This is a genomic window from Klebsiella sp. MS 92-3, assembly GCF_000195655.1.
Lineage (GTDB): Bacteria > Pseudomonadota > Gammaproteobacteria > Enterobacterales > Enterobacteriaceae > Klebsiella > Klebsiella pneumoniae.
In genome coordinates, this window is sequence record NZ_GL882850.1 from 17,877 (window position 1) to 62,004 (window position 44,128).

Genomic DNA, 44,128 nt, shown 5'->3' on the forward strand with positions numbered 1-44,128 from the left:
GACTGGTTGCTGCGCCGCCAGCGGTTGCTTAACGCGCTCCCTCTCATTGGCTCCCTGATCGGCGGACAACAGCTGAGCCTGATCTTCACCATCCTGGCGTTAACCCAAAGCGCCGGTATTAGCTTTCTGCAGGGGCTGCAAAGCGTTGAAGAGTCCCTGTCGTGCCCGCTATGGCGCCAGCGTCTGGCGCAGGCCCGCGCGCTGATCGTTCAGGGGGAGCCGATTTGGCAGGCGTTAAGCCGCTGCGGCGGTTTTACACCGCTGTGCCTGCAGCTCATCCGCACGGGGGAAAGCGCGGGAGCGCTGGATCAGATGCTGGAAAACCTGGCGCATCACCATCGCGAGCAAACCTATCAGCGAGCCGATAGTCTGGCTGCGCATCTTGAACCCATGATGCTGGTGATAACCGGCTCGCTGGTCGGGATTCTGGTGGTGGCAATGTATTTGCCCGTTTTTCACCTGGGCGATGCCATTGGCGGGGCGGGAGGATGAGAAACACTGGCGCCGCGCAGGCGCCAGTGCAGCCGATTACAGGCTATTGAATACCCGGTTCTCTTGTTCCTGAACGCGGATAAAGGTCGTACGCTTGGTCAGCTCTTTCAGACGCGAGGCGCCAACGTAGGTGCAGGCAGAACGCAGGCCGCCGAGAATATCACGTGCGGTATTCTCAACTGGTCCACGCAAAGGCAGCTTAACGGTTTTGCCTTCCGCCGCGCGGTATTTCGCGACACCGCCCACATGGCGGGTCATCGCCGACTCGGAGCTCATGCCGTAGAACAGCATGAATTTCTCTCCGTTTTCTTCAACGATGGTTCCGCCGCTCTCTTCATGGCCCGCCAGCATGCCGCCAAGCATCACGAAATCAGCGCCGCCGCCGAAAGCTTTCGCCACATCGCCCGGCATGGTGCAACCGCCGTCGCTGATGATCTGGCCGCCAAGGCCGTGCGCCGCATCGGCACACTCAATCACGGCGGAGAGCTGCGGATAGCCGACCCCGGTCTTAACGCGGGTGGTGCAGACGGATCCCGGGCCGATGCCAACTTTGACGATATCGGCGCCGGAGAGGATCAGCTCTTCGCACATTTCACCGGTGACCACGTTCCCGGCGATGATAGTTTTTTGCGGCCAGGCTTCGCGCGCCTTCGCCACGAACTGTACAAAGTGCTCAGAGTAGCCGTTGGCGACGTCGATACACACAAAATTCAGCTGTGGGTTCTGAGAGAGGATCTGCTGGGTTTTTTCGAAATCCGCATCGGACGTGCCGGTGGAAACCATCACATGCTTGAGTACGTCCGCGGATGCGCCCTGGGTAAACGCCAACCATTCTTCAGCGGTGTAGTGCTTATGTACCGCGGTCAGAATACCAAAAGTGGCCAGCGCTTTAGCCATGCTGAAGGTGCCGACGGTATCCATGTTAGCCGCAATAATCGGCACGCCGGACCAGGTCAGGCCTGAATGTTTAAAGGTGAATTCACGTTCCAGCTCAACATCAGAACGGCTTTTGAGGGTAGAGCGTTTCGGGCGGATAAGAACGTCTTTGAAACCAAGCTTCAGATCTTCTTCAATACGCATGTGCGAATTCCTGGGGTTAATGGCATGAATGTGAGAGCACAACTCCAGTGACGTTATCATACGCGCGAATCAGGCCCGCGCAAGACTGCGATTTTCACTTTTTTTACGCTACAATCGTATAAATTTACCTGGTGAATGGAGAAAAAGGCGCCTATGCCTTCCCCTGCCGGAGTATTGTTTTTAACCATTTGATTTGCTTGATTAAAACAAACAGTATAGCGGACGGCGATCCCGGTTGGCGCGGGGCCCTCACGACATGCTCACTGTCGCCTCCCCGGCGCGCTGCCAGTCATCGCTGTCTGCCTGCAAAAAATACGAGCAATCCGTTTCAGGGTCAGAAGATATGGGGTACACAGTCGCGTTAACAGGCGGGATCGGCAGCGGTAAAAGTACGGTCGCCGACGCCTTCGCGCAGCTTGGGGTTAAGGTTATCGATGCCGATGTTATCGCCCGTCAGGTGGTCGAGCCCGGTACCCCGGCGCTCCAGGCCATTGTCGGCCACTTTGGACCACAGATGATTGCCCCCGACGGCACGCTGAACCGCCGCCTGCTGCGGGAAAAAATTTTTGCTCACGTGGAGGAAAAAGCCTGGCTCAATGCGCTGTTGCACCCGCTGATTCAGCAGGAAACGCGCCGCCAGATGCAGGCCGCCACCTCCCCTTATCTCCTCTGGGTCGTACCTTTGCTGGTCGAAAACCGCCTGTCCGGCCAGGCCGATCGCGTACTGGTCGTCGATGTGCCGAAAGAGACGCAAATCGAACGCACCATGCTGCGCGATAAGGTCAGCCGCGAACATGCTGAACATATTCTTGCCGCCCAGGCCACGCGCCAGCAGCGCCTGGCCGTCGCGGACGATGTTATTGAAAACACTGGCACGCCGGATGCAGTGGCATCGGATGTTGCCCGCCTGCACGAAAAGTATTTAACGCTGGCATCGCAGGCCGCCTCACAGGAAAACTCGTAATGCATACCCCCGTTCTGTTTGAACATCCTCTTAATGAGAAAATGCGCACCTGGCTGCGCATCGAATTTCTGATCCAGCAGATGGCTTTCCGTCCGCAGATTGCCAGCCATGCCGATGCGCTCCATTTTTTCCGTAACGCCGGCGATCTGCTGGATGTCCTGGAGCGCGGCGAGGTGCGCACTGACCTGGTTAAAGAGCTGGAACGCCAGCAGCGTAAGCTCCAGTCATGGGCAGAAGTGCCGGGCGTCGATCAGGAGCGCATAAACGAGCTGCGCCACCAGTTGAAGCAGTCCTCCAGCACCCTGATGGCCGCGCCGCGCATTGGTCAGTTTCTGCGTGAAGATCGCCTGATTGCGCTGGTGCGTCAGCGCCTGAGTATTCCTGGCGGCTGCTGCAGCTTCGATTTACCGACCCTGCATATCTGGCTCCATATGCCACAGGCGCATCGCGACGAGCAGGTGGCCAGCTGGCTTGCCAGCCTCGATCCGCTGGTCCAGTCCCTGAGCCTGATCCTCGATCTTATCCGCAACTCCGCGCTGTTCCGCAAACAGACCAGCCTCAACGGCTTTTATCAGGATAATGGCGAAGATGCCGATCTGCTGCGCCTGCGTCTCGATCTGGCTCACCAGCTTTATCCGCAAATTTCCGGCCATAAGAGCCGTTTCGCCATCCGTTTCCTGGCGCTGGACAGTGAATATGGGATCGTGCCGGAGCGCTTTGATTTTGAACTGGCCTGCTGTTAAGGAGATAACATGTCAGAAGAGACTATCGTCAACTGCCCGACCTGCGGCAAAACTGTGGTGTGGGGCGAGCAGAGTCCGTTTCGTCCGTTCTGTAGCAAGCGCTGCCAACTGATCGATCTGGGAGAATGGGCAGCGGAAGAGAAGCGCATCCCCAGCGCGGGGGATCTCTCCGATAGCGATGACTGGAGCGAGCAGCAACCCTGATTTGATGGCAAGCTAACCCGGCGCCTGGCGGGTTAGCCTCGCGCCCCGGGGCTCAGCCCTGGGCGATAAGTTTGCTGATAACCGGTTCATTCGCCGGAGGAAACGCCGCCGGATCCAACGTTGGTCCCGCCATCCACCGACCCGGCTGCCCTTCTTTACCCCACGGCTCGCCTTGCCAACTTTCCACGAGGAAAAACCACAGCGTAATATGGCGATCGGGGAACTGATACTCCAGCTTATCAAAGAGCGAAGAGGTGGTGACCGTAATCCCAACTTCCTCCTGCAGTTCGCGGATTAGCGCCTGCTCAGGCGTCTCATCAGATTCAATCTTCCCGCCCGGGAACTCCAGCTTATTCGCCATATGGGCATCGGCGGCGCGCTGGGTAATAAAGATTTCGCCTTGCGGATTGCGAATTATCCCGACGGCGATTTGCAGTTTTTTCATTGAATGCGCTCCATAAAAAAGGCGCAGAACTCTGCGCCTTTGTTTGTTTTATCAGACCTTAGCTCAGACGGCCGTGGCACTGTTTGTACTTTTTGCCGGAGCCGCACGGGCACGGATCGTTACGGCCCACTTTACGTTCGCCGGTTTGCGCCGCCAGATCCTGGGCTGCGGCTTCATCATCGCTCTGATGGCTGAGCTGCTGCATCTGCGCCAGGCGCTCGGCCTCTTCACGACGCTGCTGTTCCATCGCCTCGACTTCTTCCGGCATCCGCACCTGGACTTTGCTCAGGGTGCTGATCACTTCATACTTCAGTGACTCCAGCATCGCGGCAAACATTGAGAACGATTCGCGCTTGTACTCCTGCTTCGGATCTTTCTGCGCATAGCCGCGCAGGTGGATACCCTGGCGCAGGTAATCCATCGCCGCCAGGTGCTCTTTCCACAGCGAATCCAGAGTCTGCAGCATCACGCCTTTCTCGAAGTGGCGCATCATCTCGGCGCCGACCACTTCTTCTTTACGCTGGTAGGTTTCTACCGCGCTCTGCAGAATACGTTCGCGCAGGGTCTCTTCATGCAGCTCCGGCTCTTTATCCAGCCACTCTTTGATTGGCAGGTCGAGGTCGAAGTCGTTTTTCAGACGCTCCTGCAGACCTTCGATATCCCACATCTCCTCCAGCGACTGCGGCGGAATATGGGCATCGATCGTCGCCTTAAAGACGTCTTCGCGGATGCTGTTGATGGTTTCGCTGACGTCAGACACGTCCAGCAGCTCGTTACGCTGGGTGTAGATCGCCCGGCGCTGGTCGTTGGCCACATCATCATATTCCAGCAGCTGCTTACGGATATCGAAGTTACGGCTTTCCACTTTACGCTGGGCGTTGGCGATCGCCTTGGTGACCCACGGGTGCTCAATCGCCTCACCTGGTTTCATTCCCAGTTTACGCATCATGCCAGACACGCGATCGGAGGCGAAGATACGCATCAGGGCATCTTCCATTGACAGGTAGAAGCGGGAAGAACCGGCATCCCCCTGACGACCAGCACGGCCGCGCAGCTGGTTATCGATACGGCGAGATTCATGACGCTCGGTACCGATGATGTGCAGACCGCCTGCGGCCAGTACCGCATCGTGGCGTACCTGCCAGTCGGCTTTGATTTTCTCAATCTGCTCTGGCGTTGGGTTTTCCAGCGCAGCGACTTCCGCCTGCCAGCTACCGCCGAGCATAATATCGGTACCACGACCCGCCATGTTGGTGGCGATGGTCACCGCGGAAGGGTAGCCCGCCTGGGCGACGATATCCGCCTCGCTGGCGTGGAATTTGGCGTTCAGGACGTTGTGCTTGATGCCGGCTTTAGTCAGTTCGCGGGAAACCACTTCAGATTTTTCGATCGAGATAGTCCCCACCAGCACCGGCTGACCGGCAGCGGTACGAGTTTTGATATCTTCGATAATTGCCTGAATTTTTTCCGCTTCGGTCATATAGACCAGATCCGCCATGTCTTTACGGATCATCGGACGGTTGGTCGGTACAACCACGGTATCCAGCTTATAGATAGAGCTGAATTCAAAGGCTTCGGTATCGGCTGTACCGGTCATCCCCGCCAGCTTCTCGTACAGACGGAAGTAGTTCTGGAAGGTGATAGAGGCCAGAGTCTGGTTCTCGTTTTGGATCTCCACGCCCTCTTTGGCCTCAACGGCCTGGTGCAGACCATCGGACCAGCGGCGGCCCTGCATCGTACGGCCAGTGTGCTCATCGACGATGATAACTTCGCCATCTTTGACAATGTAGTCAACGTCGCGGGTGAACAGCGCATGGGCGCGCAGCGCGGCGGTAACGTGGTGCATCAGCATAATGTTGGTTGGAGAGTACAGGGACTCACCTTCATCCATAATGCCTTCCTGTACCAGCAGCTCTTCAATCAGCACCAGACCACGTTCGGTCAGGTTAACCTGACGCGCTTTTTCATCCACCGAGAAGTGGCCTTCGCCAGTGAAAGTATCCGAATCCTCTTTTTCCTGGCGGATCAAATGCGGGATGATTTTGTTTACCTTGCGGTACATTTCAGAGCTGTCTTCCGCCGGGCCGGAAATGATCAGCGGCGTACGCGCCTCATCGATCAGGATGGAGTCCACCTCATCCACCAGCGCATAGTGCAGTTTACGCTGAACGCGCTCTTCCGGGCTGAAGGCCATGTTGTCGCGCAGGTAGTCGAAGCCGTATTCGTTGTTGGTGCCATAGGTGATATCGGCAGCGTAAGCTTCACGCTTCGCCGGCGCCGGCAGGCCGGACATGTTGATGCCAACTGTCATGCCCAGGAATTCAAACAGCGGGCGGTTATTTTCGGCGTCACGCTGGGCCAGATAGTCGTTGACGGTCACTACGTGAACGCCTTTGCCGGTTAGCGCGTTGAGGTACGCCGGCAGGGTCGCGGTCAGGGTTTTACCTTCACCGGTACGCATCTCGGCGATGCAGCGATCGTTAAGCACCATACCACCCAGCAGCTGGACGTCGAAGTGGCGCATGCCGAATACGCGCTTACTGGCTTCGCGAACGACGGCGAAAGCTTCAGGGATCAGGCTTTCCAGCGTTTCGCCTTTTTCCAGGCGCGCGCGGAATTCAGCGGTTTTCGCTTTCAGCTCGTCATCAGAGAGTTTTTCCATCGCCGGTTCCATGCCGTTGATGATATTGACGACTTTGCGCATACGACGCAGCGTACGGTCGTTACGGCTGCCGAAAACCTTGGTTAACATTTTGATAAGCATAATAAAATCTCAAACGCCCCGCGGTGCGGAGTCACAAAAAATAGGATGGTCCGTGGTTATTTTCAGCTGAGACGTTGAGGCCCTGCGCGGATCCCCGCCACCTGGCTTATCCAGGCGCTGACGCGGAAGGCAGAATATGAAGAAGGGATGTAACCCGCCTGGCGGATCACCACCGGCGGCGTGCTGTCCTGCGTCAGCAGCGCGCTGAGGGTGTCGAGCAGCGCCAGATGCTGAGCCTGCAGCGGGGAAGTTTCTTCCGCCACCGGCAGCGCCTGCGGCGCCATGGCGAAGGAGAGATGACGAATAACGGTGCGAATGGCGTGCTGATGCCAGTAGTCGACGGTAAAGCTGGGCCGGCGATTCGTCTCCAGAAGCGCCAGCTGAGAGAAATTAACCTTGCTCGGGTTGTGATTGCTGGCGGTCGCCTTCGCTGGCGCCGCGGTCTCGTGACCGTTGCTTAGCGCAGGCAGGCCGAGGCTGGCCGCGACCATCCCCAACAGGAGATGCGGCCAAAAATACCGTCTGCCAAACTGTCGCCAGCGCGTCAGCAATCCACTCACGTTCATTACCTTTCTTTGCTAGACCCGTCGTCGTTCAGGCTGTCTCTTTATTGATGTTTTTCGCAGGACAACCTGATGTCCACGGGGTAAAGCAACCCTGAGAAATAATTTTGCGCTCAAATACTAACATTAATACCGGCCTGAGGCAGCATGAATGAAGGCGATTGCCCGGCGAAAACGCTTAATAAAGCAGCGAACGCACGCTAATTATTATCCAGGGATCGCAGCGAAAATAACTGGAGGGTGCTATAAAAGAAAAACGACTGGCTCCCTGGTCGGAGAGAGTACCAGGTTACCAGTCGAATTTACTGAATGGTCAGGCTTACGCCAGAACCATCGACGGTGCGCGGAACGCCATTGGCAGTTTTGCGTCGTCTTCGAAGGTCACATACTCCCAGGCTTCCTGTTTTGCCAGAACCGCCTGCAGCAGTTTGTTGTTCAACGCGTGACCCGATTTGTACGCCGTGAATGCGCCGATAATGTTGTGACCACACATAAACAGGTCACCGATCGCATCCAGCATTTTGTGGCGAACAAATTCGTCTTCAAAGCGCAGACCGTCTTCGTTCAGTACGCGATAATCGTCAACAACGATGGCACAATCGAAGCTGCCGCCCAGGCACAGGCCGCGGGACTGCAGATATTCGATATCGCGCATAAAACCGAAGGTACGCGCACGGCTAATCTGACGCATGAACGCATCGGCCGAGAAGTTCAGCGTATAGCGCTGGGTGCTGGCATCAATCGCTGGATGGTTAAAATCGATGGTGAAGTCCAGCGAAAAACCATTGTACGGTTTGAATTCAGCCCATTTGTCGCCATCTTCGACGCGAACCGTCTCTTTGATACGTACAAATTTCTTGGCGCAGTTCAGTTCATCAATGCCGGCGTCCAGCAACAGATAAACGAACGGAGCCGCACTGCCGTCCATAATCGGGATTTCCGGCGCATCGACTTCAACAATAATGTTGTCGATACCCAGGCCAGCCAATGCGGCGTTCAGGTGTTCAACCGTAGAAATCCGCACGTCATGCTCATTAACCAGGCAAGTACAGAGCATGGTATCACGCACAGATTTGGCATCAGCCGGAAAATCTACCGGTGGATTCAAGTCGGTGCGACGATAGATGACCCCGGTATTTGCCGGCGCAGGGCGTAACGTCAGTGTGACTTTCTTGCCGGTATGCAAACCGACGCCAGTCGCCTGAACGATACGTTTAAGAGTCCTTTGTTTGATCATCGTATAATCTCGCCAATTTACCTATCCAACCGAAGTGTACACCACTATCGGGAGGCCAGTTTAGCACAAAGAGCGCAGATGCCCAACTTCCAGTCGATTCTTAATCGGCTTGCTTACGCAGGAAGGCTGGGATATCCAGATAATCCGGCTCTTTCGCGGTTTGCGGCGTATTGTCGTTCACCACTTTGGCTGCCGGCTTCTGCTCTTGCGTCAGCGGCGACATACCATGCTGCTGGTAACGATCCATCACCGGCTGCTGAACCTGCTTGTTGGTTACCAGGGTGATTTCCGGACGCTTATCCATGCCAATACCGGTCGCCACTACGGTCACGCGCAGCTCGTCGTTCATATCCGGGTCCAGAGAGGTACCGATAACCACGGTCGCATTATCCGAGGCAAAAGCACGGATGGTGTTACCCACAGTTTCGAACTCGTCCAGACGCAGGTCGAAGCCCGCAGTAATGTTGACCAGCACGCCGCGCGCGCCTGACAGGTCGATATCTTCCAGCAGCGGAGAAGAGATAGCCATTTCAGCCGCTTCTTCCGCACGGTCTTCACCGCTCGCCACCCCGGAGCCCATCATCGCGTAGCCCATTTCAGACATCACGGTACGGACGTCCGCGAAGTCGACGTTCATCAGACCCGGACGGGTGATCAGTTCGGCGATACCCTGCACCGCGCCTTTCAGGACGTCGTTTGCCGCGCCGAATGCGTCGAGCAGGGAAATTCCACGACCCAGGACCTTCAGCAGCTTGTCGTTCGGGATGGTGATCAGTGAGTCAACGTGCTTGGACAGCTCGGTGATCCCCTGCTCAGCGAACGCCATGCGCTTCTTACCTTCAAAATTAAACGGCTTAGTGCCCACCGCAACGGTGAGGATCCCCAGATCCTTCGCCACTTCCGCGACTACGGGCGCCGCGCCGGTACCGGTACCGCCGCCCATGCCTGCCGCGATGAACACCATGTCTGCGCCATCAAGGGCTGCGCGCAGCGCTTCACGGTCTTCATCAGCCGCGTTACGGCCGACTTCCGGGTTCGCGCCCGCGCCCAGACCTTTGGTAATACCGCTACCGATCTGGATAGTCTGGCCAACCGCCGTCTTACGCAGCGCCTGCGCATCGGTGTTTACCGCGAAGAATTCAACACCCTCAATGCGCTCGCGCACCATGTGTTCAACGGCGTTACCGCCGCCGCCACCGACGCCGATGACTTTAATCACCGCGTCGTTGGTCAGTTCCATAGGTTCAAACATAGTTTCTCTCCGTCTTGTGCCTGTCGCCTGAGAACGCTAATTGTCTGCGTTCTCTTAAAAAATTAAAACTCTTTTCGCAGCCAGCTGTTGAGTCGCTTAATCCACGAGCCCACTGAGGCCGTCACGCGTTTTTCTACTTCCGCTTCACCACTGAGATGTGACTCTTTTCCGTAGTGCAGCAGCCCCACCGCCGTTGAATAATACGGCTCCTGGGCATAGTCGGTTAAACCGGTGATGTTCAGCGGCGCGCCAATGCGCACCTGAGTATGGAACACGCGCTGCGCACAGGCCGCCAGACCTTCAATTTGCGCCGCGCCGCCGGTTAACACAATCCCCGCCGCCAGATGATGTTTAACACCCTGCTGGCGGAGCTGTTCCTGCAGCTGCAGGATCTCTTCATTGACCAGGTTAAGCAGCTCGGTATAGCGCGGTTCAATCACCTCTGCCAACGTCTGACGCTGCAGGCTACGCGGAGGACGTCCACCAACGCTCGGTACTTCGACGTTTTCGTCTTTACCGACGATGGAACCCAATGCGCATCCGTGACGAACCTTAATCGCTTCGGCATCGCTCGGCGGCGTACCGAAGGCATAGGCGATATCGCTGGTCACCACGTTACCGGCATACGGGATCACTTTGGTGTGACGCAATGCGCCGCCGGTGTAGACGGCGATATCCATTGTACCACCGCCGATATCCACAACGCAGACGCCCAGCTCACGTTCGTCTTCTGTTAATACCGAATAACTGGCCGCTAACCCGGCGAAAATAAGTTGGTCAACTTTCAGACCACAACGTTCCACTGCTTTAACAATGTTTTTTGCCATATCGTTATGGCAGGTGATCAGATGCACCTTCGCCTGCATACGCACGCCGGACAGCCCTACCGGGTTTTTAATCCCTTCCTGGTAGTCGATAGCATATTCCTGCGGAATCACGTGCAGGACACGATGTTCATCGCGAACGCGAACCGACTTCGCGGTGTGGACCACGTTCTCGACGTCGTCCTGCGTCACTTCTTCTTCCGAAATCGGTACCATCCCGATTTCATTCTGACAGCTTATATGTTTACCCGAAAGTGCCAAATAAACTGATGAAATCTGGCAATCCGCCATCAGTTCGGCCTGGTCGATGGCGCGCTGTACGCATTTCACTACCGACTCGAGGTCGTTCACACCGCCTTTATCCATACCACGCGATGGGCAACTGCCCACGCCGATGATATTGATCATGCCGTCGGGCAGAACTTCCCCTACTAAAGCGGCCACCTTGGCGGTGCCAATCTCCAGTCCAACTACCAGTTTTCTGTCCGTCGCCTTGATCATTGTTGTTCTGCCTGTGCCTGATTCTGTTGTTGATTAGTTTCCTCTGCGGGAGCAGGTACCCAGCCCACTGCCGCACCCGAGTCATAACGCAAATCAACGTAGCTAATCCGTTTGCCGTCGGTCTGCGCCTGCTGCTGAAGAACCGGGTAGAGTTCCATAAAGCGCTGAAGCCGTTTCATGGTATCGCCACGGCCAAGGTTGAGCTTGATGTCATTATTAAGCGTCAACTGCCAGGAGCGACGGGCGGTCATCGCCGCCACTTTCAACGTGAATTTATCCTTTGCCAGCACCTGCCCCATGTCACGATACCCCTGCAGCACTTCGTTCTCGCTGCCTTCGGGACCGTATAACATCGGTAAATTCTGTTTGCTGGTGCGATCCGCCGGCACGCTGAAGGCATTTCCTTCTGCATCCACCATATGTTGATCATTCCAGCGCGCAATCGGCACATATTCAACCAGATGAATCTTCAATTCATCGGGCCACTGCTTTCGGACGCTCGCCTGCTTAATCCACGGCAGACGTTCAATCTGGCTCTGGATGATGTTCACATCCTGAGTCATAAAGGTACCCGGCGAACCCAGCGCCAGGATCGCCTGACGGATGTCATCATTGCGCGTATAGTGACGCTCGCCGGTCACCACCATCTTCGACAGCGGTAAGCGCTGCGCATCTTCCATCCAGCCAAGAACCATCCACCCGCTGACCAGCACGGTAAACAGCACCGCCAGCAGGAAAACGATCCCTGCCAGCCGCGTTCCATTACTCCGACGCGAAGAAGAAGCCTCTTCTTCATGGTTCCGCGTATTCAGCGCAGCCTGCGACATATCACCCCGCCAGGTCCAGAATTCGTACAACAAGCTGGGAGAAGCTCATTCCTGCCTGACGCGCCGCCATTGGCACAAGGCTATGGCTGGTCATGCCCGGGGAAGTATTCGCTTCCAGCAGATAAAACTGGCCATCGCTGTCCAGCATCACGTCAATACGGCCCCAGCCTTTGCAACCCAGAACATTCCAGGCTTTAAGCACCAGGTTCTGAATAGCTGACTCACGCGCGGGATCTTCAAATCCTGGGCAGAAATATTGCGTCTCATCAGAGAGATACTTCGCCTCATAATCATAGAAGGTTCCCGCGGCCTGGATACGTATTGACGGTAAAATTTCTTCACCGACTATGGCGACGGTAAATTCCGGTCCACTGAGCCATTTTTCGACCAAAACTTCATCATCATGCTGAAAAGCCAACGCCAATGCACTCGCTAAATCACAACTTTCGCTGACTTTCGACATCCCGACGCTGGAGCCTTCACGGCTCGGCTTGATGATGACCGGCAGACCCAGCGCCGCAATTTGCTGTTCGACGTCAGTAGACAGCCCGGCGGCAAACTGGGCGCGGGTCAGCGCCACCCACGGCGCGACCGGTAATCCGGCGCCCTGCCACAGCCACTTGCTGCGCAGTTTATCCATTGAAATCGCCGAAGCCATCACGCCGCTGCCGGTATAAGGCAGCTGGATTAACTCCAGCAGCCCCTGCAGAGTGCCATCTTCCCCGCCGCGGCCGTGGAGGGCAATAAACGCTTTCTTAAAGCCCTGCTTTTTTAGCTGGGTAATATCAACATCGCGCGGGTCGACCGGATGGGCGTCCACCCCGCCTTCACGCAGCCCGGCCAGCACCGCCGCGCCTGAATTCAGCGACACTTCACGTTCAGCGGAGGTTCCACCGAAAAGCACCGCGATTTTATCAGCCATGGCGCTCCTCCTCCGTTTTTTGCGGGATCAGTTTGATTTCAGCCAGGTGGCGGGCGATTTTACCGATGTTACCGGCGCCCTGCACCAGTACTAAATCGTTGCCGGTCAGGACTGACGCCAGCATCTCCGCGGCCTGGGTCGAATCGGGCACCAGGATCGGATCCACTTTCCCGCGACCGCGAATGGTGCGGCACAGCGAGCGGCTGTCGGCGCCCGGGATCGGCGCTTCGCCCGCCGGATAGACATCCAGCATCAGCAGGGCATCCACCTGGGTCAGCACGTTGGCAAAATCATCATACAGATCGCGGGTACGGGTATAACGGTGCGGCTGGAATACCATCACCAGGTTTTTATCCGGCCAGCCGGCGCGCGCTGCTTTAATGGTGGCGTCCACTTCCGTCGGGTGGTGACCGTAATCATCGATCAGCATCGCGCTGCCCGGTTTGCCGTTGACTTCGGCCAGCGGAAACTCGCCAAGAAAATCAAAGCGGCGTCCAGTTCCCTGGAAGCTCTCCAGTGCGCGCAGAATAGCCCGATCGTCAATCCCCTCTTCCGTCGCCACAGCGACGGCCGCCGCCGCGTTCAGCGCGTTATGGCGTCCCGGGGCATTGAGCGTCACCTGCAGGATCGCTTTATCCTGGCGCACCAGGCGGAAATGCCCCTGCGCCCCAACCTGACGATAGTCCTCGACGCGTACGTCGGCGTCGTCGCTAAAACCGTAGGTGGTGATCTGCCGGCCAACGCGCGGCAACAGTTCCCGGATCACCGGATCGTCCACGCACATCACCGCGCGTCCGTAGAACGGCAGGTTGTGCAGGAAGTTGATAAAGGTCTGCTTCAGATTCTCAAAGTCGCCATGGTAGGTATCCATGTGATCGGCTTCGATGTTGGTGACAATGGCCACCATCGGCTGCAGATGCAGAAACGACGCGTCGCTCTCATCCGCTTCCGCGATCAGGTAACGGCTATGGCCAAGACGGGCATGTACGCCCGCCGCTTTTACCAGTCCGCCGTTGACGAAGGTCGGGTCCAGCCCGGCCTCGGCGTAAATGCTGGATACCATCGCGGTGGTGGTGGTTTTGCCGTGGGTCCCGGCAATGGCGATCCCGTGGCGAAAGCGCATAAGTTCCGCCAGCATTTCGGCACGACGGATCACCGGGATACGCGCCTCATGCGCGGCAACGATTTCCGGGTTATCTGCCGAAATCGCGCTGGAAACGACAACCACGCTGGCATCACGCACGTTTTCCGGGCGATGGTTGAAATAAATGGTGGCGCCAAGCTGCGACAGCTGCTGGGTCACCGGATTCGGCGCCAGGTCGGAGCCGCTGATCTGGTAACCTTCGTTAGCCAACACTTCGGCAATACCGCCCATACCGGCACCGCCGATGCCGACAAAGTGAATGTGCCGAACGCGACGCATCTCGGGCACTATGGAACGCAGTTTTGCCAAATCTTGTGTATTCATTCTTTACGCCATCAACTTCTGTATTCGGGCGGTGAAAATCACCGCAATTAGCGCGCCAAAGCTACGGCGCTGACCTCTTCTGCTACCCGCTCGGTAGCGTCCGGAATCGAAGCGCCACGCGCTCGTTCCGCCATATCCAGCAAGGTTTCCCGATCCCAGCTCGCCAGGGTAGAGGCAACCGCCTCTACCGTGAACTCAGGCTGTTCAAGAATTTTCGCCGCGCCGGCTTTCTCCAGCGGCAGCGCATTCCAGTACTGCTGACGATCTTTGTGCTGGAACGGGACAAACAGCGCTGGTAAACCTGCGGCCGCGATTTCGCTAACCGTCAGCGCGCCGGAACGGCAAACCACAACATCTGCCCAGGCATACGCCGCGGCCATGTCATCAATAAATTCCGTCACTTTATGCTGCGGCTGTCCGGCGGCGGCATAGGCCTGCTGCACGGTTTGCTGGCCGCCTTTGCCGCTTTGATGCCAGATGGTCACCGTAGCGCCGAGCTTCGCCGCCACCTGCGGCATCGTCTGGTTCAGGACGCGCGCGCCCTGAGAGCCACCGACCACCAGCACGCGAATCGGCCCCTGACGGCCAACCAGACGCTGACCTGGCAGCGGCAGCGCCAGTACATCGGTGCGCACCGGGTTCCCAACGACGTCCGCATGCGGGAACGCGCCGGGAAACGCCTGCATCACTTTCTTCGCAATCTTCGCCAGCCACTTGTTAGTCAGGCCGGCAATGCCGTTTTGCTCGTGGAGGACCACCGGGATCCCCAGCGACCACGCCGCCAGACCGCCAGGCCCGGAAACATAGCCGCCCATACCCAGCACCACGTCCGGCTGGAAACGCTTCATGATCGCCCGCGCCTGACGCCAGGCGTTAAAGATACGCACCGGCGCCAGTAGCTGCGCTTTGATACCTTTGCCACGCAGGCCGGAGATGCGGATAAAATCAATTTCGATGCCGTTTTTCGGCACTAAATCCGCTTCCATACGATCGGCGGTACCCAGCCAGCGAACCTGCCAGCCCTGGTCCATTAAATGGTGCGCGACCGCCAGTCCCGGGAACACATGCCCGCCGGTACCGCCCGCCATCACCATCAACCGCTTTTCCTGACCGCTCATCGCACACCCCGTGTAAACGCCTGGGCTTTTTCCAGACGCGTTTCATAATCAATTCGCAACAACAACATAATGGCCGTCGACATAATCAACAGACTGGAACCACCATAACTGATCAGCGGCAGCGTCAGACCTTTCGTCGGCAGCATCCCCGCCGCCGCGCCGACGTTAACTAACGCCTGGAAGCTAAACCAGATACCAATCGCACAGGCGAGGAAGCCGGAAAAGCGATGATCGATCTCCAGCGCTTTACGGCCAATCGACATGGCGCGGAAAGCGACGAAGAATACCATTAAAAGCGCCAGTACCACACCGATATAACCGAGTTCTTCGCCGATAATGGCGAAGATAAAGTCAGTGTGCGCTTCCGGTAAATACTCCAGTTTTTGCACCGAGTTGCCGAGGCCCTGCCCCCACATCTCGCCGCGGCCGAAAGCCATCAGCGACTGGGTCAGCTGGTAGCCGCTGCCGAACGGGTCTTCCCACGGGTTCCAGAAGGAGGTCACGCGGCGAATACGGTATGGTTCGGCGAGGATCAGCAGGACCACCGCCGAAATACCCATGCCGATAATGGCGATGAACTGCCACAGCTTCGCGCCGGCGAGAAAGAGCATCGCCAGCGTGGTGACGAACAGGACCACCACGGTACCGAGGTCAGGCTGCGCCAGCAGCAGGATGGCCAGTACGAAAATCACACCCATCGGTTTTAAGAAGCCGCGCAGGTTGTTACGCACTTCGTCGGCTTTACGCACCAGATAGTTGGCGATGTAGCAGAACAGCGACAGCTTGGTGAACTCCGCCGGCTGAATACGCAGCGGACCAAGGGCTATCCAGCGCGATGCGCCGTTTACCGAGCTGCCTACTACCAGTACGATCAGCAGCATGACGATCGAGGCGATCAGCATCGCGGTACTGTGGCGCTGCCAGAAATCCATCGGCAGACGTAGCGTAATCATCGCCAGCGCGAAGGCCAGCACAATGTACAGGCCGTCACGCTTGGCGAAGAGGAAAGGATCGTTCGCCAGGCGCTGTCCGACCGGCATCGACGCCGAGGTCACCATAATAAAGCCGATCGCCGCCAGGCCGAAGGTCAGCCATAGCAGCATCCGGTCATACATCACCAGACTGTCGTTATCTTTCGGGCGCGAGCCCATCACCCAGCCTTTCAGCGCAGCGAATAGCCAGGCGAAAATAAACATCCCCGGCAATCGCGGCAGTCTCAGCCGAGGCAGGCTCAGCTGCGGCATTCTCAGGCGTGGGAGAGAGAAACGCATCAACCTAACTCCTTCGCCAGACGGGCAAACATCTCGCCCCGTTGTTCAAAGTTCTTAAACTGATCCAGGCTAGCGCAGGCCGGCGACAGGAGCACCATGTCCCCCGCTTTCACCAGGGGAGCAATCTGACGCATCGCCTGTTCCATAGTCTCAGTTTGTACCGCCACCTCAGGACGCAGCTCAGCGAGCTCGGCGCCATCGCGACCAAAGCAGTACAGGCGAATACGATCGCCGCCGAGGTAGCGCTTCAGCGGGGTAAAATCAGCGGACTTGCCGTCGCCGCCCAGCAGCAGATAGAGCGTGCCGTCCAGCTGCAGGCCGTTCAGCGCCGCCTCGGTGCTGCCGACGTTGGTCGCCTTCGAGTCGTTAATCCAGCGTACGCCGTTGTGATCCAGCACCAGCTGGAAACGGTGCGCCAGACCGGTAAAGGTGGTCAGCGCCTTCAGGCTGCTGGCCCGCGGCAGACCCGCGGCATCGGCCAGCGCCAGCGCCGCCAGGGCGTTGCTGTAGTTATGCTGACCGGTGAGAGGCATCTCTTTCACATTGAGGACTTTCTCACCTTTAACGCGCAGCCAGGTTTCGCCCTGCTGGCGGTTAAGGTGGTAGTCACCGACATCGACGCCAAAGCTAATGCAGCGTTCGTCCGCCCCGCGTACCGGCATGGTGAGCGCATCGTCCGCGTTCACCACGCAGGTCTTCGCATTCTCGTAAATCCGCAGCTTCGCCGCGCGATACTGCTGCAGCCCCAGCGGGTAGCGGTCCATATGGTCCTCAGTCACGTTGAGGATGGTTGCCGCCACCGCCTGCAGGCTGGAGGTGGTTTCCAGCTGGAAGCTGGAGAGCTCCAGCACATACAGCTCTCGATCGGTGTCCAGCAGCATCAGCGCCGGCAGGCCGATATTGCCGCCCACGCCGACGTTAACTCCAGCGGCTTTCGCCATCTCGCCCACCAGGGTAGTAACAGTGCTTTTGCCGTTAGAACCGGTAATGGCGATAATCGGCGCCTGCGCTTCGCGGCAGAACAGTTCGATATCGCCAACGATCTCTACGCCAGCGTCGGCCGCTGCGCTGAGCGAAGGATGGGCCAGCGCAATCCCCGGACTGGCGACAATCAGGTCCGCCGCCAGCAGCCAGGTATCATTGAGTCCGCCGACATGGCATTCGACCGATTCGGGTAATTTATCCAACCCCGGAGGCGCGACGCGGGTGTCCATCACGCGCGGGGTTACGCCGCGCGCCATGAAAAAGTCCACGCATGACAGGCCGGTCATACCCAGCCCAATAATGACGACTTTTTTACCCTGATAATCTGCCATGATTAACGTACCTTCAGCGTCGCCAGGCCAATCAGCACCAGCATCAGCGAAATAATCCAGAAGCGCACGATAACGCGCGGCTCCGGCCAGCCTTTCAGTTCATAGTGGTGGTGGATCGGCGCCATGCGGAAGATGCGCTGACCGCGCAGCTTAAAGGAGCCGACCTGCAGAATAACCGACAGCGTTTCCACCACGAAAACCCCGCCCATGATCACCAGCAGGAACTCCTGACGCAGCAGCACGGCGATAATGCCCAACGCGCCGCCGAGCGCCAGTGAACCGACGTCGCCCATAAAGACTTGCGCCGGGTAGGTGTTGAACCACAGGAAGCCCAGCCCCGCCCCGACAATCGCCGTACAGACGATCACCAGCTCGCCGGCGTGGCGCAGATACGGGATATGCAGGTAGTTGGCAAAATTCATGTTGCCGGTGGCCCATGCCACCAGCGCAAAGCCTGCCGCGACGAAAACGGTCGGCATAATCGCCAGGCCGTCGAGGCCGTCGGTCAGGTTGACGGCGTTGCCGGTACCGACGATAACGAAGTAGGCCAGCAAGATATAGAACAGCCCCAGCTGCGGCATTACGTCTTTAAAGAACGGCACCACCAGCTCGGTTGCCGGGGTATCTTTCCCCGCCAGATACAGCGCGAAGGCCACGCCCAGGGCGATCACCGACATCCAGAAATACTTCCAGCGGGCGATCAGGCCTTTGGTATCTTTGCGCACGACTTTACGGTAATCATCAACGAAACCGATGATGCCGTAGCCGATTAATACCGTCAGTACGCACCAGACGTACGGGTTAGATGGATAGGCCCACAGCAGAACGGAAACGGTGATCGCGGTGAGGATCATGATCCCGCCCATGGTCGGAGTACCGCGTTTACTGAAATGAGACTCCGGGCCGTCGTTACGTACGACCTGGCCAAAGGCGAGTTTTTGCAGACGGGCGATCATGCGCGGGCCCATCCACAACGAGATGAACAACGCGGTCAGCAGGCTGACGATGGCGCGAAACGTCAGATAAGAAAAGACGTTAAAGCCGGAATAATATTTGACCAAGTGTTCGGCCAGCCATACTAACATGTCCCAGTCTCCTGTAATGCGCGTACTACCTCTTCCATGGCGGCACTACGTGAACCTTTCACTAAAATGGTCATTATTTTGTGCTCCGCCAGCAGCTCGCGCAGGCGAGCCACCACGGCGGCTTTATCGTTAAAATGTTCGCCCACGCCGCTGGCGCGGCTGATATCCGCGCTCAAGGCGCCGACGCTGAGGACGCAATCCAGCCCCGCCGCTTTCGCCGCTTCGCCGACTTCGCGATGGCAGGCCGCGCTCTCCGCGCCAAGCTCTGCCATATCGCCGACCACCATCGTGCGAAAGCCGGGCATCTCTGACAGCACCTGCACCGCCGCGGTCATCGAACCAACGTTAGCGTTATAGGAATCATCCAGCAGCAGCTGGCTCTCGGTCAGCCGGATCGGGAACAGACGTCCCGGAACGGCCTGCAGCTGCGCCAGTCCGGCTTTCACCGCCGCCAAATCGGCGCCTACCGCCATCGCCAGCGAAGTGGCGGCCAGCGCATTAGCGATGTTGTGGCGTCCCGGCAGCGGCAGCAGTACGTCAACGTTACCGGTTGGGGTCTGCAGCGTAAATTCGGTGCCGTGGCTGGTGATCTGCACATTGGTCGCCGTGAAATCACTGTTCGCCGCGTTCGGCGAGAAGCGCCACACTTTGCGATCGCCAATCACCGCCTGCCAGTTCAGCCAGTCGTTATTGTCGGCATTGAGGATGGCGATGCCATTTTCCGGCAGACCGGTATAGATTTCGCCCTTCGCCTTCGCCACGCCCGCCAGCGAACCGAAACCTTCCAGGTGCGCCGCAGCAAGGTTGTTGACCAGCGCCGCTTCCGGACGCGTCAGGCTGACGGTCCAGGCGATTTCGCCCTGGTGGTTGGCGCCGAGTTCGATCACCGCGTACTGATGCTCTTTGGTCAGCCGCAGCAACGTCATCGGGACGCCGATATCGTTGTTCAGGTTGCCGGCGGTATACAGTGTGTTGCCGCACTGGCTGAGGATCGCCGCGGTCATCTCTTTAACCGAGGTTTTACCGGACGAGCCGGTCAGGGCGACGACGCGAGTCGGCACCTGCTGACGCACCCAGGCGGCTAACTCACCGAAAGCCTGCCGGGTATCGTTCACAATCACCTGCGGGAGATCGCAGGCCAGCGGACGACTCACCAGCAGCGCGCCGGCGCCCGCCGCTTTCGCCTGTTCGGCAAAATCATGGGCGTCGAAACGCTCCCCTTTCAGCGCCACAAACAGGCAGCCCGCCGTCACTTTACGGGTATCGGTGGTCACCTCGTCGATAGCGACATCGCTACCCTGCCGTTCGCCATGGGCGATCGCGGCAAGTTGACTTAACGTAAAGCGAATCATGCTACCGCTCCCAGCAGACGCGCGACGGTCACGCGGTCGGAATAATCCAGACGGCGGTTGCCGACGATCTGGTAATCTTCATGGCCTTTACCCGCCACCAGCACCACGTCGTTCTCTTTCGCCTGCATCACGGCGTTGGTCACCGCTTCCGCGCGGCCTTCCATCACCTTCGCCTGACCTGCATCGAGCATGCCGGCCAGAATATCGTTGATAATCGCCCGCGGCTCTTCGGTGCGCGGGTTATCGTCAGTAACGACCACGATGTCGGCAAACTCTTCCGCGATAGCGCCCATCAACGGACGTTTACCTTTGTCGCGGTCGCCGCCGCAGCCGAAGACGCACCACAGCTTGCCGCTGCAGTGCAGGCGTGCCGCCTGCAGCGCTTTTTCCAGCGCGTCAGGCGTATGGGCATAATCCACCACCACGGCAGGTTTACCCGGCGCGCTGAACACTTCCATACGGCCGCACACCGGCTGTAAACGCGCTGCGGTCTTCAGCAGATCGGCCAGCGGATAGCCCAGCGCCAGCAGCGTGGCCAGCGCCAGCAGCAGGTTGCTGACGTTAAATGCGCCCATCAGGCGGCTTTCGATTTCGCCCTTGCCCCAGCTGGAGTCAAACTGGATGGTCGCCCCGCTGTCGTGATAGTTCACCGCGGTGGCCTTTAGCCAGCGCCCGTGGCAATTCGGGTTGATATGATCTTCCATCGATACCGCCACCGCGTCCGGCAGTTTTGCCAGCCAGCGACGACCGACTTCATCGTCAGCATTGACGATGGCCTGACCGCAATGATGGGTGGAGTACAGCAGCCATTTCGCCGCTTCGTAGTGCTCCATGTCGCCATGGTAGTCGAGATGATCGCGGCTGAGATTGGTAAACACCGAGGCGGCAAACTGCAGGGCCGCTACGCGGTGCTGTACCAGACCATGGGAGGAGACTTCCATCGCGCCGAAGGTAGCCCCCTGCCCGACCAGACTGGAGAGCACATGTTGAACGTCCACCGCGGAACCGGTGGTGTTTTCAGTTGGAACGACTTTATCCAGCAGACCGTTACCGACGGTCCCCATCACCGCGCTGGTTTCGCCGAGCAGCTTTGCCCACTGCGCCAGCAGCTGAGTGGTGGTGGTTTTCCCGTTGGTGCCGGTGACGCCCACCAGACGCAGCTGCTGCGACGGCTGATGATAAAAACGCCCGGCCAGCGCCGATAAGCGTTCATTAAGCTGGCTCAGGTAGATAACCGGCACGCCGTGCATTTCACGGATCTCACCGTCTTTAGCTTCGCCCTGCGCTTCAGCAATAATGGCAGCCACACCTTGCGCTATCGCCTGCGGGATATAACGACGCCCGTCCGCCTGATGACCCTGTACCGCGATAAAGAGATCGCCGGAAGCAGCCACCCGGCTGTCCAGCGTCATCTCTCGCAGAATGCGCTCCGGTGCGTTTGGCACCCATGGAGCGAGTAGGTCGCGCAAATTACGATCTGCCACCTGTTCCCTCGCCTTGATTAATTACAAATTCACTTTTTTCGCCCGTTGCCAGCGCATCCGGCTCGATGTTCATGGTGCGCAATACGCCGCCCATGATGGCACCGAAGACCGGCGCGGAAACGGCGCCACCGTAGTATTTACCTGCCTGCGGGTCGTTGATCACCACCACCAGCGCGAAGCGCGGATGGCTGGCGGGCGCAACGCCTGCGGTGTAAGCAATATATTTGTTGATATAGCGGCCATCCGGCCCCACTTTTTTCGCCGTACCGGTTTTAATCGCGATGCGATAGCCTTTGATCGCCGCTTTCACACCGCCGCCGCCGGGCAGCGCCACGCTTTCCATCATATGAACGACGGTACGAACGAGTGATTCCGGGAAGACGCGCTCGCCCGGAACCGGAGGATCAACCTTGGTAATCGACAACGGGCGATAGATGCCATAGCTGCCAATCGTTGCGTAGACACGCGCTAACTGTAACGGGGTTACCATTAGCCCATAGCCGAAAGAAAAGGTGGCCCTCTCTATGTCAGACCACCGTTGTTTTTGAGGATATAAGCCACTGCGTTCTCCGACCAACCCCAAATTGGTCGCCTTTCCAAGTCCAAAACGTGAGTAAGTATCTACTAACGCTGAGGACGGCATCGCTAACGCCAGCTTAGAAACACCGACGTTACTCGACTTCTGTAGCACCCCGGTCAGGGTCAATTCGCTGTAGCGCGCCACATCTTTGATTTCGTGGCCGTTAATTCGATAAGGCACGGTATTGAGCACGGTATTTTCGTTGACGATACCGCGCTGCAGCGCCGTCATGACCACCATCGGTTTCACCGTCGAACCCGGCTCAAACACGTCGGTAATCGCACGGTTACGCATGGTGTCTTTTGCCGTACCGGCGAAGTTGTTCGGGTTATAGGATGGGCTGTTGGCCATCGCCAGCACTTCACCGGTGTTAACATCCACTAACACGGCGCTGCCCGACTCGGCTTTGTTAAAGGCCACGGCGTTGTTCAGCTCGCGATAGACCAGCGCCTGCAGGCGTTCGTCGATACTCAGCGCCAGGTTGTGCGCTGCCTGGCTATCGGTAGAAGAGATGTCTTCAATTACCCGGCCATAGCGGTCTTTACGTACGATACGCTCGCCCGGCTGACCGGTAAGCCATTTATCAAAGCTTTTCTCAACCCCTTCAATCCCCTGGCTATCGACGTTGGTAAAGCCGATGAGGTGAGCGGTTACTTCCCCGGAAGGGTAGTACCGACGGGATTCTTCGCGCAGATGAATGCCCGGCAGCTTCAGCTTCTTGATGTAATCGGCCATGTCAGGATTAACCTGACGCGCCAGATAGATAAACCGCATCCGCGGATTGGTATTGATGCGCGTCGCCAGCTGATCCAGCGGCATATTGAGGGCATCCGCCAGCGCTTTCCAGCGCGTATCCAGGGTAACCCCGCCGGCGTCATGGAGCTCTTTCGGGTCGGCCCAGATAGCCTTCACCGGCACGCTGACCGCCAGCGGACGTCCGGAGCGATCGGTAATCATCCCGCGCGCGGTGGACACTTCCTGTACGCGCAGAGAACGCATATCGCCCTGGCGCACCAGCATATCGGGGCTGATCACCTGTAGCCAGGCGACGCGACCCAGCAGAAAAGCCAGCGCCAGCAGAATACAGCCGCACAGCAACGCAAAACGCCAACTGATAAAGTTGGCCTGTTCTTCCTGACGTTTTGCTTTAGGCGTTTTTGGCGCTGCTTTCATCCGTCGCAATAATCCTTATTTCTGTACAACGATATTTTCTTGTGATGGATCGACGTGTTGCATCTGTAACTTCTCGGTCGCGATCCGCTCAACCCGACTGTGATCGCCGAGCGCGTTCTCTTCGAGGATCAGGTTGCGCCACTCAATATCCAGGGCGTCGCGCTCCAGAACCAGCTGTTCACGCTGCGCGGTCAACAGGCGCGTGTGATGCGCAGTGGTGACCACGGTAATCGCCGTAATAATGATGCAAATGAACAGGCAGAGTGGCAGTTTCCCAAACCGCAGAAGGTCGTCCCCGATCACGCCAGGCAAAGCATGGCGCTCGTTGCTTCCAATCGACCCTTTAACCTTGCTTAAGGCCTCTGTCACTCTGCCGATCATGCGTTCGTCCTCTCTGCGATACGCAGCACTGAACTACGGGCGCGTGGATTCTCTGCCACCTCTTCTTCGCCCGGCATCAACTTGCCTAGTGCTCGCAACTCACGGCCGCCCAGTTTTTTGAGCTGCGCTTCGGTCATCGGTATTCCCGCCGGAACCTGCGGACCGCGGCTTTGCTCACGCATAAAGCGCTTCACAATGCGATCTTCCAGCGAATGAAAACTAATGATCGACAGCCGCCCGCCCGGGGCCAGCACGCTGAGCGAGCTTTTTAGCGCCTGCTCTATCTCCTCCAGTTCACTGTTTACCCATATGCGCACCGCCTGGAAGGTACGGGTCGCGGGATGTTTGTGCTTATCTTTTACCGGCATCGCCGCGGCGATGACTTCCGCCAGCTCTTTGGTGCGGGTCATCGGCTGAATGCGATTACGTTCGACGATCGCGCGGGCGATACGTTTGCCGAAACGCTCTTCGCCAAAGGTTTTAATCACCCAGGCGATATCGTCTTCTTCAGCCGTCTGCAGCCATTCGGCCGCGGACTGACCGCGCGTCGGATCCATGCGCATATCCAGCGGCCCGTCACGCATAAAGGAAAAGCCGCGTTCCGCATCGTCAAGCTGCGGGGAAGAGACGCCGAGATCGAGCAGAATGCCGTCGATCTTACCGGTAAGATTGCGCTCGCCGACGTACTCAGCGAGTTGTGAAAAGGGACCATGTACGATGGAAAAGCGGGGGTCATCGATGGTTTGCGCGACGGCAATCGCCTGCGGGTCGCGATCGATGGCCAGCAAGCGTCCTTCCGCACCCAGCCGGGAGAGGATCAGGCGCGAGTGACCGCCGCGGCCAAAAGTACCATCAATATAGATACCGTCTGGACGAATATTGAGGCCGTTGACGGCTTCATCCAGAAGTACCGTAGTATGTTTATAATTTTCCATCATTTTTATAAGGACAAATCCTGCAGGCGCTCCGACAGTTCACCGGTCGCGGACTGCTCAGCGTCGATATCTTCCTTGACCCGTTGATACCAGGTCGTTTCATCCCACAGTTCAAATTTATTAAACTGCCCGACCAGCATCACTTCTTTTGTCAGCCCGGCATGCTGCCGTAACACCGGCGCAATCAGCAAGCGGCCGGCATTATCCATCTGACATTCGCTGGCATGACCCAAAAGCAAACGCTGTACGCGCCGCTCAACGGGATTCATGCTCGATAAACGCGACAATTTCTGCTCGATGACTTCCCATTCAGGCAATGGATAAAGCAGCAGGCACGGGTGATGAATGTCAATGGTGCATACCAATTGACCGGCAGCGTCCTCGATCAGCCCTTCACGATAGCGCGTTGGCACGGCCAGGCGGCCTTTGCTGTCGAGATTGACTAACGTTGCTCCACGGAACATGCCAGCCTCACCCCTTTTCGCCACTTTACCCCACAAATTCCCACCAGAAGGAGTTTACGGAGCGGAGGAAAAGCTTGTCAAGCCAGCACGGATGCCAACGGAGCTCAAAAACCCATTATTTACAGCCGACATTAGCCCTGATGAAAAAATCATCAACAGGCGAGGCAAATTAACGTTATGAATACGTGTAAGAAAATAACCAACAAACTCGTAACAGTTATAAACAACAGAATATCTTCGGCGGGAAAATATAAAGTGTCAGTTTGCGACGCGAGCGGCATTTTAGGCCATTATGCCGGCCGTTAACAGTACCTGTTGCTGGCAGAGGGACTGGCCAGGCGCGGGATATGACGGGGAAGAAAGCGTGGCGCGTACAAAATGAGTGTTAATTCAGCAATTAACCTGATGAATGTAACAAAATAATACAATTAAAGTCCGCGCAGTCATTTTTTGTACCCCATTTGGAGTCACAAAACGATGGTCAGTGAATAAAATAAAATAACGCGTAAAGAAGTTTAGGGATTTGTCTGAAATATATTCAGTTTTGCATTTTGCACGTCAATTGCCTGATTTATCGCCAGCGGCCTGCTTACGGTCAGGCCTGCCAGGTTTATACCTGGGCGCTGGCGATATGGCGCCCTTAGCGGCGATTCAGGCTACCGCGACGATAGAGATTACGGCGAATACGGCTAAGACCCGGCTTCGGCTTGCGAGGTTCGTCGAGGCTGGCGAGGACGATCTCCAGCACCCGCTCAGCGACATCGCGATGACGCTGGGCCACGGCCAGTACCGGACACTGCAGAAAATCGAGCAGCTCATTATCACCGAAGGTGGCGATCGCCAGCTCGGAGGGCAGTTTACCCTCGCGACGCAAGGTCACATCCATTACGCCCTGCAGCAGCGGGAAAGAGGTGGTAAACAGCGCCTGTGGCATCGGATGGGTTTCAAGCCATTTCTCAAACAGCTGGGCCGCCGCTTCGCGCTCATAGCTGTTGGCATAGAGATAATGCACCTCACGCGGATCGTCCTGCCAGGCTTTACGGAAGCCCTGTTCGCGCAGGAAGCTCACCGACAGCTCCGGCAGCGCGCCGAGATAGAGCACCGTTTCGCCAGGAAACGTCCGCAGCTCAGCTGCGAGCATCTCGGCGTCATCCTGGTCAGCGCCAACCACGCTGGTGAAGTGCTCGCGATCGAGGGCGCGGTCGAGGGCGACAATCGGAAACGGGTCGTTAGCCCAGCGCTGATAAAATGGATGTTCCGGCGGCAGCGAAGTAGAGACAATGATAGCGTCCACCTGGCGCTGCAGCAGATGCTCGATGCAGCGCATCTCGTTATCGGGCTGATCCTCCGAGCAGGCAATCAGCAGCTGATAGCCGCGCTGACGCGCCTGACGTTCGAGATAATTTGCAATCCGGGTATAGCTGGTGTTTTCCAGATCCGGGATCACCAGACCGATAGAGCGTGTGCGTCCTGCACGCAGGCCAGCAGCGACCGCATTTGGGTGATAGTTGTGCTCTCGCACCACAGCCATCACTTTTTCGACCGTTTTATCGCTTACGCGGTACTGCTTCGCTTTGCCATTAATCACATAGCTCGCGGTGGTTCTTGAAACACCGGCCAGCCGGGCGATTTCATCCAGTTTCACAATTGCCCCTTGGGTAAGAAGTGCCAAACATAACCATTATTCAGGTATGGAATCCTTTTTATAACATCTAAGCGCAGAATAGTTAGCGCAGCAACCGCTTTCGCTTACAGTTCCTACTGATTTCGCAAAAAAAAAGCCCGACAGTCTCTGCCGGGCTATTTTTACAGCAGTTCCCGATCCTTAGCGCATGATTTTATCACCGCGAGACAGGCCGACCACGCCGGAGCGAGCCACTTCCACAATCCGAGCGACATCGCGCAGCGAGGCCAGAAATGCATCCAGCTTATCGCTGGTGCCGGCGAGCTGGACGGTATAGATAGAAGGCGTCACGTCGATAATCTGTCCGCGGAAGATTTCGGTGTTGCGCTTCACTTCTTCACGGCCATAGCCGCTGGCCTGAACCTTCACCAGCATAATTTCGCGTTCAACATGAGCCCCCTGCCCCAGCTCGCTGACACGCAGGACATCCACCAGCTTGTGCAGTTGCTTTTCAATCTGCTCAATCGCTTTTTCATCGCCCACGGTCTGAATGGTCATTCTGGAGAGAGTGGGATCGTCCGTCGGCGCGACAGTCAGGCTTTCTATATTATAGCCACGCTGGGAAAAGAGGCCGATAACGCGGGACAATGCACCCGATTCGTTTTCCAGTAATACCGATAATATCCGGCGCATAATCAGGTCCTCTCCGTTTTGCTCAACCACATTTCATCCATGCCGCCGCCGCGGATCTGCATGGGGTACACATGCTCACTGCCGTCGACGGTCACATCGACAAACACCAGCCGACGCTGGCGCACCTGCTCCAGAGCTTCAGCAAGCTTCGTCTCCAGCTCCTGCGGCTCGCTGATGCGGATCCCGACGTGACCATAGGCTTCCGCCAGACGGACAAAGTCCGGTAGCGATTCCATATAGGACTGCGAGTGACGCCCGGAATAGAGCATATCCTGCCACTGCTTCACCATCCCGAGATAGCGGTTGTTGAGGTTAAGCACCAGGACCGGCAGCTCATACTGCAGCGCAGTGGAGAGTTCCTGAATGTTCATCTGGATACTGCCGTCACCGGTCACGCAGACAACCATTTCGTCCGGCAGAGCCATTTTGACCCCCAGCGCAGCCGGTAGGCCAAAGCCCATTGTGCCGAGACCACCGGAGTTAATCCAGCGCCGCGGTTTATCGAAGGGGTAATACAGGGCGGCGAACATCTGATGCTGACCCACATCGGAAGTGACGTAGGCATCGCCCTGGGTCAGCCGCCAGATAGTTTCAATTACCGCCTGCGGTTTGATTTTATCGCTCTGGTCGTCGTAGCGCAGACAATGACGGGCACGCCACTGCTCGATCTGTTGCCACCAGTCGCGAATGTCGTCCAGCGGCTGCTGCGCTTCCTCCTGCTCCAGCAGCTCCAGCATCTGCTCCAGCACCAGCCGGGCATCGCCGACGATCGGCACATCTGCCGGCACGGTTTTCGAGATTGAAGTCGGATCGATATCAATATGCAGTACCGTCGCGTTCGGACAATACTTGGCCAGGTTATTGGTGGTCCGGTCGTCAAAGCGAACGCCGACGGCAAAAATCACGTCCGAGTGGTGCATGGTCATGTTGGCTTCATAGGTGCCGTGCATCCCCAGCATCCCCAGCGCCTGCGAGTGTGTCGCCGGGAAAGCGCCAAGTCCCATCAAGGATGAGGCCACCGGCAGCTTCAGTTTTTCCACCAGCTCGCGCAGCTGAGGTTCGCAATGCGCATTGATCGCCCCGCCGCCGACGTAGACGACCGGCTTACTTGCGGCCACCAGGGTCTGCAGGGCGCGTTTAATCTGCCCTTTATGGCCACTGGTGGTTGGGTTATACGAGCGCATGCTCACTGCGTCCGGCCAGACGTAAGGCAGCTTCTTCGCCGGATTGAGAATATCCTTCGGCAGATCGACCACTACCGGACCGGGGCGACCGCTGGCCGCCAGCCAGAAGGCTTTCTTCAGCACGCCGGGAATATCTTCGGTCTGCTTCACCAGGAAACTGTGCTTCACCACCGGACGGGAAATCCCCACCATGTCGCACTCCTGGAAGGCATCGTAGCCGATAAGCGAGGTGGCTACCTGCCCCGAGAGGATCACCAACGGAATAGAGTCCATATAGGCTGTCGCAATGCCAGTGATGGCGTTCGTCGCCCCAGGCCCAGAGGTCACCAGCACCACGCCGACCTCCCCGGTCGCCCGCGCCAGGCCATCCGCCATATGCACCGCCGCCTGCTCGTGACGAACCAGCACATGATCGATACCGCCAAGGGTATGTAACGCATCATAGATATCGAGGACTGCGCCTCCGGGATAGCCGAATACTTGCTTGACGCCCTGATCGACAAGCGATTGGACGACCATCTCGGCTCCTGACAACATCTCCATGGTTTGCCTCCAGGCTTATTGTTTTACGACAGCGGAACTCAATTTCCGCGCGCTCGCACGATGCGAAGGAGTGGTCCTCCGCATTGAGGTGAATGTACTGCATGCCACTACCATAACTGCTCGCCAGCAGGCAGGCAATTCGCCGCAGCTGAGGCCTTATTTCTTGAATAAGAAGAAAAGAAAGCGGTGAGGGGAAAATATGGTGAATTGCTTCAGAGATAAGAAAAGAGAATGGTAAATACTCGGCGAAAAAGGGTGATAACAGGAATAGATCCATTTTTCACGAACACAACGAACCCCTCGCGCAAGGTAAACAGAATAAAATTCTGCTTTATTTGATTTATGTCATATAAAAAAAGGAGCCGAAGCTCCTTTGCTATCTATCGTCGTTGGGTCAGCGCTTGCAAATGTCCACCAACAGCTCTTCCATCCACTGGTGGCCTTTATCACGACCAGCGGCTTCGTGCCAGGAGAGATAGCAGGTCCGACTGTTGACCTTCAACGGCAAAGGTAATATTTGCAGGGCAAGCTTGTCAGCAAATTCATCTGCCAGCCAGCGCGGGGCAATGGCCACCATCTGGGTTTGCGATACTACGTTTAATACGCTGACCATCGCATTACCCTGATAGGCGATACGCGCTTGTTTATCGGCCGTGTCATACCACGGCAAACTAAATGAGGCATACCGGTCGAGAGCAACGGCGGCATGCTCCTCGCGATAAATATCCGCCTCCATCATCGGCCCGGAAATACGCGGATGGTTGCGACTGGCGACCAGGACCATTTCGTCTTTAAATAACGGAACGCAGGCAAACTCAGGGCGACGGAACTCTTCATAACCGATTACGAATTCTGTTTCCTGATAACGTAGCTGATGTTCCGTATTTTGATTCAGCGCAGACTTAAAGACTAAATGAATATTGGGTGCTATCTCTGCAACTTTATTAAAAATAACCGACGTCAGGATGTTATCCAGCGGGCTGCAGACGCACAGATGGAACACGCGCTCACTGCTCAGTGGTTCAAAACCGGAGCCTGGCAATTCGTTTTGGACCAGCTGCAGCGCCTGGCGTACCGAGCCAAACAGCTGATAGGCGCGCGCCGTCGGCTGAATACCGCGGCCATAGCGCACAAAAAGCTCATCATTAAACATCACTTTCAGTCGTGAAACCGCATTGCTCACCGCGGGTTGTGACATGCCGAGCGTATGGGCGGCACGAGTAATATTCTGCTCTTGCATAACCGCATCAAAAACGGTAAGCAGATTGAGATCAACCATCCGTAGTTGAGGTTTAACGACTTCCTGTCCGGGGGCTGATTTATATTCTGGAGTTTCAATTAACATATCTAATTCCGCCGTCACGATGAATTCCCTTCACTAAACCGCTATAATTAGCGCCGAAAATATCATTTACCATGCAAATGACATTTACAAAATAGCAAAAGAAATTTTTAGGAATATATCAAGGCTATGAGTGGCAGTGAAGAAACGGTCCTGATCAAAAAACTGAGCCGCTCAAACCATACTGATTACTTAATGATGATAAGTGTAACCATAATCCATAAAAATAAAAACAGCACCACGAGTTAACTGTAACTTAAGCAATAATAAAGTATTTTATTTTTCCCTCCATAAAATTAACAAGCCTTTATCATTGAAAAATAATCCGCTAGCGTTCGAATACATTCACAGGGAAAATAAATTTAATATTTTCATCCAGATACCGTTTTTTGTCCCTTCATTGGCGACACCTGTTCGACGATGCCTTGAATGCAAAGCACTTTTTCAAATGAAACAAATGGGGATAAACCGCCTTCGGTCCAAAATAGGATCTTCGGCAAAATGGGGCTTACATCAGCACATTTTGCTAATTCATTTAGTCAGCCCAAAACGCTTTTTCCATGCCAGGGGTTGACTTTAAAACGGCTATCCAGTAACTCTAAAAGCATAACGATTTCATCTGGAGTTTGACGCAATGATTCGCACCGCTCGTATCACCAGCCTACTACTACTAAACGCATGCCATTTGCGCGGTAGGCTGTTGGGCGACGTTCAGCGTTAAGTCATCTTCCAGCAAGACTATAAAACCCGCGCCTTGGCGCGGGTTTTTTTATGCTCGTCAACAAGGCGCCAGGACACAGACTAAGGATCCAAACCATGAGCCAGCAAGTCATTATTTTCGATACGACCTTACGTGATGGCGAACAAGCGTTACAGGCAAGCCTGAGTGTCAAAGAGAAGCTGCAGATCGCACTGGCCCTTGAGCGAATGGGGGTCGACGTAATGGAAGTCGGTTTCCCGGTATCCTCGCCGGGCGATTTTGAATCGGTGCAAACCATCGCGCGCACCATTAAAAACAGCCGCGTGTGCGCCCTGGCGCGCTGCGTTGAGAAAGATATCGACGTGGCGGCGGAATCGTTAAAAGTGGCCGAGGCTTTCCGTATTCATACCTTTATTGCCACCTCGCCGATGCATATCGCCACCAAACTGCGCAGTACGCTGGATGAGGTTATTGAGCGCGCAATCTATATGGTGAAGCGGGCACGCAACTACACTGACGACGTTGAGTTCTCCTGTGAAGACGCCGGCCGTACGCCGATTGCCGATCTGGCTCGCGTCGTGGAAGCGGCGATCAACGCCGGCGCCACCACCATTAATATCCCGGATACCGTCGGCTATACCATGCCGTTCGAATATGCCAACATCATCAGCGGCCTGTATGATCGCGTGCCGAATATCGACAAAGCAATTATTTCCGTCCACACCCATGATGATCTGGGCATCGCTGTCGGTAACGCCCTCGCCGCGGTCCACGCCGGTGCGCGCCAGGTAGAAGGTGCGATGAACGGTATCGGCGAACGCGCCGGCAACTGCGCGCTGGAAGAAGTGATCATGGCGATCAAAGTGCGTAAAGACATCATGAACGTGCACACCAACATTAATCATCATGAAATCTGGCGCACCAGCCAGACCGTCAGCCAGATCTGCAATATGCCGATCCCGGCGAACAAGGCCATCGTCGGCACCGGCGCCTTCGCCCACTCCTCCGGCATTCACCAGGACGGCGTGCTGAAGAACCGCGAAAACTACGAGATCATGACCCCGGAATCTATCGGCCTGAACCAGGTGCAACTGAACCTGACTTCCCGCTCCGGCCGCGCGGCGGTGAAACACCGGATGGAAGAGATGGGCTACCAGGAGAGCGATTACAACCTGGATCATCTGTACGACGCATTCCTGAAGCTGGCGGACAAAAAAGGCCAGGTCTTCGATTACGATCTGGAAGCGCTGGCCTTTATCAACAAGCAGCAGGAAGAGCCAGAGCATTTCCGCCTGGATTACTTCAACGTCCAATCCGGATCCAGCGATATCGCCACCGCCTCGATCAAACTGGTCTGCGGGGATGAGATCAAAACCGAAGCCGCCAACGGCAACGGTCCGGTCGATGCTATCTACCAGGCGATTAATCGCGTCACCGACTACAACATTGAATTAGTGAAGTATGGCTTAAGCGCGAAAGGCCACGGCAAAGACGCCCTGGGCCAGGTGGATATCGTCGTTGACTACAATGGCCGCCGCTTCCATGGCGTTGGTCTGGCAACGGATATCGTAGAGTCGTCAGCCAAAGCGATGGTTCACGTGCTGAACAACATCTGGCGCGCCGCCGAAGTCGAAAAAGAATTGCAACGCAAAGCTCAGAATAAAGAGAACAATAAGGAAACCGTGTAATGTCGAAGAATTACCATATTGCCGTTTTGCCGGGTGATGGCATTGGCCCGGAAGTGATGAACCAGGCGATGAAAGTACTGGAAGCCGTACGCCAACGTTTTGCCATGCACATTACCACCAGCCAGTATGACGTTGGCGGGGCGGCCATCGACCGTCAGGGAACTCCCCTGCCGCAGGCGACCGTCGCCGGATGCGAGCAGGCGGATGCGATCCTGTTCGGCTCCGTTGGCGGTCCGAAATGGGAGCACCTGCCGCCGGCGGAACAACCAGAGCGTGGCGCGCTGCTGCCGCTGCGTAAACACTTTAAACTGTTCAGCAACCTGCGCCCGGCCAAACTGTATCAGGGGCTGGAAGAGTTCTGCCCGCTGCGCGCCGACATCGCTGCTAACGGCTTCGACATTCTCTGCGTACGCGAACTGACCGGCGGCATCTACTTCGGCCAGCCGAAAGGCCGCGAAGGCAGCGGTCAGCATGAGAAAGCCTTTGATACCGAGGTGTATCACCGCTTTGAGATCGAGCGTATCGCGCGCATCGCTTTTGAATCCGCCCGCAAGCGTCGTCACAAAGTGACTTCCATCGATAAGGCCAACGTTCTGCAGTCCTCCATCCTGTGGCGCGAAATCGTCAGCGAGATCGGCAAGGAGTATCCGGACGTTGAGCTGGCGCATATGTATATCGATAACGCCACCATGCAGCTGATTAAAGATCCGTCCCAGTTCGACGTGCTGCTGTGCTCCAACCTGTTTGGCGACATCCTCTCCGACGAGTGCGCGATGATCACCGGCTCGATGGGTATGCTGCCGTCCGCCAGCCTCAATGAACAAGGTTTTGGCCTGTACGAGCCGGCGGGCGGTTCCGCACCGGATATCGCCGGCAAAAATATCGCCAACCCGATCGCGCAGATCCTCTCCCTGGCTCTGCTGCTGCGCTACAGCCTCGACGCTGACGAAGCGGCGACCGCCATTGAAAACGCGATCAACCGCGCCTTAGAAGAAGGGGTTCGAACCGGCGACTTAGCGCGCGGCACGGCGGCGGTCAGCACTGATGAAATGGGCGATATTATTGCCCGCTATGTCGCAGAAGGGGTGTAATCATGGCGAAGACGTTATACGAAAAATTATTTGATGCGCACGTAGTGTATGAGGCGCAGAACGAAACCCCGCTGCTGTATATCGACCGCCATCTGGTGCACGAAGTCACCTCTCCGCAGGCGTTTGACGGTCTGCGCGCCCATGGCCGCCAGGTGCGCCAGCCGGGTAAAACCTTCGCTACCATGGATCATAACGTCTCGACGCAGACCAAAGACATTAACGCGTCCGGTGAGATGGCCCGCATTCAGATGCAGGAGCTGATTAAGAACTGTAAAGAGTTCGGCGTTGAACTGTACGACCTGAACCACCCGTATCAGGGCATCGTCCACGTCATGGGCCCGGAACAAGGGGTTACCCTGCCGGGGATGACGATCGTGTGCGGTGACTCCCATACCGCCACCCACGGCGCGTTCGGTGCGCTGGCGTTCGGTATCGGCACCTCCGAAGTGGAGCATGTTCTGGCAACCCAGACCCTGAAACAGGGCCGCGCGAAGACCATGAAAATCGAAGTCCAGGGCAAAGCGGCGCCGGGCATTACCGCCAAAGATATCGTGCTGGCCATCATTGGTAAAACCGGTAGCGCCGGCGGCACCGGCCATGTGGTTGAGTTCTGCGGCGAAGCGATCCGCGATCTGAGCATGGAAGGGCGTATGACCCTGTGCAACATGGCGATCGAGATGGGCGCCAAAGCGGGCCTGGTCGCGCCGGACGAAACCACCTTCAATTACGTACGCGGCCGTCTGCATGCGCCGAAAGGCAAAGATTTTGACGATGCCGTAGCGTACTGGAAAACCCTGAAAACCGACGACGGCGCGACGTTTGATACCGTGGTGACGCTGCAGGCGGCGGAAATTGCCCCGCAGGTGACCTGGGGCACCAACCCGGGCCAGGTGATCTCGGTGACGGATAACATCCCCGATCCAGCGTCGTTCAACGATCCGGTGGAACGCGCCAGCGCCGAAAAAGCGCTGGCCTATATGGGGCTGAAATCCGGGATCCCGCTGACGGAAGTCGCTATCGATAAAGTGTTTATCGGCTCCTGCACCAACTCGCGCATCGAAGATTTACGCGCCGCGGCGGAAATCGCTAAAGGGCGTAAAGTGGCGCCGGGCGTCCAGGCGCTGGTGGTGCCGGGTTCTGGTCCGGTGAAAGCGCAGGCGGAAGCGGAAGGTCTGGATAAGATCTTTATCGAAGCCGGCTTTGAGTGGCGCTTACCTGGTTGCTCTATGTGTCTGGCAATGAATAATGATCGCCTGAATCCGGGCGAACGCTGTGCCTCAACCAGCAACCGTAACTTTGAAGGCCGTCAGGGCCGCGGCGGACGCACGCACCTGGTGAGCCCGGCAATGGCCGCGGCGGCAGCCGTTACCGGCCATTTCGCCGATATCCGTAATCTGAAGTAAGGAGACCATCATGGCAGAGAAATTTACCCAACATACCGGCCTGGTGGTTCCGCTGGATGCTGCAAACGTCGATACCGACGCGATCATCCCTAAGCAATTTTTGCAGAAGGTCACCCGCACCGGCTTTGGCGCGCACCTGTTTAACGACTGGCGCTTTCTCGACGATAAAGGTCAACAGCCGAACCCGGAGTTCGTGCTGAATTTTCCTGAGTACCAGGGGGCATCGATACTGCTGGCGCGGGAAAACTTCGGCTGCGGCTCCTCGCGCGAGCACGCGCCGTGGGCGCTGACCGATTACGGCTTTAAGGTCGTTATCGCCCCGAGCTTTGCCGATATCTTTTACGGCAACAGCTTCAATAACCAGCTGCTGCCGGTGACCCTGAGCGACGAGCAGGTCGATGAGCTGTTCAAGCTGGTGCAGGCCAACCCGGGCATTACGTTTGAAGTGGATCTGGAAGCGCAGGTAGTTAAAGCCGGGGATAAAACCTACAGCTTTAAGATCGACGATTTCCGCCGCCACTGCATGCTCAACGGCCTGGATAGCATCGGCCTGACGCTGCAGCATGAAGCGGCGATCTCCGACTATGAACGCAAGCTGCCGGCGTTTATGAATTAACCTTTGGGCCCGGTCATTTGATCGGGCTTTTTATTTTATTGCGGAGAAAATTGCGATCTCACGCACAAAAACTAATTTTAATTTGCTGATTGTCAGACCTTACCGCCACCCTGCCCTACCGCCTAAAGAAGAATTATTCCGCTTTCCTCCCCTTCTCCAGCACTGTTTATGTATTTTCCCTGCACTGCAAGTAAAAATAAGGCACGAGTGTTTAATATAAAAATATAAGAATGTGAAGAAAGCGTTAATCTCATAGAGAACCCCTATGGCTATGCACAAAAAAAAGCATTATTTTTCGATTTTTCCCCTCGTTATCTTTTGCCACAGAGAAATATTAACTAAGGACACGCCTGGGCCCCGCATATCGGCCTCCCGGCCTCCTGTGGAGAGAAGAGATGAGCCACTATCCGCACCTTTTCAGTCCGTTGACCATCAACGGTATGACGTTAAAAAACCGCATTATTATGCCCCCTATGGGCACCAATATGGCCACGCTCAATGGCGAGGTGTCGCAGGAACAGCTGGAATACTACGAACTGCGGGCCAAAGGCGGCACCGGGCTTATCACCATCGAAAATATTTGTATAGATTTCCCCTTCGCCTCCAACGGCACCACCCAACTGCGCATCGATAACGATCAATATATTCCACGGCTGTTTAAATTAACCGAGACCCTGCATAAACATGGCGCCTGCGTATCCATTCAGTTAAATCATGCCGGCGCTTCCGCTTATGCCTACCGACTGGAAGGCCAGACGCCGCTCTCCTCTTCTACAACGCCGTCGAAGAAGCACGGTAATATTCCGCGTCCGATGACCCATGAGGAAATTTATCATGCGGTAGAGAAATTTGGTGACGCCGCGGAGCGCGTTCGGCGCGCAGGTTTTGACTGCGTCGAAATTCATGCCGGTCACTCCTATTTAATTAGCCAGTTTTTATCGCCGCTGTTTAATAAGCGCACTGATGAATTTGGCGGCAGCATCGAAAATCGCACTCGGATACTGAGTCTGATTGTCGATAAGGTTCGCGCCTGCGTGGGGCCGCGTTTTCCGGTCAGTCTGCGCATCAGCGCCGACGACTTCCTCAAGGGCGGCAATACCCTCGAAGATTCCCTGCGTATTCTTGAGCTCTGCCAGGAGAAGGTCGATATCATCAACGTCTCTGCGGCGCAGAACGACAACCTGAATCTGCAAATCGATCAGATGTCGCTGGAGGATGGCTGGAAGCGCTATCTCTCCCGCGCGGTGCGCGATAAATTCCATAAACCCACGGTCATCGCCGGCAATATTCGCACTCCGCAGGTAGCCGAAGATATCCTCGCCAGCGGCGATGCCGATCTTATCGCCATTGGCCGCGGTCTGATTGCCGAGCCGGAGTGGGTGCAGAAAGTGCAAGGCGGAAAAGAGCGTCTGATGCGCAAATGTATCTCCTGCAACATCGGCTGCGCCGACCATCGCATCGCCCGCTCGCGCCCGCTGCGCTGTTCGATTAACCCGGATATTATTCACGGTGACGCCTATAAAATGCGGCGCGTGAATCGCGACACTAACGTGGTGGTCATCGGCGCCGGCACCGCCGGGATGGAAGCCGCCTGCACCGCGGCGGAAGTTGGTTGCCATACCTGGCTGCTGGAAGCGAAAAACCACGTCGGCGGCCTCGCCAGCGAAATCTCCCGCCTGCCGGAGAAAAAACGCATCGCTGATTTCCCGCAGTTTATGAAAAATCGTATCGCCTCGCTGGACAACCTGATGCTGCAGATCGGCAAGCGGGCCGACGTGGCTTCAGTTTCCGCCCTGCGTCCGCATCTGATTGTCAACGCCACCGGCTCAACGCCGCTGCTGCCGCCCATTGAAGGCTTGCGGGAAAACATTGACGTCGAGAACGGCAAGATCTTTTCCATTACCGGCATGATCGACAATCTGGCGAAATTTACCGATATCAAGGGCAAACGCATCGCCGTAGTCGGCGCCGGCGCCGTTGGCCTTGACGTTATCGAATACTTTACCGCTCGCGGCGCACAGGCGGTGCTAATCGAGATGCAGGACGCCGCCGGCCGCGATCTCGACATCATTACCAAAAATGCCATGTTGACCATGCTCGACGAGCACCAGGTCGAACAGCACATGAATACCCAACTGATGGCGGTCGCTGCCGACCATTTCCAGGTGAAAAATACACAGCAAACCTTCGATATTCCCTTCGACTACGGCTTTGTCTGTCTGGGGATGCGCGCCAACCGGACGGGTCTCGACGAGATCGAGCGCTGGGCCAATGCCAATAACGTCAAAATCATGAACATCGGCGACAGCGTGATGGCGCGACGCATTATCGATGGCGTCCGCGAAGGCCGCAACGTACTGGATGCACTGGAAGACATGGGTGCGCTGGGCAGCCGCGAAGCACAACGAATTCCCTTTCTAACTTATTGAGGATTTTTGTCATGGCAGAACGTATTACTGGACACACTGAGCTGATTGGCCTGATCGCCACCCCGATTCGTCACAGCATGTCGCCCACCATGCACAACGAGGCTTTCGCCCATCTCGGGCTGGACTACGTCTATCTCGCTTTTGAAGTCGGTAACCAGGAGCTAAAAGACGTGGTGCAGGGCTTCCGGGCGATGAAGCTGCGCGGCTTTAACGTCTCTATGCCGAACAAAACCGAGATTTGCCAGTATCTCGATAAACTGTCGCCGGCGGCACAGCTGGTCGGGGCGGTCAATACCGTGGTCAACGACGACGGCGTACTGACCGGACATATCACCGATGGCACCGGCTACATGCGCGCCCTTAGCGAAGCCGGTATCGATATCATCGGCAAGAAGATGACCGTACTCGGCGCCGGCGGCGCGGCAACGGCGCTCTGCGTCCAGGCAGCACTGGATGGCGTGAAGGCGATCTCCATCTTTAACCGTCGCGATAAATTCTTCGCTAACGCAGAAGAAACCGTGGCCAAGATCCGCCACAACACCGACTGCGAGATCCATCTGTTCGATCTCGACGATCATGACAAGCTGCGCGCCGAAATTGACAGCAGCGTGATCCTGACCAATGCCACCGGGGTCGGCATGAAGCCGTTCGAAGGCCAGATGCTGCTACCTGACGACAGCTTCCTGCGTCCGGACCTGATCGTCTCCGACGTCGTCTACAACCCGCGCAAAACCCACCTGCTGGAAGTGGCCGAGAAAAAAGGCTGCCGCACGCTGAACGGCCTGGGGATGATGCTGTGGCAAGGCGCGCGCGCGTTCGAAATCTGGACGGGCAAACAGATGCCGGTTGATTACATCAAGAGCATTCTGTTCTAAGAGGCGAATGATGAAAAATAAATACATCCCTACTGCGGCAGGGCTGTACCTCAACTACCTGATCCACGGTATGGGGGTGCTGTTAATCACCCTCAACATGGCCCATCTTCAGGAACAGTGGGGAACGGACGCGGCTGGCGTATCGGTGGTGATCTCCTCGTTAGGTATCGGCAAACTGGCAACCATCGTGACCGGCTTCCTGTCGGATCGCTTCGGTCGCAAGCCCTTTATCTATCTTGGGATCCTGAGTTACCTGATCTTTTTCGTCGGCATCCTGCTGACCAAAAATATCTATCTGGCTTACGTGTTCGGCATTATGGCGGGCCTGGCGAACAGCTTCCTCGACTCCGGTACCTATCCGGCGCTGATGGAATCTTTCCCGCACTCTGCCAGCCGGGCCAACGTGCTGATCAAAGCCTTCGTCTCTGCAGGGCAGTTCCTGTTGCCGTTCATTATCAGCTTCCTGATATGGGCAAATCTGTGGTTCGGCTGGTCGTTCGTGATTGCGGCAGCGCTCTTTGTACTGAGCGGGATTTATCTGCTTAAAATGCCGTTCCCTGACAGCCAGGCGGCGAAAAAAGAGGAAGCCCCTACGGCACAGGCGGAAACAGCCGTCCGGCCACAGGCTAATAAGCTGGATATGGTGATCTTCACCCTGTACGGTTATATCGGCATGGCGACCTTCTATCTGGTCAGCCAATGGCTGGCGCAGTACGGCCAGTTCGTCGTCGGCCTGCCCTATGCCTCGGCGATTAAACTGCTTAGCATCTATACCGTCGGCTCGCTGGTCTGCGTCTTTGTAACTGCCGCCTTCGTCAAAGAGGTGTTTAGCTCGGCCATTGCGATGATTATTTATACTGGCCTGTCGATGATTTCGCTGCTGCTGGTGTGCCTGTTCCCGACGCCGATGATGGTGACCGGCTTTGCTTTTGTCATCGGCTTTGCCGCCGCTGGCGGAGTGCTGCAGCTGGGTGCGACAATCATGGCGATGAGCTTCCCGAACGGAAAAGGCAAAGCAACCGGCATCTTCTACACCGCCGGCAGTATCGCCAGCTTCACGATCCCGTTGATCACCGCAAAGCTTTCGCAGATCAGTATTGCCAGCATTATGTGGTTTGATTTTCTGATCGCCGTTATCGGCTTTGTGATCGCCCTGTACATCGGCTATCGTCAACTGCAGGCTCGGGCGGCGCAAAAAGTGTCACGCACCGCAGTCACCGCCTGAAGTACAACGCGAAAAATAATGGATACCTACATGACAAATGCAGTAACCGTAAAGAACATCACCTTCCAGGAAGGGGAAACCCTCATTTGTGTACCGCTGATCGGTAAAACCCTGGATGAGATACTGGGTAACGCCCACGGCCTGGTCGATGCCGGCGCCGATATTATCGAATGGCGCGTTGACCACTTTGCCCAGGTCAGAGAGATGGCCCAGGTGATGGCCGCGCTGGCGGAAATCCGTGGCGCGCTGAAAGCGCTTCCGCTGCTGTTTACCTTCCGCAGTAAGAAAGAAGGTGGCGAAACCGAGCTCAGCGACGAAGCCTATTTTGCGCTCAACCGCGAGGCCGCACGCAGTGGACTGGTTGATGTTATCGATATCGAACTGTTCAATGATGAAGCGCAGATCCGCGCGCTGGTTGACGATGCGCATGCCGCGGGCGTCAAGGTGATCATGAGTAATCATGATTTCCATAAGACCCCCGCTCAGGAAGATATTATCTATCGCCTGCGCCGCATGCAGGATCTGGGGGCCGATCTGCCGAAGATCGCGGTGATGCCGCAGTCGCCGCAGGATGTTCTGACCCTGCTGGCCGCCACGCTGACCATGAAAGAGAAGTATGCGACGCGTCCGCTGATCACCATGTCGATGGGCAAATCCGGTGGCGTTAGCCGGGTCACCGGGCGCTTGTTCGGTTCGGCGATGACCTTCGGTACCGTTGGTCAGGCCTCCGCGCCGGGGCAGATCGCCATCGCTAAGCTGCGTGAAGTGATGGATATTCTCTCCTGATATCCGGATGGCCCGGAGGTCACATCCGGGCCATCCGTTAACAGATCTTCTGGCTATCGTGGATAACCACATTTTTAAATGACTCCAGCGCCGGAGAGAGCCCCTTGTCTTTCATGGTCGCCAGATAGATATAGCGGGGGGGGATGGTGTTTTTAATCTTCAGGATATGGACGTTGTAATAGGAGAGCGCGGTGATGCGCGGCATAATCGCGATCCCGTAGTCAATACTCACCAGCCCGGCCATCGCCGTATCCTCATCCACATAGCAGGCGATCTCCGGCACCAGCTTTTGCTGCATAAATACATTATCGATAAACGGACGTAAGCCGCTATTTTCTGAAAAATAGATATACGGATAATGAATCGTCTCCACCAGATCGACTTCATGTTCATATAGCCGGGCCAGCGGATGATCCTTTGCCGTGACCACCACCAGTTCCTGCTGGATCACCGGAATAAAATCGATATCGGGTTCATCGGCAATATAAGAGCAGATCGCCAGATCGACTTTTCCGGCCTTCAGCTCCTGCAACAGCGTCAGCGATGTCCCTTGAGTAAAAGAAAAAGTCACATTGTGACATTCAGGTGAAAGAGAATATTTATTAATTAACTGTGGAACAACATACTCCCCCATCGTGTAAATAAAGGCGATGCGAATATTCTCTTTATTCTCAGCGCCATTTTTTTGCAATATCATGCGTCCGTTCTCCAGCGAGGCCAGCGCATCTTCAACATACGGCAAAAAACGCTTGCCGTTTTGGGTAATTTTTACGTTCCGCCCCTGTCTGGCGAATAGCGCGACCCCTAACTCCTTCTCCAGCTCCGATATCGCGTGGCTTAGCGAGGGCTGGGTGATGCACAGACTGGAGGCGGCTTCGGTGTAATGCTCAGTTTCAGACAGACGTTTAAAATAATAAAGTTGCTTTAGGTTCATTATTTTTACCCGTATAATATAAGAATAAATGCACTGACGCTAATATACCATGCAAGCCACCAATAATGCGCATGAACGGGTAAATATCGGCGTTACATCAAATATTATTTGACGAAGGGCATGAATGTGCCGCAAGGCATTGCCATTCATAGATACTACCTATAGCTCCTGGAGATATTTTTGCATATTAGAATATATGCAAAAATATTTTAAACTTTAAAGGAACTCGCTATGAGTATGTCAAACTCTCAGGAAGTCCTCACTTCCACATCGGGGGCGAAAAAAAGAAGCCGCGTACGGATAGTTATTCTGCTGCTACTTTCCGTCGGAACGATGATCAATTATCTCGACCGTACCATCCTGGGTATTGTAGCGCCACAGTTAAGCAAAGAAATCCATATCGATCCGGCGATGATGGGCATCATCTTCTCCGCCTTCGCCTGGACTTATGCGCTGGCGCAGATCCCCGGCGGGATGTTTTTAGACCGCTTTGGCAACAAACTGACCTATGCCCTGTCAATTTTCTTCTGGTCGCTGTTTACCCTGCTGCAAAGTTTCACCCTCGGCCTAAAATCCCTGCTGCTTCTGCGCCTGGGACTCGGCGTCAGCGAAGCGCCCTGCTTTCCGGCCAACAGCCGCATCGTCAGCACCTGGTTCCCTCAGCATGAGCGCGCGCGGGCAACGGCAACATATACAGTTGGTGAATATATAGGACTGGCCGCTTTCTCGCCGCTGTTATTTTTAATTCTCGAACATCATGGCTGGAGAACGCTTTTTTTCCTCACCGGCGGATTAGGTATTTTATTTACTTTAGTGTGGTGGCGTTTTTATCATGAACCGCATGAATCGCGCACGGCTAATCAAGCGGAGCTGGAGTATATCGGCGCAAACGGCATTAACAATAAAATCCAGAACGTTCCATTTAACTGGCGTGACGCCAGACGCCTGCTGGGCTGTCGCCAGATCCTCGGCGCCAGCCTGGGTCAGTTCGCCGGCAACACCACACTGGTCTTTTTCCTGACGTGGTTTCCCAGCTACCTCGCCAACGAGCGCCATCTTCCATGGCTGCACGTCGGCTTCTTCGCCACCTGGCCCTTCCTTGCCGCCGCGATTGGCATCCTCTTCGGCGGCTGGATCTCCGACCGGTTGTTGAAGCGAACCGGCTCCGTCAACATCAGTCGAAAGTTACCAATAATTTCCGGTTTATTGCTGTCCAGCTGTATTATCGCGGCGAATTGGGTAAGCGCCAATAGCACCGTAATTATTATCATGTCGGTGGCTTTTTTTGGCCAGGGGATGGTCGGTCTGGGCTGGACCTTAATTTCTGATATTGCCCCGGAAAATATGGCAGGCCTCACCGGCGGCATATTTAATTTCTGTGCCAATATGGCCTCGATTATCGCACCACTGATAATTGGTGTGATTATTTCCGCCACGGGTAATTTCTTTTACGCGCTGATCTACGTCGGCCTGACGGCGCTGATTGGGGTGATTGCCTACATTTTTATCATTGGCGACATTAAGCGTATCGAACTCAAGTAGGCCTGGTC

General features: G+C 56.2%; 39 protein-coding genes. 14 read left to right on the plus strand and 25 right to left on the minus strand.

The window, feature by feature from the left end; translation table 11 throughout:
- On the plus strand, positions 1-492 hold a 492-nt coding region (locus HMPREF9538_RS05555; RefSeq protein ID WP_009485990.1), incomplete at its 5' end, for a type II secretion system F family protein.
- 36 nt (positions 493-528) lie between these two features.
- Here the strand turns inward: HMPREF9538_RS05555 and HMPREF9538_RS05550 are convergent.
- Complete coding sequence (locus tag HMPREF9538_RS05550; RefSeq protein ID WP_004145938.1) at positions 529-1,572, minus strand: GMP reductase; 1,044 nt, start codon at positions 1,570-1,572, stop codon at positions 529-531.
- Positions 1,573-1,915: 343 nt separating this feature from the next.
- Between HMPREF9538_RS05550 and coaE the strand changes: the two genes are divergently transcribed.
- Genes coaE through yacG form a run of 3 tightly spaced genes read left to right on the plus strand, consistent with a single transcriptional unit; the run spans position 1,916 to position 3,483 of the window.
- Positions 1,916-2,536 carry a dephospho-CoA kinase gene (gene coaE / locus HMPREF9538_RS05540; protein WP_002888649.1) on the plus strand — a complete coding sequence of 207 codons (621 nt, stop codon included), beginning with the start codon at positions 1,916-1,918 and terminating at the stop codon, positions 2,534-2,536.
- Positions 2,536-3,279 (plus strand): cell division protein ZapD, encoded by a 744-nt coding sequence (zapD, locus tag HMPREF9538_RS05535; RefSeq protein ID WP_004178596.1) that lies wholly within the window; start codon positions 2,536-2,538, stop codon positions 3,277-3,279. Before coaE ends, zapD begins: the two co-directional genes overlap by 1 nt.
- Before the next feature lie 9 nt (positions 3,280-3,288).
- The gene (gene yacG / locus HMPREF9538_RS05530) at positions 3,289-3,483 is read left to right on the plus strand and encodes a DNA gyrase inhibitor YacG (RefSeq protein WP_002888644.1); all 195 of its coding nucleotides are present in this window, start codon (positions 3,289-3,291) and stop codon (positions 3,481-3,483) included.
- 52 nt (positions 3,484-3,535) lie between these two features.
- On the opposite strand, the gene mutT is transcribed toward yacG, so the two are convergent.
- From mutT to leuO, 23 genes are all read right to left on the minus strand, one after another.
- On the minus strand, positions 3,536-3,928 hold the full coding sequence (gene mutT, locus HMPREF9538_RS05525) for an 8-oxo-dGTP diphosphatase MutT (protein WP_004145942.1): 393 nt from the start codon (positions 3,926-3,928) through the stop codon (positions 3,536-3,538).
- A 58-nt stretch (positions 3,929-3,986) separates the two neighbouring features.
- Positions 3,987-6,692, minus strand: a complete 2,706-nt coding sequence (gene secA / locus HMPREF9538_RS05520) for a preprotein translocase subunit SecA (protein ID WP_002888638.1) — start codon at positions 6,690-6,692, stop codon at positions 3,987-3,989.
- A gap of 62 nt (positions 6,693-6,754) precedes the next feature.
- Entirely contained in the window at positions 6,755-7,252 is a 498-nt protein-coding gene (gene secM, locus HMPREF9538_RS05515) for a secA translation cis-regulator SecM (protein WP_002888635.1), read from the minus strand.
- A 322-nt stretch (positions 7,253-7,574) separates the two neighbouring features.
- On the minus strand, positions 7,575-8,492 hold the full coding sequence (gene lpxC, locus HMPREF9538_RS05510) for a UDP-3-O-acyl-N-acetylglucosamine deacetylase (RefSeq protein ID WP_002888632.1): 918 nt from the start codon (positions 8,490-8,492) through the stop codon (positions 7,575-7,577).
- A gap of 100 nt (positions 8,493-8,592) precedes the next feature.
- Positions 8,593-9,744 (minus strand): cell division protein FtsZ, encoded by a 1,152-nt coding sequence (gene ftsZ, locus HMPREF9538_RS05505; protein ID WP_009485991.1) that lies wholly within the window; start codon positions 9,742-9,744, stop codon positions 8,593-8,595.
- Positions 9,745-9,806: 62 nt separating this feature from the next.
- Positions 9,807-11,069, minus strand: coding sequence for a cell division protein FtsA (gene ftsA, locus HMPREF9538_RS05500; RefSeq protein WP_002888625.1), 1,263 nt, complete (start codon positions 11,067-11,069; stop codon positions 9,807-9,809).
- A complete protein-coding gene (gene ftsQ, locus HMPREF9538_RS05495) occupies positions 11,066-11,896 on the minus strand; it encodes a cell division protein FtsQ (protein WP_002888624.1) in 831 nt (276 codons plus the stop codon). Before ftsQ ends, ftsA begins: the two co-directional genes overlap by 4 nt.
- 1 nt (position 11,897) lies before the next feature.
- Positions 11,898-12,818 carry a D-alanine--D-alanine ligase gene (locus HMPREF9538_RS05490; RefSeq protein WP_002888623.1) on the minus strand — a complete coding sequence of 307 codons (921 nt, stop codon included), beginning with the start codon at positions 12,816-12,818 and terminating at the stop codon, positions 11,898-11,900.
- On the minus strand, positions 12,811-14,286 hold the full coding sequence (murC, locus tag HMPREF9538_RS05485; RefSeq protein WP_004192000.1) for a UDP-N-acetylmuramate--L-alanine ligase: 1,476 nt from the start codon (positions 14,284-14,286) through the stop codon (positions 12,811-12,813). The genes HMPREF9538_RS05490 and murC overlap by 8 nt, the downstream gene beginning before the upstream one ends.
- A gap of 47 nt (positions 14,287-14,333) precedes the next feature.
- On the minus strand, positions 14,334-15,404 hold the full coding sequence (murG, locus tag HMPREF9538_RS05480; RefSeq protein ID WP_002888566.1) for an undecaprenyldiphospho-muramoylpentapeptide beta-N-acetylglucosaminyltransferase: 1,071 nt from the start codon (positions 15,402-15,404) through the stop codon (positions 14,334-14,336).
- The gene (ftsW, locus tag HMPREF9538_RS05475) at positions 15,401-16,675 is read right to left on the minus strand and encodes a cell division protein FtsW (protein ID WP_002888565.1); all 1,275 of its coding nucleotides are present in this window, start codon (positions 16,673-16,675) and stop codon (positions 15,401-15,403) included. Before ftsW ends, murG begins: the two co-directional genes overlap by 4 nt.
- Positions 16,675-17,991, minus strand: a complete 1,317-nt coding sequence (gene murD / locus HMPREF9538_RS05470; protein WP_004151364.1) for a UDP-N-acetylmuramoyl-L-alanine--D-glutamate ligase — start codon at positions 17,989-17,991, stop codon at positions 16,675-16,677. The genes ftsW and murD overlap by 1 nt, the downstream gene beginning before the upstream one ends.
- Positions 17,992-17,993: 2 nt before the next feature.
- Positions 17,994-19,076 (minus strand): phospho-N-acetylmuramoyl-pentapeptide-transferase, encoded by a 1,083-nt coding sequence (gene mraY, locus HMPREF9538_RS05465; protein ID WP_002888562.1) that lies wholly within the window; start codon positions 19,074-19,076, stop codon positions 17,994-17,996.
- On the minus strand, positions 19,070-20,428 hold the full coding sequence (murF, locus tag HMPREF9538_RS05460) for a UDP-N-acetylmuramoyl-tripeptide--D-alanyl-D-alanine ligase (protein ID WP_004177411.1): 1,359 nt from the start codon (positions 20,426-20,428) through the stop codon (positions 19,070-19,072). The genes mraY and murF overlap by 7 nt, the downstream gene beginning before the upstream one ends.
- Positions 20,425-21,912 carry a UDP-N-acetylmuramoyl-L-alanyl-D-glutamate--2,6-diaminopimelate ligase gene (gene murE, locus HMPREF9538_RS05455; RefSeq protein ID WP_004182923.1) on the minus strand — a complete coding sequence of 496 codons (1,488 nt, stop codon included), beginning with the start codon at positions 21,910-21,912 and terminating at the stop codon, positions 20,425-20,427. Before murE ends, murF begins: the two co-directional genes overlap by 4 nt.
- Positions 21,899-23,665, minus strand: coding sequence for a peptidoglycan glycosyltransferase FtsI (locus HMPREF9538_RS05450; protein ID WP_002888559.1), 1,767 nt, complete (start codon positions 23,663-23,665; stop codon positions 21,899-21,901). The genes murE and HMPREF9538_RS05450 overlap by 14 nt, the downstream gene beginning before the upstream one ends.
- 15 nt (positions 23,666-23,680) lie before the next feature.
- A complete protein-coding gene (gene ftsL, locus HMPREF9538_RS05445; RefSeq protein ID WP_002888550.1) occupies positions 23,681-24,046 on the minus strand; it encodes a cell division protein FtsL in 366 nt (121 codons plus the stop codon).
- Positions 24,043-24,984 carry a 16S rRNA (cytosine(1402)-N(4))-methyltransferase RsmH gene (gene rsmH / locus HMPREF9538_RS05440; protein ID WP_002888547.1) on the minus strand — a complete coding sequence of 314 codons (942 nt, stop codon included), beginning with the start codon at positions 24,982-24,984 and terminating at the stop codon, positions 24,043-24,045. The genes ftsL and rsmH overlap by 4 nt, the downstream gene beginning before the upstream one ends.
- A 2-nt stretch (positions 24,985-24,986) precedes the next feature.
- Positions 24,987-25,445 carry a division/cell wall cluster transcriptional repressor MraZ gene (gene mraZ / locus HMPREF9538_RS05435; RefSeq protein ID WP_002888541.1) on the minus strand — a complete coding sequence of 153 codons (459 nt, stop codon included), beginning with the start codon at positions 25,443-25,445 and terminating at the stop codon, positions 24,987-24,989.
- A 640-nt stretch (positions 25,446-26,085) separates the two neighbouring features.
- Positions 26,086-27,090, minus strand: a complete 1,005-nt coding sequence (gene cra / locus HMPREF9538_RS05430) for a catabolite repressor/activator (RefSeq protein WP_004145952.1) — start codon at positions 27,088-27,090, stop codon at positions 26,086-26,088.
- 180 nt (positions 27,091-27,270) lie between these two features.
- Positions 27,271-27,762: an acetolactate synthase small subunit gene (gene ilvN, locus HMPREF9538_RS05425; protein ID WP_002888536.1), complete on the minus strand. Its 492-nt coding sequence runs from the start codon at positions 27,760-27,762 to the stop codon at positions 27,271-27,273.
- A 2-nt stretch (positions 27,763-27,764) separates the two neighbouring features.
- Entirely contained in the window at positions 27,765-29,489 is a 1,725-nt protein-coding gene (gene ilvI, locus HMPREF9538_RS05420; RefSeq protein ID WP_002888534.1) for an acetolactate synthase 3 large subunit, read from the minus strand.
- A 394-nt stretch (positions 29,490-29,883) separates the two neighbouring features.
- Positions 29,884-30,852 carry a transcriptional regulator LeuO gene (gene leuO / locus HMPREF9538_RS05415; RefSeq protein ID WP_004192013.1) on the minus strand — a complete coding sequence of 323 codons (969 nt, stop codon included), beginning with the start codon at positions 30,850-30,852 and terminating at the stop codon, positions 29,884-29,886.
- Positions 30,853-31,465: 613 nt separating this feature from the next.
- On the opposite strand from leuO, the gene leuL reads away from it, so the two are divergent.
- The 9 genes from leuL to aroD all read left to right on the plus strand — a co-directional run bounded on the left by leuL (position 31,466) and on the right by aroD (position 41,644).
- Entirely contained in the window at positions 31,466-31,552 is an 87-nt protein-coding gene (gene leuL, locus HMPREF9538_RS30480) for a leu operon leader peptide (RefSeq protein WP_004222662.1), read from the plus strand.
- Positions 31,553-31,647: 95 nt separating this feature from the next.
- On the plus strand, positions 31,648-33,219 hold the full coding sequence (leuA, locus tag HMPREF9538_RS05405; protein ID WP_004178594.1) for a 2-isopropylmalate synthase: 1,572 nt from the start codon (positions 31,648-31,650) through the stop codon (positions 33,217-33,219).
- Positions 33,219-34,310, plus strand: a complete 1,092-nt coding sequence (gene leuB / locus HMPREF9538_RS05400) for a 3-isopropylmalate dehydrogenase (RefSeq protein WP_002888487.1) — start codon at positions 33,219-33,221, stop codon at positions 34,308-34,310. Before leuA ends, leuB begins: the two co-directional genes overlap by 1 nt.
- A gap of 2 nt (positions 34,311-34,312) precedes the next feature.
- On the plus strand, positions 34,313-35,713 hold the full coding sequence (gene leuC, locus HMPREF9538_RS05395; RefSeq protein WP_009485995.1) for a 3-isopropylmalate dehydratase large subunit: 1,401 nt from the start codon (positions 34,313-34,315) through the stop codon (positions 35,711-35,713).
- Positions 35,714-35,723: 10 nt separating this feature from the next.
- A complete protein-coding gene (gene leuD / locus HMPREF9538_RS05390; RefSeq protein WP_002888481.1) occupies positions 35,724-36,329 on the plus strand; it encodes a 3-isopropylmalate dehydratase small subunit in 606 nt (201 codons plus the stop codon).
- Between the two features lie 395 nt (positions 36,330-36,724).
- The gene (locus tag HMPREF9538_RS05385; RefSeq protein ID WP_009485996.1) at positions 36,725-38,758 is read left to right on the plus strand and encodes an FAD-dependent oxidoreductase; all 2,034 of its coding nucleotides are present in this window, start codon (positions 36,725-36,727) and stop codon (positions 38,756-38,758) included.
- An 11-nt stretch (positions 38,759-38,769) separates the two neighbouring features.
- Complete coding sequence (locus tag HMPREF9538_RS05380) at positions 38,770-39,633, plus strand: shikimate dehydrogenase (RefSeq protein ID WP_002888460.1); 864 nt, start codon at positions 38,770-38,772, stop codon at positions 39,631-39,633.
- Between the two features lie 10 nt (positions 39,634-39,643).
- Positions 39,644-40,858: an MFS transporter gene (locus HMPREF9538_RS05375; protein ID WP_004178591.1), complete on the plus strand. Its 1,215-nt coding sequence runs from the start codon at positions 39,644-39,646 to the stop codon at positions 40,856-40,858.
- A 30-nt stretch (positions 40,859-40,888) separates the two neighbouring features.
- A complete protein-coding gene (gene aroD / locus HMPREF9538_RS05370; protein ID WP_004177420.1) occupies positions 40,889-41,644 on the plus strand; it encodes a type I 3-dehydroquinate dehydratase in 756 nt (251 codons plus the stop codon).
- 37 nt (positions 41,645-41,681) lie between these two features.
- Here the strand turns inward: aroD and HMPREF9538_RS05365 are convergent, their stop codons facing one another.
- On the minus strand, positions 41,682-42,578 hold the full coding sequence (locus HMPREF9538_RS05365) for a LysR family transcriptional regulator (protein ID WP_002888455.1): 897 nt from the start codon (positions 42,576-42,578) through the stop codon (positions 41,682-41,684).
- Between the two features lie 231 nt (positions 42,579-42,809).
- Between HMPREF9538_RS05365 and HMPREF9538_RS05360 the strand changes: the two genes are divergently transcribed.
- Positions 42,810-44,120, plus strand: a complete 1,311-nt coding sequence (locus tag HMPREF9538_RS05360; RefSeq protein ID WP_004147047.1) for an MFS transporter — start codon at positions 42,810-42,812, stop codon at positions 44,118-44,120.
- Positions 44,121-44,128 lie beyond the last annotated feature (8 nt).

What these genes read in the sequence shown, in the direction of transcription:
- HMPREF9538_RS05550 (WP_004145938.1), bottom strand. Translation starts at nt 1,572, where the DNA reads ATGCGTATTGAAGAAGATCTGAAGCTTGGTTTCAAAGACGTTCTTATC.
- coaE (WP_002888649.1), top strand. Translation starts at nt 1,916, where the DNA reads ATGGGGTACACAGTCGCGTTAACAGGCGGGATCGGCAGCGGTAAAAGT.
- zapD (WP_004178596.1), top strand. Translation starts at nt 2,536, where the DNA reads ATGCATACCCCCGTTCTGTTTGAACATCCTCTTAATGAGAAAATGCGC.
- yacG (WP_002888644.1), top strand. Translation starts at nt 3,289, where the DNA reads ATGTCAGAAGAGACTATCGTCAACTGCCCGACCTGCGGCAAAACTGTG.
- mutT (WP_004145942.1), bottom strand. Translation starts at nt 3,928, where the DNA reads ATGAAAAAACTGCAAATCGCCGTCGGGATAATTCGCAATCCGCAAGGC.
- secA (WP_002888638.1), bottom strand. Translation starts at nt 6,692, where the DNA reads ATGCTTATCAAAATGTTAACCAAGGTTTTCGGCAGCCGTAACGACCGT.
- lpxC (WP_002888632.1), bottom strand. Translation starts at nt 8,492, where the DNA reads ATGATCAAACAAAGGACTCTTAAACGTATCGTTCAGGCGACTGGCGTC.
- ftsZ (WP_009485991.1), bottom strand. Translation starts at nt 9,744, where the DNA reads ATGTTTGAACCTATGGAACTGACCAACGACGCGGTGATTAAAGTCATC.
- ftsA (WP_002888625.1), bottom strand. Translation starts at nt 11,069, where the DNA reads ATGATCAAGGCGACGGACAGAAAACTGGTAGTTGGACTGGAGATTGGC.
- ftsQ (WP_002888624.1), bottom strand. Translation starts at nt 11,896, where the DNA reads ATGTCGCAGGCTGCGCTGAATACGCGGAACCATGAAGAAGAGGCTTCT.
- HMPREF9538_RS05490 (WP_002888623.1), bottom strand. Translation starts at nt 12,818, where the DNA reads ATGGCTGATAAAATCGCGGTGCTTTTCGGTGGAACCTCCGCTGAACGT.
- murC (WP_004192000.1), bottom strand. Translation starts at nt 14,286, where the DNA reads ATGAATACACAAGATTTGGCAAAACTGCGTTCCATAGTGCCCGAGATG.
- murG (WP_002888566.1), bottom strand. Translation starts at nt 15,404, where the DNA reads ATGAGCGGTCAGGAAAAGCGGTTGATGGTGATGGCGGGCGGTACCGGC.
- ftsW (WP_002888565.1), bottom strand. Translation starts at nt 16,675, where the DNA reads ATGCGTTTCTCTCTCCCACGCCTGAGAATGCCGCAGCTGAGCCTGCCT.
- murD (WP_004151364.1), bottom strand. Translation starts at nt 17,991, where the DNA reads ATGGCAGATTATCAGGGTAAAAAAGTCGTCATTATTGGGCTGGGTATG.
- mraY (WP_002888562.1), bottom strand. Translation starts at nt 19,076, where the DNA reads ATGTTAGTATGGCTGGCCGAACACTTGGTCAAATATTATTCCGGCTTT.
- murF (WP_004177411.1), bottom strand. Translation starts at nt 20,428, where the DNA reads ATGATTCGCTTTACGTTAAGTCAACTTGCCGCGATCGCCCATGGCGAA.
- HMPREF9538_RS05450 (WP_002888559.1), bottom strand. Translation starts at nt 23,665, where the DNA reads ATGAAAGCAGCGCCAAAAACGCCTAAAGCAAAACGTCAGGAAGAACAG.
- ftsL (WP_002888550.1), bottom strand. Translation starts at nt 24,046, where the DNA reads ATGATCGGCAGAGTGACAGAGGCCTTAAGCAAGGTTAAAGGGTCGATT.
- rsmH (WP_002888547.1), bottom strand. Translation starts at nt 24,984, where the DNA reads ATGATGGAAAATTATAAACATACTACGGTACTTCTGGATGAAGCCGTC.
- mraZ (WP_002888541.1), bottom strand. Translation starts at nt 25,445, where the DNA reads ATGTTCCGTGGAGCAACGTTAGTCAATCTCGACAGCAAAGGCCGCCTG.
- ilvN (WP_002888536.1), bottom strand. Translation starts at nt 27,762, where the DNA reads ATGCGCCGGATATTATCGGTATTACTGGAAAACGAATCGGGTGCATTG.
- ilvI (WP_002888534.1), bottom strand. Translation starts at nt 29,489, where the DNA reads ATGGAGATGTTGTCAGGAGCCGAGATGGTCGTCCAATCGCTTGTCGAT.
- leuL (WP_004222662.1), top strand. Translation starts at nt 31,466, where the DNA reads ATGATTCGCACCGCTCGTATCACCAGCCTACTACTACTAAACGCATGC.
- leuA (WP_004178594.1), top strand. Translation starts at nt 31,648, where the DNA reads ATGAGCCAGCAAGTCATTATTTTCGATACGACCTTACGTGATGGCGAA.
- leuB (WP_002888487.1), top strand. Translation starts at nt 33,219, where the DNA reads ATGTCGAAGAATTACCATATTGCCGTTTTGCCGGGTGATGGCATTGGC.
- leuC (WP_009485995.1), top strand. Translation starts at nt 34,313, where the DNA reads ATGGCGAAGACGTTATACGAAAAATTATTTGATGCGCACGTAGTGTAT.
- leuD (WP_002888481.1), top strand. Translation starts at nt 35,724, where the DNA reads ATGGCAGAGAAATTTACCCAACATACCGGCCTGGTGGTTCCGCTGGAT.
- HMPREF9538_RS05385 (WP_009485996.1), top strand. Translation starts at nt 36,725, where the DNA reads ATGAGCCACTATCCGCACCTTTTCAGTCCGTTGACCATCAACGGTATG.
- HMPREF9538_RS05380 (WP_002888460.1), top strand. Translation starts at nt 38,770, where the DNA reads ATGGCAGAACGTATTACTGGACACACTGAGCTGATTGGCCTGATCGCC.
- HMPREF9538_RS05375 (WP_004178591.1), top strand. Translation starts at nt 39,644, where the DNA reads ATGAAAAATAAATACATCCCTACTGCGGCAGGGCTGTACCTCAACTAC.
- aroD (WP_004177420.1), top strand. Translation starts at nt 40,889, where the DNA reads ATGACAAATGCAGTAACCGTAAAGAACATCACCTTCCAGGAAGGGGAA.
- HMPREF9538_RS05365 (WP_002888455.1), bottom strand. Translation starts at nt 42,578, where the DNA reads ATGAACCTAAAGCAACTTTATTATTTTAAACGTCTGTCTGAAACTGAG.
- HMPREF9538_RS05360 (WP_004147047.1), top strand. Translation starts at nt 42,810, where the DNA reads ATGAGTATGTCAAACTCTCAGGAAGTCCTCACTTCCACATCGGGGGCG.